The 57,671-nt window shown below is 61.2% G+C and carries 53 protein-coding genes and 1 tRNA gene (2 of these 54 only partly in view); 15 read left to right on the top strand and 39 right to left on the bottom strand.

From position 1 onward, the window contains the following. Positions 1 to 43, top strand: partial view of a toxin-antitoxin system HicB family antitoxin gene (locus GO707_RS12185; protein WP_227069422.1) — the end only. Its footprint begins 116 nt before the window's first position; only the last 43 of its 159 coding nucleotides appear in the window; the start codon falls outside the window, past its left edge; it ends in the stop codon at positions 41 to 43. Positions 44 to 165: 122 nt separating this feature from the next. Here GO707_RS12185 and GO707_RS12010 read toward each other — a convergent pair whose 3' ends face one another. Continuing rightward, complete coding sequence (locus GO707_RS12010; RefSeq protein WP_198160988.1) at positions 166 to 693, bottom strand: hypothetical protein; 528 nt, start codon at positions 691 to 693, stop codon at positions 166 to 168. A 152-nt stretch (positions 694 to 845) separates the two neighbouring features. Next, a complete protein-coding gene (locus GO707_RS02495) occupies positions 846 to 2,489 on the bottom strand; it encodes an FAD-dependent oxidoreductase (RefSeq protein WP_157011897.1) in 1,644 nt (547 codons plus the stop codon). A 432-nt stretch (positions 2,490 to 2,921) separates the two neighbouring features. Between GO707_RS02495 and GO707_RS02490 the strand changes: the two genes are divergently transcribed. Continuing rightward, positions 2,922 to 4,304, top strand: coding sequence for a helix-turn-helix transcriptional regulator (locus GO707_RS02490; protein ID WP_198160987.1), 1,383 nt, complete (start codon positions 2,922 to 2,924; stop codon positions 4,302 to 4,304). On the opposite strand, the gene GO707_RS02485 is transcribed toward GO707_RS02490, so the two are convergent. After that, complete coding sequence (locus GO707_RS02485) at positions 4,258 to 5,226, bottom strand: LysR family transcriptional regulator (protein ID WP_198160986.1); 969 nt, start codon at positions 5,224 to 5,226, stop codon at positions 4,258 to 4,260. The two genes, GO707_RS02490 and GO707_RS02485, sit on opposite strands and share 47 nt — an antisense overlap. Before the next feature lie 155 nt (positions 5,227 to 5,381). On the opposite strand from GO707_RS02485, the gene GO707_RS02480 reads away from it, so the two are divergent. After that, positions 5,382 to 7,313, top strand: a complete 1,932-nt coding sequence (locus GO707_RS02480) for an FAD-dependent oxidoreductase (protein ID WP_157011890.1) — start codon at positions 5,382 to 5,384, stop codon at positions 7,311 to 7,313. Between the two features lie 158 nt (positions 7,314 to 7,471). Next, the gene (locus GO707_RS02475; protein ID WP_157011888.1) at positions 7,472 to 9,145 is read left to right on the top strand and encodes an FAD-dependent oxidoreductase; all 1,674 of its coding nucleotides are present in this window, start codon (positions 7,472 to 7,474) and stop codon (positions 9,143 to 9,145) included. A gap of 39 nt (positions 9,146 to 9,184) precedes the next feature. Here GO707_RS02475 and GO707_RS02470 read toward each other — a convergent pair whose 3' ends face one another. Together GO707_RS02470 and GO707_RS02465 are read right to left on the bottom strand one after the other, a co-directional pair. Further along, positions 9,185 to 9,868 (bottom strand): P-loop NTPase family protein, encoded by a 684-nt coding sequence (locus tag GO707_RS02470; RefSeq protein ID WP_114538982.1) that lies wholly within the window; start codon positions 9,866 to 9,868, stop codon positions 9,185 to 9,187. Then, complete coding sequence (locus GO707_RS02465; protein WP_114538981.1) at positions 9,869 to 10,732, bottom strand: DUF364 domain-containing protein; 864 nt, start codon at positions 10,730 to 10,732, stop codon at positions 9,869 to 9,871. A gap of 216 nt (positions 10,733 to 10,948) precedes the next feature. On the opposite strand from GO707_RS02465, the gene GO707_RS02460 reads away from it, so the two are divergent. From GO707_RS02460 to GO707_RS02450, 3 genes are read left to right on the top strand one after another with little or no spacing between them, the layout of a single operon-like run. Continuing rightward, positions 10,949 to 11,929, top strand: a complete 981-nt coding sequence (locus GO707_RS02460; RefSeq protein ID WP_227069419.1) for a FecCD family ABC transporter permease — start codon at positions 10,949 to 10,951, stop codon at positions 11,927 to 11,929. Then, positions 11,926 to 12,711, top strand: a complete 786-nt coding sequence (locus GO707_RS02455; protein ID WP_114538979.1) for an ABC transporter ATP-binding protein — start codon at positions 11,926 to 11,928, stop codon at positions 12,709 to 12,711. Before GO707_RS02460 ends, GO707_RS02455 begins: the two co-directional genes overlap by 4 nt. A gap of 33 nt (positions 12,712 to 12,744) precedes the next feature. Then, positions 12,745 to 13,914: an ABC transporter substrate-binding protein gene (locus GO707_RS02450; protein WP_114538978.1), complete on the top strand. Its 1,170-nt coding sequence runs from the start codon at positions 12,745 to 12,747 to the stop codon at positions 13,912 to 13,914. 119 nt (positions 13,915 to 14,033) lie between these two features. Here the strand turns inward: GO707_RS02450 and GO707_RS02445 are convergent, their stop codons facing one another. The 5 genes from GO707_RS02445 to GO707_RS02425 all read right to left on the bottom strand — a co-directional run bounded on the left by GO707_RS02445 (position 14,034) and on the right by GO707_RS02425 (position 18,917). Continuing rightward, entirely contained in the window at positions 14,034 to 15,293 is a 1,260-nt protein-coding gene (locus GO707_RS02445) for an ammonia-forming cytochrome c nitrite reductase subunit c552 (protein WP_114538977.1), read from the bottom strand. 152 nt (positions 15,294 to 15,445) lie between these two features. After that, a complete protein-coding gene (locus GO707_RS02440) occupies positions 15,446 to 16,189 on the bottom strand; it encodes a response regulator transcription factor (protein ID WP_173114898.1) in 744 nt (247 codons plus the stop codon). Beyond that, positions 16,176 to 17,699, bottom strand: a complete 1,524-nt coding sequence (locus GO707_RS02435) for an ATP-binding protein (RefSeq protein ID WP_114538975.1) — start codon at positions 17,697 to 17,699, stop codon at positions 16,176 to 16,178. The genes GO707_RS02440 and GO707_RS02435 overlap by 14 nt, the downstream gene beginning before the upstream one ends. A 130-nt stretch (positions 17,700 to 17,829) precedes the next feature. Beyond that, complete coding sequence (locus GO707_RS02430; RefSeq protein WP_114538974.1) at positions 17,830 to 18,384, bottom strand: flavin reductase family protein; 555 nt, start codon at positions 18,382 to 18,384, stop codon at positions 17,830 to 17,832. A gap of 131 nt (positions 18,385 to 18,515) precedes the next feature. Continuing rightward, positions 18,516 to 18,917, bottom strand: coding sequence for a pyridoxamine 5'-phosphate oxidase family protein (locus GO707_RS02425; protein WP_114538973.1), 402 nt, complete (start codon positions 18,915 to 18,917; stop codon positions 18,516 to 18,518). A 127-nt stretch (positions 18,918 to 19,044) separates the two neighbouring features. On the opposite strand from GO707_RS02425, the gene GO707_RS02420 reads away from it, so the two are divergent. Then, on the top strand, positions 19,045 to 19,584 hold the full coding sequence (locus GO707_RS02420) for a winged helix-turn-helix transcriptional regulator (RefSeq protein ID WP_114538972.1): 540 nt from the start codon (positions 19,045 to 19,047) through the stop codon (positions 19,582 to 19,584). 348 nt (positions 19,585 to 19,932) lie between these two features. On the opposite strand, the gene GO707_RS02415 is transcribed toward GO707_RS02420, so the two are convergent. From GO707_RS02415 to GO707_RS02390, 6 genes are all read right to left on the bottom strand, one after another. Further along, complete coding sequence (locus GO707_RS02415) at positions 19,933 to 20,790, bottom strand: pyridoxamine kinase (protein WP_114538971.1); 858 nt, start codon at positions 20,788 to 20,790, stop codon at positions 19,933 to 19,935. 114 nt (positions 20,791 to 20,904) lie between these two features. After that, positions 20,905 to 21,966 (bottom strand): nucleoid-associated protein, encoded by a 1,062-nt coding sequence (locus GO707_RS02410; protein WP_114538970.1) that lies wholly within the window; start codon positions 21,964 to 21,966, stop codon positions 20,905 to 20,907. Positions 21,967 to 22,150: 184 nt separating this feature from the next. After that, the gene (locus tag GO707_RS02405) at positions 22,151 to 23,014 is read right to left on the bottom strand and encodes a glycoside hydrolase family 25 protein (protein ID WP_114538969.1); all 864 of its coding nucleotides are present in this window, start codon (positions 23,012 to 23,014) and stop codon (positions 22,151 to 22,153) included. A gap of 26 nt (positions 23,015 to 23,040) precedes the next feature. Then, complete coding sequence (locus GO707_RS02400) at positions 23,041 to 24,645, bottom strand: helicase HerA-like domain-containing protein (RefSeq protein WP_114538968.1); 1,605 nt, start codon at positions 24,643 to 24,645, stop codon at positions 23,041 to 23,043. A 180-nt stretch (positions 24,646 to 24,825) separates the two neighbouring features. Continuing rightward, positions 24,826 to 25,638: an ABC transporter permease gene (locus tag GO707_RS02395; RefSeq protein WP_114538967.1), complete on the bottom strand. Its 813-nt coding sequence runs from the start codon at positions 25,636 to 25,638 to the stop codon at positions 24,826 to 24,828. Beyond that, positions 25,635 to 26,504, bottom strand: coding sequence for an ABC transporter ATP-binding protein (locus tag GO707_RS02390; RefSeq protein WP_181869646.1), 870 nt, complete (start codon positions 26,502 to 26,504; stop codon positions 25,635 to 25,637). The genes GO707_RS02395 and GO707_RS02390 overlap by 4 nt, the downstream gene beginning before the upstream one ends. A 194-nt stretch (positions 26,505 to 26,698) precedes the next feature. Between GO707_RS02390 and GO707_RS02385 the strand changes: the two genes are divergently transcribed. From GO707_RS02385 to GO707_RS02375, 3 genes are all read left to right on the top strand, one after another. Beyond that, the gene (locus tag GO707_RS02385) at positions 26,699 to 27,223 is read left to right on the top strand and encodes a ferredoxin domain-containing protein (protein ID WP_114538965.1); all 525 of its coding nucleotides are present in this window, start codon (positions 26,699 to 26,701) and stop codon (positions 27,221 to 27,223) included. A gap of 156 nt (positions 27,224 to 27,379) precedes the next feature. After that, positions 27,380 to 28,789, top strand: a complete 1,410-nt coding sequence (locus tag GO707_RS02380; protein ID WP_173114905.1) for an RNA-binding domain-containing protein — start codon at positions 27,380 to 27,382, stop codon at positions 28,787 to 28,789. 73 nt (positions 28,790 to 28,862) lie between these two features. Continuing rightward, positions 28,863 to 29,330, top strand: coding sequence for a hypothetical protein (locus GO707_RS02375; RefSeq protein WP_114538964.1), 468 nt, complete (start codon positions 28,863 to 28,865; stop codon positions 29,328 to 29,330). Positions 29,331 to 29,459: 129 nt separating this feature from the next. Here the strand turns inward: GO707_RS02375 and GO707_RS02370 are convergent, their stop codons facing one another. From GO707_RS02370 to GO707_RS02350, 5 genes are all read right to left on the bottom strand, one after another. Further along, on the bottom strand, positions 29,460 to 29,672 hold the full coding sequence (locus GO707_RS02370) for a DUF3791 domain-containing protein (protein WP_114538963.1): 213 nt from the start codon (positions 29,670 to 29,672) through the stop codon (positions 29,460 to 29,462). Further along, complete coding sequence (locus tag GO707_RS02365; RefSeq protein ID WP_114538962.1) at positions 29,669 to 29,908, bottom strand: hypothetical protein; 240 nt, start codon at positions 29,906 to 29,908, stop codon at positions 29,669 to 29,671. The genes GO707_RS02370 and GO707_RS02365 overlap by 4 nt, the downstream gene beginning before the upstream one ends. Before the next feature lie 6 nt (positions 29,909 to 29,914). After that, positions 29,915 to 30,409, bottom strand: coding sequence for a DUF3990 domain-containing protein (locus tag GO707_RS02360; protein ID WP_181869645.1), 495 nt, complete (start codon positions 30,407 to 30,409; stop codon positions 29,915 to 29,917). A 456-nt stretch (positions 30,410 to 30,865) separates the two neighbouring features. Continuing rightward, positions 30,866 to 31,495 carry a hypothetical protein gene (locus GO707_RS02355; RefSeq protein WP_157011886.1) on the bottom strand — a complete coding sequence of 210 codons (630 nt, stop codon included), beginning with the start codon at positions 31,493 to 31,495 and terminating at the stop codon, positions 30,866 to 30,868. Positions 31,496 to 31,543: 48 nt separating this feature from the next. Further along, on the bottom strand, positions 31,544 to 32,305 hold the full coding sequence (locus tag GO707_RS02350; RefSeq protein ID WP_114538959.1) for a hypothetical protein: 762 nt from the start codon (positions 32,303 to 32,305) through the stop codon (positions 31,544 to 31,546). A 66-nt stretch (positions 32,306 to 32,371) separates the two neighbouring features. Between GO707_RS02350 and GO707_RS02345 the strand changes: the two genes are divergently transcribed. From GO707_RS02345 to GO707_RS02335, 3 genes are all read left to right on the top strand, one after another. Then, on the top strand, positions 32,372 to 34,537 hold the full coding sequence (locus tag GO707_RS02345) for a toll/interleukin-1 receptor domain-containing protein (protein ID WP_114538958.1): 2,166 nt from the start codon (positions 32,372 to 32,374) through the stop codon (positions 34,535 to 34,537). 111 nt (positions 34,538 to 34,648) lie between these two features. Further along, positions 34,649 to 36,178, top strand: a complete 1,530-nt coding sequence (locus tag GO707_RS02340) for a RyR domain-containing protein (protein WP_181869643.1) — start codon at positions 34,649 to 34,651, stop codon at positions 36,176 to 36,178. A 149-nt stretch (positions 36,179 to 36,327) separates the two neighbouring features. Continuing rightward, positions 36,328 to 36,834, top strand: coding sequence for a MarR family winged helix-turn-helix transcriptional regulator (locus tag GO707_RS02335; protein ID WP_114538956.1), 507 nt, complete (start codon positions 36,328 to 36,330; stop codon positions 36,832 to 36,834). Between the two features lie 234 nt (positions 36,835 to 37,068). Here GO707_RS02335 and GO707_RS02330 read toward each other — a convergent pair whose 3' ends face one another. From GO707_RS02330 to GO707_RS02315, 4 genes are all read right to left on the bottom strand, one after another. After that, on the bottom strand, positions 37,069 to 37,932 hold the full coding sequence (locus GO707_RS02330; RefSeq protein WP_114538955.1) for a nucleotidyl transferase AbiEii/AbiGii toxin family protein: 864 nt from the start codon (positions 37,930 to 37,932) through the stop codon (positions 37,069 to 37,071). Further along, positions 37,929 to 38,513, bottom strand: coding sequence for a type IV toxin-antitoxin system AbiEi family antitoxin domain-containing protein (locus tag GO707_RS02325; protein ID WP_302011579.1), 585 nt, complete (start codon positions 38,511 to 38,513; stop codon positions 37,929 to 37,931). The genes GO707_RS02330 and GO707_RS02325 overlap by 4 nt, the downstream gene beginning before the upstream one ends. Before the next feature lie 602 nt (positions 38,514 to 39,115). Continuing rightward, positions 39,116 to 39,973 (bottom strand): virulence RhuM family protein, encoded by an 858-nt coding sequence (locus GO707_RS02320; protein WP_114538954.1) that lies wholly within the window; start codon positions 39,971 to 39,973, stop codon positions 39,116 to 39,118. Positions 39,974 to 40,025: 52 nt separating this feature from the next. After that, positions 40,026 to 40,103, bottom strand: a tRNA-Met gene (locus tag GO707_RS02315). Between the two features lie 180 nt (positions 40,104 to 40,283). On the opposite strand from GO707_RS02315, the gene GO707_RS02310 reads away from it, so the two are divergent. After that, positions 40,284 to 41,300, top strand: a complete 1,017-nt coding sequence (locus tag GO707_RS02310) for a DMT family transporter (protein WP_114538953.1) — start codon at positions 40,284 to 40,286, stop codon at positions 41,298 to 41,300. On the opposite strand, the gene GO707_RS02305 is transcribed toward GO707_RS02310, so the two are convergent. The 14 genes from GO707_RS02305 to GO707_RS02240 all read right to left on the bottom strand — a co-directional run. Beyond that, on the bottom strand, positions 41,301 to 42,725 hold the full coding sequence (locus GO707_RS02305) for an amidophosphoribosyltransferase (RefSeq protein WP_157011884.1): 1,425 nt from the start codon (positions 42,723 to 42,725) through the stop codon (positions 41,301 to 41,303). 139 nt (positions 42,726 to 42,864) lie between these two features. Continuing rightward, complete coding sequence (locus GO707_RS02300; protein WP_114538951.1) at positions 42,865 to 45,588, bottom strand: AMP-binding protein; 2,724 nt, start codon at positions 45,586 to 45,588, stop codon at positions 42,865 to 42,867. An 86-nt stretch (positions 45,589 to 45,674) separates the two neighbouring features. After that, positions 45,675 to 46,514 carry a 1,4-dihydroxy-2-naphthoyl-CoA synthase gene (gene menB, locus GO707_RS02295; protein ID WP_114538950.1) on the bottom strand — a complete coding sequence of 280 codons (840 nt, stop codon included), beginning with the start codon at positions 46,512 to 46,514 and terminating at the stop codon, positions 45,675 to 45,677. A gap of 1 nt (position 46,515) precedes the next feature. Then, positions 46,516 to 47,589, bottom strand: a complete 1,074-nt coding sequence (locus GO707_RS02290; RefSeq protein ID WP_114549372.1) for a type IV pilus twitching motility protein PilT — start codon at positions 47,587 to 47,589, stop codon at positions 46,516 to 46,518. 19 nt (positions 47,590 to 47,608) lie between these two features. Further along, on the bottom strand, positions 47,609 to 48,028 hold the full coding sequence (locus GO707_RS02285; RefSeq protein WP_114538948.1) for a S4A5 electrogenic sodium bicarbonate cotransporter 4: 420 nt from the start codon (positions 48,026 to 48,028) through the stop codon (positions 47,609 to 47,611). Next, positions 48,021 to 48,797, bottom strand: coding sequence for a hypothetical protein (locus GO707_RS02280; RefSeq protein WP_114538947.1), 777 nt, complete (start codon positions 48,795 to 48,797; stop codon positions 48,021 to 48,023). The genes GO707_RS02285 and GO707_RS02280 overlap by 8 nt, the downstream gene beginning before the upstream one ends. Beyond that, on the bottom strand, positions 48,797 to 49,423 hold the full coding sequence (locus tag GO707_RS02275) for a DUF4860 domain-containing protein (protein WP_022741577.1): 627 nt from the start codon (positions 49,421 to 49,423) through the stop codon (positions 48,797 to 48,799). The genes GO707_RS02280 and GO707_RS02275 overlap by 1 nt, the downstream gene beginning before the upstream one ends. Beyond that, positions 49,420 to 49,743 carry a hypothetical protein gene (locus GO707_RS02270; protein ID WP_041714710.1) on the bottom strand — a complete coding sequence of 108 codons (324 nt, stop codon included), beginning with the start codon at positions 49,741 to 49,743 and terminating at the stop codon, positions 49,420 to 49,422. The genes GO707_RS02275 and GO707_RS02270 overlap by 4 nt, the downstream gene beginning before the upstream one ends. Positions 49,744 to 49,748: 5 nt before the next feature. Beyond that, complete coding sequence (locus tag GO707_RS02265) at positions 49,749 to 50,801, bottom strand: type II secretion system F family protein (protein ID WP_114538946.1); 1,053 nt, start codon at positions 50,799 to 50,801, stop codon at positions 49,749 to 49,751. Between the two features lie 19 nt (positions 50,802 to 50,820). Then, positions 50,821 to 51,813, bottom strand: coding sequence for a transglutaminase-like domain-containing protein (locus GO707_RS02260; protein ID WP_114538945.1), 993 nt, complete (start codon positions 51,811 to 51,813; stop codon positions 50,821 to 50,823). Positions 51,814 to 51,817: 4 nt separating this feature from the next. Further along, positions 51,818 to 54,814, bottom strand: a complete 2,997-nt coding sequence (locus tag GO707_RS02255; RefSeq protein ID WP_181869642.1) for a response regulator — start codon at positions 54,812 to 54,814, stop codon at positions 51,818 to 51,820. Between the two features lie 16 nt (positions 54,815 to 54,830). Further along, the gene (locus GO707_RS02250) at positions 54,831 to 55,193 is read right to left on the bottom strand and encodes an Hpt domain-containing protein (RefSeq protein WP_114538943.1); all 363 of its coding nucleotides are present in this window, start codon (positions 55,191 to 55,193) and stop codon (positions 54,831 to 54,833) included. 31 nt (positions 55,194 to 55,224) lie between these two features. After that, positions 55,225 to 57,333 carry a bifunctional diguanylate cyclase/phosphohydrolase gene (locus GO707_RS02245; protein ID WP_198160985.1) on the bottom strand — a complete coding sequence of 703 codons (2,109 nt, stop codon included), beginning with the start codon at positions 57,331 to 57,333 and terminating at the stop codon, positions 55,225 to 55,227. A gap of 42 nt (positions 57,334 to 57,375) precedes the next feature. Then, positions 57,376 to 57,671 carry the end of a phenylacetate--CoA ligase family protein gene (locus tag GO707_RS02240; RefSeq protein WP_114548457.1) on the bottom strand. It continues 940 nt past the right edge of the window, so only the last 296 of its 1,236 coding nucleotides appear in the window; its start codon lies off the right edge, out of view; the stop codon is at positions 57,376 to 57,378.

Below are 57,671 nucleotides of genomic sequence, written 5' to 3'. Positions count from 1 at the left end.
GCAGCATGTCTCGCTCAACCAACTCGTGGTGTCGCGACTTTGAGTTGCGCGTCTGGCGGCACGCGCTTGGGAGATCACAAGCCCATGCCGTTCGCAGGACCATGAAAGCGGCAGGCTCACGAGCACGCGGATTCGCAGAGCTCGCTAGCTCGCGAGCCTTGCCTTCTATCGATCCTTATTCGAGCACAGCAGCAAGATGCCGGCCACCAGCGAGCAGAAGATGAGAGTGCACACGCCGAAGGCGACGGTGTTGGCCTTGGTGCCCTTGTAGATGCCCCAGGAGATGACCGACATGGGAATCATCCACGCCAGCGGGATGATGAGCCAACACGAGCCCACCAGCGACAGGATGCAGAAGATGAACGCCACAAGGCGCAGATTGCGGTCGGTGTCGGTCATCGGGTAAAGAGCTGCAGGGGCCGCCGGGGCCACGGGCTGGGCGTACACCTGCTGGTAGGCCGGCTGCGGCTGCTCGTAGGTGGCCTGATAGGGCTGCTGGTAGGTTTGCTGGGCCTGATAGGGGTCATAGCCCTGGCCGGCGCCGTAGGGTTGCTGCGCCTGGTAGGGGTCGTAAGCCTGCTGAGCGGTTTGGTCGGTGTCGTAGGACTGCGCGGCCTGCCCCTGGCCCTGCGCGTTGTCGAAAGCCTGGGGCGGCTCGGGCATGGTGCTGAAGGGATTCTGCTGGTCAGTCATGGGAGATACCTCCTGTTTCGAAATGTCATGCTGCCAGTATAGCCCCTTCTCCGCCCCCCACGCCTTACGAATCGACTTTCATTGTTGTAAGAGAAACGAGAGCCCGCGTGTCGGCGGGCTCTCGAGGGGAGGGTGTGGGTATGGAAACGTCGCTACAGGCTCGCTACGTGCTTGCCGGCGAGATAGCCGCCGGTGATGGCGCGGCCGATGGAAAGCCCCAGCACGTCCATCGGGTAGTCGACGCCGCCGTAGAAGCAGCCGGACACGTTGCCCACGGCGAACAGGCCGTCGATGGGCGTGTGCTCGTCAGCTTTCAGCACTTGGTTGTCGGCGTTAATGAGCAGGCCGCCGATGATGGCCGAAAGTCCCATACCGAACTCGTGGGGCACCACGATGAACGGCGGGGTGTCGATGGCGCGCATGAACGTGGAGTTCTTGCCGAAGTCGTCATCGGAGCCCTTGGCACAAAGCTCGTTGTAGCGATCCACCGTTTTCTGCACGGCTGCGGCGTCCAACTCGTAGGCGCCCGATTCCGTATCGGCGGCCATGGCGGCGCAGGCCTCCTCGATGGTGTTGCCCTCGTAGAACCACTTGCAGTTCGAGGCGTCGATCTCCGGGTCGATGGCCTTCCACTCCGCAATCTGGTCCTGCCACTTCGCGTCCACGATGGTGTACAGGTTGCCCGCCTTGGCGTCGCCGCCGGCCTCGTGGATGTACTCGCGCACATAGTTGTTCAGGTAGCCCTGCATGGGGCCCTCGCACATAAAGCGCTCGCCCTTGGCGTTCACCAGCAGATGCGGCGTATCCACACGGCCCACGCGGGCGTCATGGATCATCTTGGTGTGCGTCGTCGGCTCAATCTCGCCGCCGGCCCACACACCCATCTTGTGGCCGTCGCCGGTGCGGTTCATCTGGCAGGGCGGGAACTCCTTGATGTCGGGGCAGTAGTAAGCCACCATCTCCAGGTCGCACTGGTAGTCGCCCGTAGCCAGAATGACGCCCTTGCTAGCGTTGAACAGCACATTCTTGCCGTCCTCCTCGCACACCACGCCGGTCACGCGGCCGGACTCGTCGGTAACGAGCTGCTGGGCCGGGCAGCTGAAGAAGAACTCCACCCCCGCGCTTTCGGCAATGGGGGTGATGGCTTTCACCACCTCGTCGTGGCCGATGCGGAAGTAGGTGTTGGCGTGCAGGTACACGTCGTAGCCGTTGATGTGCAGCACGCGGTCGGCCTGGGGCTCATCGGGATTCACCTCGATGCCGCCGGCGGACGCGGCCTCGCGGAACCAGGACAGCGCCTCGAAGGAGTTGTCGGCCCAGGCTTCCAGAAGAGCGCGGTTGCTGCGGTGGTCGGCCAACTTGATGAGATAGCTGATAAGGGCTTGCTTGCCTGCTTCGCTCGTCTGGTTCAAATCGACGCCAGCGGCCATGTTGCCCTGGGAGGAAGGCGTGGCCTCGCGCTGCACACAGGCAATCTTGGCACCAGCTTCAGCGGCCGACATGGCGGCAGCCATGCCCGAGACGCCGGCGCCCACGACGACGACCTCAAAGTCGCGCGTCTCATCGAACTCCGTAATGGGTTCAGGCGCGATGAGGAAGCTGGGCGTACCGTCGGCAGCGCGCGTCGCGCCCGAGCCGGTATCGGCCATAGACGCGCTCTTCGGCTGAGGCGCGCACCCGGCCAGCGAAGCTCCGGCAGCGACGGCTGTAGCGAGCCCGCCGAGCTTGAACAGACTACGCCGGCTGAGCGAGCCGGCGGTGGAACTGGCGACATGCATGTTGGCGATCTTGTTCATGGGAACCCTCCTATGTGTTCTCTTTTCCCTTCCGCCGGCCCCGAGCGTTCCTTGCGACTTCGCGGCGCCGAACGGCTTTGCTGGCTCTCACTATGCCTGCTCGAGCTCCACCGCACATCTACCGCGCAGCACTTTCGCTGTTTATCTTTGTAAACAGGTGGCATAAACACCCTGTTTTCCTGGGGAAGCGCCAGCCCTACCGTCAATCTTATCGGCACTAGCGTTCCATGTTTCTGAGCGGTTGCCGACGTGCCCCGCACTCTTCTCACAACGAGAGCACCAGCTGCGGCCACGGCCATTCGCCCCCGCAGAGAACCCGTCACGTTATAATGGTCGCTGTTGACACCGCGAAAGCACGACCCTTGCAGCCAAGGGCGGACAAGAGGGGGTAACGCCATGGCCCACAATGAAGCTGCACCAAAGCACTCACTCATGCGTTTGCTCGATATGCCCCAAGCCTTCCTCGGCTTTGCCCTGTGGCGCGCCTGGGTGTCGCTCACCTATGCGAATCCCTCGGTGCCCATGCCCGTCAGCGGCACCGCCGGCCAGTTCGCCTACGATGTGGTGCTCGCCGGCAGCGCTATCGTCATCGCCCTGCTCTCCAGCCGCATCGCGCCTTTGGCCGGGCGACGCTGGGTCTATGGGACCATCGCTCTTCTGCTTGGGTTCTCCGTGGCCGCGAACGTGGCGGCTCTGGCACTGCCCGCAACCACCGACGCCCTTGTTGCGCCAGCAACCCTGGCCGGCGGCATCGGCTCGGCGCTTCTCATTCTGCTGTGGTGCGAAATCTACAGCTGCCTCAGTCCTACCCGCGTGGCGCTGTACTACGCGCTCGCCATCATCGGTGGAGTCGTGCTCACCTTTGCGCTTCAGGGCTTCAGCGATGAGTACCTTTACGGGGCGCTGCTCGTGCTGCCAGCGCTTTCGGCGGCCTTGGCCCATCGCTCCTACCGACTCTACGTCCCGGCAGAAGATCGGCCCATCGCCGCCAACCGTCGGCTCATTCCCTGGAAGTTCTTCCTTATCCTCGCCCTCTTCGAGCTGGTGGCCAGCTACAGCTCCGCCCATATTCGCAGCGCCTACCCCCTGCTGGTCGGCTCCCATTCCACCGCGACCACCTTGGTCGGCGGTCTTGTGCTGTTCGCGTGGGTGTGGTGGTTCTCTAACCGACTGCCCTTGTCCGCCTTGTACCGGGCGCCGGTCATCCTCCTTTGCTGCGGGCTCCTCATCGTGCCGCTATTCGGCCTTGGCGGCAATTTGGCCGGCAGTTTCTGCACAGCCCTGGGCGTGATGCTCTTCAACGCCATCGTGTTTCTGTTCCTCTGCGACATCTCCAAGCGCTTCGGCGTGAGTGCGCTTCTGCTGTTCGGCATCGAGGAGTCGCTGATTCTCGTGAGTTGGGTCGGCCGCGAGGGGGCGCTCCTCTTCGATGGATCCGGCCTGTTCGGAGGCACGGGACCGGCCATCGGTGCCGTAGTCGCCATTGCGGCCATTGTGGCGGTGGCAACTCTCGTGCTTAACGAACGCGAGATCGGCGAGCGCTGGGGCATCGCCTTCATGGGCAAGCGACCACCCGAGGAGAACGAGCGCACGCGTCTGGCGCGTCGCTGCGCCACCGTGGCCGAAGCGCGCCGCCTCACGCCACGCGAACGGGAGGTGATGGAGCTGCTTGCTCAGGGCAAGTCGCTTTCCGGCGTGGCCCACGAACTCATCATCGCCGAGGGCACCGCGAAGGCCCACACCCGCCACATCTACGAGAAGCTCGGCATCAATACCCGTCAAGAATTGCTCGATTTGCTGATGACGGAGCAGTAGCAAGGTCTCCGGCGCGCTCCCCCGACAACAAGACAAATTGCTCGGCATATTCGAAAAATTTGGTCAGCGCAGGGCTCAAGCGATCTGTGCGAAAAAAGAAGCACAGTGGGAAAGAGATGTCCTCTTCCTCAAGGGGGATCGCCCGCAGGTAATCCCTATGAGGAAACTGCAGCGACGCAGGCGTAAGGGCATATCCTTTGCATTCGCTCAGCTTAAGCCCGAGCGTCTCAATCTGCTCAGTACGTCGTATGTCGCAGGGAGCACAACCGCGCTGCGTAAAAAATCTCAATATCTCTTCGTTCATGCGGCTGAATCCTTCGGCCCGATCGTCGAGAACCACCAAAGGCTCACCAGCAAGCTGCTCCAACGCTAGCGTCTCGCATCCCGCCAACGCATTGTCTTCATGAATCGTTGCCACAATTCTCTCACGAAGAAACAACCTCATGTTCATCGGGGGCTTCAGTTCCGTGGGAAGCCCGATACCAAAGGCAAGATCGCACCGGCCCTCCTCCACCGCGCTCAAACCCACAACAGGAGGATTCGATTCCAACTTGACACGAAGAGCAGATTGCTCGAGGGAGAGAAACGCCAACAACGACTCAAGATAACACGGTATCCAAAAATCCGGACAGCTCAGTCGTATGACTGGCACATCCTCCGCGAGTCGACCAAGCTCATCAAGCACATGAGTGTAATGGGCCTGCATGGCAGAGAAGTCGGCAATAACCGCTCGTCCCGCATCGGTCAGCTCCACTTTGCGAGTCGTACGATTAAATAGCCGAGCCCCCAGCGCCCGCTCCACAGCGTCAACGTGACGGCTCACAGCCGAATGAGACATGTGCAGCCTTCGCGCCGTCTCCGTGTAGCTGAGTGTTTCCGCCAGCACGAGCAACTCGGGCATATATTCCATGTTGAGCACCACAACCCCCTGATCCCCTTTGTCGTTGTAGCGAATTGTACGGTTTGTGCACAAATCACGCAACAACTTGCAAAAGACCCTCGGGCGAACCGATCCCATAATGAACGACAGCAGGGGCGAGGGCGTCTCGCCGACAAGATTCGAACATAGGAGGGAACATGGGACACGGAAAGAACCACGTCATCGATCGCAGACGGTTTGTGCAAGCAAGCTCGGTCGCAGCGGCAGCTCTGGCCTTAGGCGCGACGGGATGCGCTTCGTCACACCCCGTCGCAGAGACGGGCGGCACGACAACTCAATTTGTCGCAGGAACCTACCAGGCCACGGCACTCGGCAAGAAGAGCGATATCACCGTCGAGGTCGTCTTCTCCGACACTGCCATCGACAGCGTCCGCGTCGTCGATCACGGAGAAACCGAACGCATCGCCGCACCGGCGTTTGAGAAGATCCCTGAGATCATCGTATCATCACAATCACTCGCCGTCGACGCGGTGACAGGAGCGACGCTTTCATCCCTCGCGCTGCTCTCGGCCGTAGAAGACTGCGCGCGTCAAGCCGATGGCGACGTGAGCGCTTTGAAGCGTGCGGAGGTTCCCAAAGAGCAGCCAACCGACGAGGAGATCGAATGCGACCTCGCCGTCATAGGCGCCGGCATTTCTGGAATGGCATCTGCACTAGCAGCTGCTCAGCAGGGAGCGAAGGTCGTCGTGTTCGAGAAGTCCTCGAGCATGGGCGGCAACGCCCTCGTGAGTGGCGGTTTCATCGAGTATGCCAACGCACCCGAAGAATTACGCGTCGAAGTGAACGACGGCTACCTGAAGATCTTCCAAGAAGTTCTTCAGTTCAATCGAGACGCCGGGCTTGACGCCTCTCTGGTAGATGAGGTGCAGCAACAATGGGACGACTACTACGCAAACGGGAACACCAAACTCTTTAGCTCGCCCGAATTCCTTGCGCTGCAACTCTGCATGCTTGAGGGCAACACCTACGACTTCCAACACACTTATGCAACGGATGTGGAGGGGGGCACGGCATGGCTCGACACCATGCAGTTTCCCTGGATGCCACTCGTCGCAATTCCCGGTTATTCTTGGGCGCATTTCTCGGGTTCCTCAGAAGACGTGAATGGAGAAGGCTATTTCAACGTGTTCGAACGAGAGATGGAAGGACTCGATCTTCGCATCCTGTTCGCCACGCCGGCAACCGAGCTCATCACTGAAAGCGGTCGCGTGACTGGCGTCATTGGCAGCAGCGCAAACGGCAGCACGTACACCGTGCGCGCTAAAGACGGTGTCGTTATCGCCTCTGGAGGCTATGCCGACAACCAGGATATGCTGAAAGAGCACGACAAGATGTGGAACTGGAAAGATCTCGACACCTTCCACTGCGACAACAACTACGGACACACTGGAGACGGCATCCGCATGGCCACAGAAGCAGGCGCCGCCTTCGCCGAATTGCCCTTTAACCAGATGGTCTTCCCCTTCGTGGACACCGTGCTCTACGCCACCGAAACAACCGTCGGAACCACCAATGAGAGCATCTACGTGAACAAGGCCGGCAAACGCTTCTGCGACGAGGGCGGCAGTCGAACTGACATGACGATCGCCCTGATGGAGCAGGATGGGGGTGTGGGTTTCCAGGTGGTCGACCACGACAGCTCCATGATCACGGACGGCAAGACCCACACAGGCATGGACGTCGAGTACGCCATTGAGCGGGGCATCCTCTACCGCGCCGACACACTTGAAGAACTGGCGGGCCTCATGGGCGTCGACGAGGCGACATTCCTGAAAACTGTCGACGATTACAACGAGATGACTCGTACTTTCAACGACCCAGAATTCGGCCGATCCAGCTTCGGGCCCAATGCCCCCCTGGATAATCCTCCATTCTATGCATCACCCCGCACCTGGGCGATGCATATCACGATGGACGGCATCTCGACCGACTCATCTCACCGCGCGCTCGATGCGGCCGGAAATGTTGTACCGGGACTCTACGTTGTGGGCGAAGCAGCTTGCGGCGGCCGCGGTGTCGGATCGCTCGGCGCAGGCTATGCGGTGGCGCAATCAATCTACAACGTCTAAGAACACGCGTTACGATAGATCAAGCCCTCCCCTCCCTGGTCGGGCGGGTAAAACCGCCCGACCGTTTTTTAAACAGCAACAAGCTCAGTGCGGACTTGAGCTCCAAAGGCTTTTGCCGCGCAATCCCACACTTTCATGGAGAAAAGGAAGGAACTGAAATGGACAATAATGGACTTGTAAGCCGCAGAGGGTTTTTGGCAGGTAGCGCCTTCGCGGGAGCCGGCGCCTTGTTCGGCCTTGCAGGATGCGCCCCGCAGACTGCGGATCCCCTAGCAAACACTTCGCCTGAGGCGGGATCGCAAGATTCCTCGGACTGGATCGGAGATGCCCCGAACATCTCCGATGATGAGATTGTCGAAACCATTGACACGGAGTTTTTGGTGATCGGCGCTGGCACGGGCGGTCTTTTTGCGGCCTGCGCTGCTGGAGATGCCGGCATGGAAACCTTCGTCATGGAGAAGTTCAACGGTGGCGTCGTGCGTGACGATCTTGCAGGCGTCAACTCTCGCTTGCAGCAGGAGAGTGGCTATGAAATCGACGCAATTGGTTATTTGCGAGATATGGATCATTACGCTGCGGGCCAATGCAATCTCGCGTTACACAAGGTCTGGCTTGAGCGATCGGGCGAGACCATCGACTGGTACGAAAGCGTTCTCTCCTCTTACGGTATCGCGCTTTGGCATGAGGCTGCCGAGGAAAAGCATGAAGTCAACTACCGACATTGGGCTACAGGGCATTCTCCCGCCTGGCCAGTCGATGGATCGCTCGACGGGTTCACTGTGCTGACTGACTACGCAGAGAAGACGGGCCATGTAACGTTCCGCTACCAAACGCCCATGGTGAGCCTCACCGTCGAAAACGATCGCGTGACCGGTGCCATAGGGCAGGGCGCTGACGGCTACATTCGCGTCAACGCAAGCAAGGGCGTTCTTGTATGCACAGGCGGTTACGCCGCGAATCTCGACCTTCTTAAGCAGCTCCAGCCTCACACGACCAGCATTTACGCTTACAACTCAGCGCAGCCGGGCTGTGAGGGAGACGGCATAAAGGCGTGCCTTCGCGTTGGGGCAAAAATGGACGAAACACACTCTAGCATGCTTTTCGACCGAGCAAGCGTTCCCGCCGACTCCCTGGGAGGCGCCGACTGTGGTACTGCCATGGTATTCTGGATGGGAAGCCAACCCTGGTTGAAAGTCAATCTCAATGGCGAGCGCTTCTGCAACGAGTCCGGCACCTATGACTTCATCCTGCACGCCGATGCATCGCAACCAGGAAATATCCACGTGTGCCTCTGGGATGCAGACTGGCAGACCTACGCTCAACAGTTCGACATGCATGGCTGCTCGCGCATGTTCCCCTTTGATAATGGAGCGGCTCCGAACCTGCCCATCGAAGTGGTGACGGCCATGAACGAGGAGGCACTTAAAGCCGGACACATTCAGCAAGCCGACACCATCGAGGAGCTCGCCGAAAAGCTTGGTCTTCCTGCAGAAGCCCTCGCGAAAACGGTGGAACGAAACAACCAGAATTACGACAACCAGCGCGATGACGACTTCGGCAAGGAACCATTCCGGCTTTCCCCTGTACGCAAACCTCCCTTCTTCGGCGTACGTACCACAGGCGCTTTGCTATGCACCATGGACGGTATCGTGATAAACACCCAAGGTCAAGCACTGCGCGAAGATGGAAGCGCCATTGAAGGCCTGTATGTCACAGGCAACGATTCTGGAGGATACTATTCCATGACTTATCCGAACCTGTCGACCGGCAACGCTTGCGGCAGGACAGTAACTTTCGCACGAATGATTGCTCAGAATCTGGCTGCCCAGTAGCCATCTCGACCAAAACCCGTCTTGTCGAGCCGCTGTCCCTTACGCCCCAAACTCACAGGCGGACAGGATAACGGCTCGACCTGTATCATCGGGAGAAATGCGGCAGCGGTCAGGCCACGCTTCGGCAAGGAGGGCCTCGGTGTCGTCGAGCAGATAATCGCGCACGACGGCCAACGCATGGGGGAAGACCGGCGTTGGGCCCTGGGCAAGCAGGGCCATGGCCGAGGTAAGGCCGCCACCACGCCAGATTTCCAAGCGGCCCAGCTCGTCCACGATGAGGAGGCCGGGAGCGCGGGAGGGATCCTTCGACTCTGCACCTTCGGCACTCCGCTCGGAATGCGGTTTGGCACCGACGGGCGCAGCCGCGCTGGCGTGCGCGGTGATCTCGTCGAAGTGGGCGTTCACGCGGTCGATAGCAGCGTCGTCGATGTGCCAGGCCAACTCCGCCTTCGCCGCCCGGCTCTCTTCGTCGAAGGTGCCGTCGGCTCGGGCCAAGTCACCCCGACGGGCGAAAGGGATGCGCTCGCCGCTGGGCAGAAGCACGTTGTCGATGCCCAGCTTCTCGAAGCCGTTCGCATCGGCGTGCGGCCCCGTCGAGGGCACCCACTGCCCGGGAGCAAGCACGCCGGCGCAGGGCACCCCGAAAGCGCCCAGCTCCGCCACCAGCGATTCCAGCCAGCGCGTCTTTCCTATTTGCACCTCGCCCGTGAGAAGAAACAGCACCTATGCCTCCGGATTGCGCAGGGCGGCCATGGTCAGCGCCTCGCCGAAGAACTGGCCGGCGCCGTTCTTGACGGCGAAGCGAGCCTTGTCGGGGTCGGCCACCACGCTGCCGGCCAGCATGTCCACGCCCCAGCGGAAAAGAAACGGCGCCATGACCACACTGGGCCCCACGAACACCGTCGTGGCGTTCGCCGCTAAATCCAGCAGGCGCGGGGCCGTCTTGTTGATGAGGGTCACGCCGGTCATGAACAGATAGTCGGCGCCGGGGATCACGTACTCGCAAGCCGGGTCGGGTACATCGCCCGCCTGAGAGCACTTGCGCTCCAGCACCGTCAGACGCGCGTACTCCTCGATGCGCTCCACATGGGGGAAGTGCCCCACCACGACCACGCGCGCATCCCCACCGGCGGTGCTGATCTGCGGACGGTACATTTCGAAAGCGTCCATCTTCCGGATGGTGCCGTCGGGTACCTCCACCGCCGCATCGTAGGTGCACCCCAACGGATCCAGCAGCGACCGCTGGGAGTACCAGGCGTTCAGCGCCGCCACGCCCAGGCTCGCCTCCTCGAAGCACCAGGACTTAGAAAGCTCCGCCACCTCGCGCAGGGACATCCCTCTCAGGTCGCCCGTGTAGCCACGACGCGCGCCGCCGGTGGTGGTGAAGCTCACCCCCATGCCACTGTCGGCTTCCACGTAGGACCAGTGGGTACCCAGACAATAGTCGCGCACCACGACGTCCTCGGGAATGCCGGCGATCAGGTGGTTGTACAGCTTCCAGGGCGTATTCGGCTCGTTTGTGCCGGGAAACGCAATGGCCCCCGTCGCAACCCCCTTCGTGCAGCAGTCTTTCTCGGCGCAACCCATGGCTTTCGTCCTTTCTCAGATGATAGCGACCCGACATTCCGGGCGCTTTTGCTCAGTACTCATCCTACCGAATTGTTCTCTCTTGTAAATCATTTTACTTCATGAATAATTCTCTCTTGTAAATCATTCATGACTGAGAATATAATAGATGCCATGCAAACGAGCACTGTAAAACCCATGCTTCATTCGGCCGCCTCTCGGAGGGCTCGATTTGTCGTGCTGGCCCTTGCCCTCATCCTCATTGGCGCGACCGCGATCTCCCTTTTGCTGGGCCGCTACCCCATCGATCCGGCTCAAGCTGTGGCCATGCTCGTCAACCAGATCGTCCCGCTTGACCCCATCTGGACCGAACAGCAGGCGACGCTCTTCTTCAACGTGCGGCTGCCGCGCATTTTGCTGGCCCTCATGGTGGGATGCTGCCTGGCCTGCGCCGGCGCCGCCTACCAGGGCACCTTCCAAAACCCGCTCGTCTCCCCCGACATTTTGGGCGCAAGCCAGGGCGCCGCGTTCGGCGCGGCCGTGGCTATTCTTCTCAGCGTGAGCTCTTTCGCAACATCCCTCTTCGCATTCGGATTCTCCCTGCTCACCGTGTTATTGGTGCTGCTTATCAGCACGCGGGCCCGCGGCAACCACATGATGGTGGTCGTGCTCGCCGGCGTCATGGTGTCGTCACTGTTCCAAGCCGGCGTTTCCTACGCCAAACTCGTGGCCGACCCCACTGACGAGCTGGCCGACATCACCTACTGGCTCATGGGCTCACTCACCGGCGCGAACATGCGCGACATCGGCATGGTGCTCCCCATCATGCTTATCGGCTGCGCTACGCTGTTCGCCCTGCGCTGGCGCATCAACATCCTCACCATGGGCGACGACGAGGCCGCCACCATGGGCGTGAACGCCCGACGCACCCGCATCGTCGTCATCATCGCCGCCACGCTCGTCACCGCCGCGAGCGTCTGCGTCACCGGCATGATCGGCTGGGTGGGCCTCGTCATTCCGCACCTGTGCCGCATGCTCGTCGGCGCCGACTATCGCCGCCTCATTCCCGCATCCATGCTCATGGGCGCCAGCTTCCTGCTCATCGTGGACGACGTCGCCCGCCTTGCCACCACCGCCGAAATCCCCATCGGCATCCTCACCGCTTTCGTGGGCGCGCCGTTCTTCTTGTACCTCATAACGCGGAAGAAGAAGCTATGAGCATCGATGTGACCAGCTTGAGCTTCTCCTACGGAAGCCGCGAGATCTTGCACGACCTTTCGTTTTCCATTCCCGACGGGTGCCTCGTGAACGTGCTCGGGCCCAACGGCGTTGGCAAGTCCACCTTGTTCCGCTGTATCCTGGGGCTTTCCCCGCACTATAGCGGCACGATTCTGGTGAACGGGAAGGATCTGCGCGCGCTTTCGGTGCGGGAGCGCGCTCGCGAGATCTCCTACATTCCCCAGTCGCACGCGCCGGTGTACGACTACGAAGTGGTCGACGTGGTACTCATGGCCACGGGCAACGACCTGAAGATGCTCGCCACGCCCGGCGAGGCCCAGCTGCAGCGAGCCCACGAGGCGCTGGCCCGCATCGGCATCGAGCACTTGGCCCATCGCACCTACACGCAGATATCCGGCGGCGAGCAGCAGCTCGTGCTCATCGCTCGGGCGCTCGCGCAAAACGCCCAGACCATCATCATGGACGAGCCCACGAGCGCGCTTGATTACGGCAACACCATGCGCGTGCTGTCCTGCGTGCGGCAGCTGGCCCGCGAGGGGCTCTCCATCGTGCAATCGACCCACAACCCCGACCACGCCTTTCTCTATTCCGATGCCACCATGGTGCTTTCCGAAGGCGGCCTTAAGGCATTCGGCGATCCCCGCGAGGTTATCACCTCCGAGCTCATCAGCGAGCTGTACGACCTCGAGGTGGAGGTCAACTCTCTTTATGGCGACAAGGTGCGCGTCTGCGTGCCCGTACGCGAGATAGAACGCCAGTAGAACCTGGCACCCCTTGGAAGGAAAGGAAAACGAATGCTGAAACCGACGAGGAACAAACGGCGCATCGCGGCTCTGGCTGGAGCGCTCGCCCTGTCCACTTGCTTGGCCCTGGGGCTCGCCGGATGCGCCAACAGTGAGGGTAATGGAGCGGCCGAGCCCACTGCACCGGCCACCGAGCAGGAGGCGAACGCCGACGCCCAGGCCGCTACCGAGGCCGAAAGCGGCGCCATCACCTTCACCGACGACCTCGGGCGCACCGTGGAGCTGCCGGCCCAGATCGACAAGATCTGCCCGTCGGGCTTCACGGCCCAGCAGGTGCTGCTCACCATGGCCCCGGACAAGATGGTGGGCCTGGCCCAGGAGCTCAACGACGACCAGCTGAAGATCTTCGGTGAGAAATTCGCCGACTACCCGGTGTTCGGCGCGGTGCTCGGCGCCAAGGACGACCTGAACCGCGAGGCCGTGGCCGCCGCCGCGCCCCAGGTCATCATCGACACCGGCGAGGCGAAGAAGGGCGCCAAGGAGGACTTGGACGCGCTTCAGGAGCAGCTGGGCATTCCGGTCATCTTCATCGAGGCGAAGCTGTCCGATTACGGCGCGGCCTATGAGCGCCTCGGCGAGCTTCTGGGCATGGAAGAGCGCGGCAGCGAGCTGTCCACCTACTGCACCGACGTGTACAACATGACGGTCACCACTATGGAGAACATTCCCGAAAACGAGCGCGTGCGCATGGCCTACCTGCTGGGCGACAACGGCCTGAACGCCATCGCCAAGACTTCGTTCCAGGCGGCTGTGGTGGACATGGTGGCCGACAACGTGGTCGTGGTTGACGACGTGTCCGGCAAGGGCAACGGCAACGAGATCAGCCTCGAGCAGATCGCGCTGTGGAACCCCGACCTCATCGTGTTCCAGACGGGCAGCATTTACGACACCGTGGGCAACGACCCGGCGTGGAAGGGCATTGCCGCCATCGACTCCGGCAACTACTACCAGGTACCCAACGTGCCCTACTGCTGGCTGAACAACCCGCCCACCGTCAACCAGCTCATGGGCCTGCAGTGGCTGCCGCGCCTTCTGTACCCCGATGCCTTCGACGACTCCATCGAAGACGTGACCCGCACGTACTACTCCACGATGTACAACTACGACCTGTCCGACACCGAGCTCGCCGACCTTTTGAAGGACGCCACCGGCAAGGCTTAAGAACCAGCCTCACACCCAATCCGAATGCGAAAGACGCCGAAGGGCCGCCATTGCGGCGGCCCTTCGGGAAAGGAGCAGTTTGTCTTTCAGCTACGTGCTTCACGCGCCCCTAGCAAAAGCTAGGCGATCTGAGCCATGCCCTCGGCAATGGCATCGTCGGCCTTCTGTAGTTGCTCAACGCTCTTGCTAAAGTTCATGGCGGCCATGGAACCGTCGGTGGGACGCATCGCGGTGCCCTGGTACAGGAAGTACACGTTAGCGAGATTGTAAGCATCCTTGGCGGCCTGCAGCTTTGTCTCATCGGCGTTGCCAGCGGCCACAACCTCGGCCAGCTTAGCATGGAACTCGTCCAGCTTGGTCTTGGTAGCCTGCTGAATCTGCGCGAGTTCGTCCATCTTGCCCTTGACGAACGTAACCATGGCGTCAGCATCTTCAACGCCCTGGCTCTTGTGGCACGTGAGGCACTTTTCCAGCGCGGCCGGGTTCTCAAGCGGCGATTGCGTCATGTTGTGGTGCGTGTAGGTGGCGCCATCGGCGGCCTCGGTCTGGGGCATATGGCAGTCCGTGCAGGTGAGGCCCATCTTCTGATGGTTGCCGTCCTGGAAGAGCTCCAATTCGGTGCAAGCGTCCGTGAGGTACAGCATCGTATCAATTTCGGGATCAAGCATGGGAACCCCTACCATGCCGGCGCAAATCGTTGTTTCAGTAACTGGATTCGCCTCGTAATACTCTTTCATGGCACGAAGCATCTCTTCAGGCTCGAAGCCATACTTGTATTGATCGATACCCTTGTTCGCATCCTCAAGATAGGCCGCGCCGGGGAACATGGCGTGGCACTGACCGCATACATAGTCCTCCTCGGGGAACAATGCCTTGGCACTCACGGAAGTAGCATCACCATAGGCGTTGCCACCCTCTACTTTACCTTCGCCAGGATCGCCTACGTGGCAATTGGTGCAATTGGACCATTCCATCTCGTAGTCAGAGGCGTTTTTGTCAAGAATCGTCTCGCCTTGCTCATTATAAACCGTTTGGAAGTCCTCACGGGCATGACAGGCGGCGCAAGCCACTGCTGCATCCTCCCCGCCAAACGCCTGCTGACTCGCCCCCGCAAAGGCGTCATAGGTGTGGGCCATCTTCGCTTCCATATAGCTGTTTCCCTGATTGGGATAAGTAGTTACCCACTCAGCGAGCGTCTTTTTGGCCACCTTCTCCGGAGCAGCAGCCTGTTGCTCCGTCTGCTCTTGCTGAACCGGCTCCTGCGCGGCGCCTGTGTCCGCCGTTTGAGTCTGGGCTGCACAGCCAAGGCAGCCGACCAGCGCTACAGCTGCCACCACCGTACCGGCAAGGGCGATTTTTCTCGGTTTTATGGTTTTCATCGCTTCCTCCTCTCATCGGTCGTTCGAACGATGCAACCTTCCAACCTTCTACGAACCATCTTAGAAGAAGCTCAGCCGTAAACCGATACTATTGCGCTTTCGCAATGGGCGTCCTCGCCCTATTGCAATTTTTGCGCAAGCTATAGGCGAGATTATTCCCCAGAACTGTCCCGCTTCTCGTCTTCCTCATCTGCCAGCCGGTAACCGCAGTGCCATACCGTCTGCACGTAGCGCGGCTCGCTCGGATCCGGCTCCAACTTGGCTCGAATGCGTCGTATGTACACGGAAATGGCGATAGACGAGTCCAGATACTCCTCTCCCCAAATCTCCTCGATAAGATCGCGCTTGCTGTATACCTCCCCCGGATGCGATGCCAGCACCGCCATGATCCTCGACTCCTTGGGAGTAAGCTCGACTCGTTTTCCCGCCAGGCGCACATTCCCCGTGCGCACGTTCACTTCCAGGTCGCCTACGTGGTATAGCTCGCTTTGGGGCGCGGACGCTGCGGCTTCTGCCGCAATTTGCGCGCGACGCAAGAGAGCCCCCACCCGCAACCGCAGCTCTTCTCCGCTGAAGGGCTTTACCAAATAATCGTCGCCGCCAATGCCGTAGCCAATGCGCTTGTCCACGATATCGCCTTTAGCCGTAAGAAACAGCACCGGTGTAGCCCGATCATGCTCGCGAATGCGTTCGCATACCTGAAAGCCGTCGAGAAGCGGCATCATTACGTCGAGAATGATCAAATCGGGCCGCTCATCCCAAAACAGACGCAGCGCCTCTTGCCCATTCCTTGCACGCAGACAGCGATGGCCATCTTTGGCGAGCATCTTCTCAATAGCGCTGCTCGAGCTATTGTCGTCGTCGGCAACGAGGACCAACGCGTCACGACGGCTCATGGTTTCCTCCTTCTCGTGAACACAACGAATCGGCTGAAGGCTCATCGGCCAAGGGAAGCCCCGTATCGGCGGCATCATCGCCTTCCTCGACCTCGTCGGGAATGGCCGGCAGAGGCAGTTCCACCGTAAAGCAGCTGCCTTCTCCTTCCAGGCTTTTCACTGAAGCATTGCCGCCCATCATGGTGGAGAAGTTACGCACAATGGACAGACCGAGGCCCGTGCCCCCCTCGCTCGTTGTTTCCGAATGGGGAGCGCTCACGAAACGATCGAAGACATGATCGAGCTGTTCGGCAGGAATACCGCAGCCGTTGTCGCACACGCAAATGACGAACCGTCCTTCTCGATAGGCAAGCTGCAATTCAACCCAACCTCCCGAATCGGTGAACCGCAGCGCATTGTTCACCAAATTCACGACGATGCGACGCAGCACTTCCTCATCACCCAAAAGCAAGGGGGTATCGGGGCTCACCTTCACCTTAAAGGACACATCCTTCTTCTTGGCCAGCGGGCCCATAGTAGCCTTCACTTGGCCAGCTAAATCGTATACGTCGAACTCGTCCTGGGCGAGACTGAGCGTGCCCGCCTCCAACTTGGCCGCATCGAGCACGTTGTTGATCATCGCCAGCAGTACGCGTGCGTTCGTCTCCACTTCATTTACGAGCGCACGGCTTTCTGGCGAGTCATCGGGCATGCGTTCTTTCCATAGCTCCGTAAAAGCGAGAATAGACGACAGCGGCGTTTTCAGCTCATGGGTAATAATGGTAAGGAAGTTCGACTGATCCTCGGCTTCATGGCGCAGCTTCTTGTTCTCGTCAACAATGGGAGCGGTAATCCAGGTACGCAGGCCCAAGGCAAGAACCAAGGTAACCGACCCCATCAGTACGCAGAAAAATACTACCGTGCTGACCAAATCGGCCTTCGCGTCGGCAATGATGGAATCCATGGGCATAACAATGGACACCGCGCCCGCCACGTCTCCTTCGGCCATTCCCTCTTTTGCATAGCCGGTGATATCCTTCTCACCCGCCGGATCACCGTGGCACGGCAGGCATCCATCCTCTATTTCAAGCAGGCCCACATAGCGGAAGACCGAACTGTCTCCTTGATGCTCGAGCCCGTAGTACTCTTCAACGACGCCCTCCTCGAAGGAGGAAAGCGCCTTGCGCTCGAAGTCATCGGGGGCATCCTCGGTGTTACGGGGATTTCCACGAATGTAGCGAATCGAATAGGCAGATCCGGCGGAGAAGCGCTTGGCGATGTCTTTGGCCGCCACCGCGCAATAAATTCCCGAGGTTTCGCCCGTCGCGCGGTTGATCTGCGGCTGGACGGCATCGATGTAATCCCAGGCAGCCCCAATCTCTGCGGACAGCACACGGGCTTCAGCGAGGGCGCGCCGATCGTTCTCAATGCTTTGGGCGTGGTAAAACCAGGCGAGATACACGCACAGCACAAGCACGCTTACCACACCGGCAAGCAGAAAGAACTTTTTTGCAAGGCGACGCCGCTCCAACCAAACCCCTTCTCATGGACTGACGACTGTTCCATTGTAGCGATTCGGCCTTCGCGCTGCGATCTGACAGCTGTTGCAAAATCGCAATAGTCGAACATGAACGTCGAAATACGTTGCGAAGGGGCAGCACCTAGCACCATGCGCCGAGCACATCTTGCGCGCCCAAGCAGCAGTAGTTCTTTTGGGACACCAAAAGCGGATTTGCCGCGACGATATCGTAAGAGGAGCCATCGTCGCTCACAGCGTCATCGGCTGCCGAGACGCTGTCTATAGCGCACAGGTAGAGGTTGCTGCCCTTATAGGAAAAATTCTCCCGCAAGCTGAGTTCATAGCGCAGAGGGCTCTCGCACAGCCGAGGCGCATGCACGTGCTCGGCAGCCTCTAGGGCGAAGCGTGCGATGGCCTTGTCCTTTTCCGCCCCCGAGGCGCGACCAAGGGCCTCTACCGCATCGAACATATCGCGCGACAGCGCGTTGAGAACTAGCGCCCCCTCACGCTCGAAGTTCCGTTTCACCGCCTTATCGCCATCCATGCACAGCGTAACCCCAAGTCCGTCGTCCCAATAGAAGTTCACCCAGCTGACAAGGGCAAGATGGGGCGACTCGTCCTTGTTGTAGGTGCTCGCAGCAAACACCATCATAGGATGCGGAATAAACTGATTCACGGCGAAAGGAGTGATATCCATAGCGACACTTTCTCATACGAGCCGGCGCCCCAACAGCACCGGCTTCTCTCACATCGTTCATGCGTCGAATGGGCTCTCACAGGGGAGGCTAGGTGAAAGCCCGATCCGCTTCCTTTTCTCGATAAAGCAGCCTACAGCTTCACCACCGTGGGCGCATTGCCAGTCATATCGGCAATGGTCGCCTCTCCATCAGTCAGGTAGAACACCTCGAAAATGGGGTTATCCGCCGTCTGGTACTGGTCTTTCAGCATGGGGATGTTCATGCAGGCTTCTTTCACGGCGCGATTGTCCTCGAACACCGCCTTCCCTCCCAAGCGGATCCACCGGAAATCAGGGGTGGACGCGCAAACCTCCACGTACGGATTTTCCTGCATCTCGGCAAACACGGTCTTCTGATTGTTGGTGCCGAACCACAGCTTTCCTTCGTGCTCCATCAGGAACATGAAGGGGCGGCACTTCGCCTTCCCATCGGCACCGACCGTAGCCAGATACTGGACGGGATTTGCGGTAAGGAACTCAACGACTTCCTGCATGGTTCGCTCTCTTTCTCTCGGTTGCGATTTGCCGGAGAGAGTATATAATGCTGTACAGTATTATGGAAAGTAGGAACTATTTTGTTATATAGTTTCATTTTGAATCTATTAAGGTAGGAGCTGTAAAATGACCACGCCTTCTGCTCATTCTCTTCCTCGTTGCCCCGTTGAAGTTACCCTTTCGCTCATCAGTAGCCGCTGGGTGGTGCTTATTTTGCGAGAGCTTATCTACGGAACGCGACGTTTCGGGCAGATTCGCAAGGCCCTCGGCGGCGTGTCGACCAAGGTACTCACGCAGAACTTGCGTACCATGGAGGAGAACGGCCTGCTTACCCGCGAGACCTTCGCCGAAGTGCCCCCTCGCGTAGAGTACACGCTTACCGCCTTGGGCCAAAGCCTGAGACCCGTGCTGCTTTCAATGGTGGAATGGGGCTCTCAGTACGCGCGGCTGCACGAGCATCGGAGCTCGGTGCGCTGCGACACCGGCGAGGTGCTCATAGTGCGTCGCAAGGACGATGCCTACGTTGCTTTAAACGAAGAGGGCGATGAAGTAGCCCGCGTTGTTCCGACGGATGCAACTTGGGAAGCTGAGATTAACAACTCATATCGGACGCACGTAGATGGAGCGGCTCTCATTGCCGCCGCCGAAGTCCTCACACAAGACTAGCATTCGAAAGAGAAGGGCCGCTCGGCGACGGTCAGAGCCTTAACTGGGCAGCGCTCCACCAGCTTCTTGCCACACGTTATGAAGAACTGGGCTTCGCTGCGACGGGCCGAATGGGCGACGAGATAGCCCCTTCCGTGCCTCTCTTCCCTTCAGAACCCAAAATAAGAGAAGGAATAAGTGAATAAGGGAAGAAATAGGGAAATAAGGGAAAAAATAGGGGAAATACAGAGAAGCCTCAATCAGCCCTACGGCATCATTTCGCAAAATAGCGAACCCTTGCGGTAGATGTGCTGCTCTGCAACGCGGCCCACACTCTTCCCGGTGCGAGCCGCGCGAAAGCACGAACCTTTACCCCAGCAGGGCTGTCACCTTCCCGAGCAAAGGCTCGAAGGAGACGCCGCGGTCTTCGAAATTGGGCTGCTTGGCGGAGATGAGCATGGCGTCGGCCGTGAAGTCGGCGGCGAAGGCCGTGGCCTCGGCCAGGTTCGAGCCGGCCATCACCGCAGCGAGCAGGGTGCTCGCGAACACGTCGCCCGTGCCGTGCAGCATGTAGGGCAGCTTGGCGTTGGTGGTTTCCGTGAAGTCGATGGCGTCGCCCCACACGTAGTTGTGGATGAGGCCGTCGCCGTGCTCGATGCCCTTCAGCACCACGTTCTTCGCGCCGCGCTCGCGCAGCTCCAGAATCATCTCGCGCACCGTGGGCTCGTCCACGTCGGCACCCTGCCACCCGCGACCCAAGATGATGGCCGCCTCGGTGAGGTTGGGCGTCAGGATGTCGGCACCGTTGGCCAGCGTACCCATGGCTTCCACCAGCTCCGGCGTGTAGGTGGGGTACACCTTGCCGTGATCGGCCATGACCGGATCCACCACGCGCAGGGCCTTCGGGTAGGTCTCCCACACCTGCTTGATGATGTCTACCTGCTCGGGGGCGCCGAGGAACCCGGAATACACCGCGTCCAATTCCACGCCAATACCCGCCCAGGCAGCCAGATAATCGCCCAGAATGTCGGTGGTATCGTGCATGTACCAGCCGGGGAAGGCGGTGTGGCTGGAGAACAGGCCCGTGGGCACGGGGCACACGTCGCAGCCGGCGGCGGACAGCACCGGAATGGCCACGCCCAGCGAGCACTTGCCGTAGCCGCACAAATCGTGGATAGCGGCCACGCGGGGGATGTAGGCGTCTTCGCGTTCGTAGAGGTTCGTCATAAGGTTCCCTTCGAAATCGGCCGACCGCGCGGGCCGGCAAGGGGCGTTCGTTGAATCGTTCCCCATTCTAGCCCTCTTGCAGGCGCACGGCCCTCGGTTTTTCCGATAGGTATCCTAGCGGTTCTCAATCGCGCCGATGTTTTTGAGCGCGATCTCGATGCGGCCGTCCGGGGTGCTGAAGAACTCGATGAAATCGGAGTTCTCACCGTATTCGGCCGGGAAGGTGAGCTCAATGCCCGTGTCGGTGCGGATCTTGTGACTCTTGGTGACCCGCTTGGCCACGGCTTTTTCCACCACGACGCGCTCGGGCAGGGCGCCCTTTTCCACAGCGGCCTCGAAGCGCTCGGCGACGCGGGGCTGGTCGGCGAACACCTCGCGGCCCAGCTCGCGGGCGTCCACCTCGTCGGACTCCTCGGCATTCTCGGCCACGTAGGCCTTTGCCCGCGAAAGCGCCACCGCCGTGTTGGCGCCGAACTCCTCGGCGACCTCTTCCACCACGGTGGTCACCGCTTCCAGCACTTCGCGACTCGAGGCCTCCATGGAGCACTGCAGCAGACCATCGGGGATGATCCAGCGTTTCTCGCCAGCAATCTCTCGTTCCTTATCCACGAACCACACGGCCATGTCGTCGGCGGAGATGAGCGCGAAGGATGCCACCTTCTGAGACGGGTTCGGCAGAATGGCGTGGTGCCGCGCGATGGTGGTAGCGGTGTCGCCGAAGTCGTTGCTGCCCACTTCGTGCATGTAGGCCTGGCGGCTCTCCAGCAGAATGATCGCGAAGTAGCGCGGGCCGCGGGCCTTGTAGGCGGCCTCGGCCTCCTCGTCGGTCATCTCGCGCGCCGTCTGGTCGGCGTCGCCTTCGAAATCGACGACGAGCAGGTCGGTCGAGGGCGTCTTCTCCATGCGCGACAGCTCGCCGACGATGAACTCGCCGATCTGCTGGGACAGCCCCACGAAATCGCGCTCGCCGCGGAAATAGGCGCGCAGCTCCTCGGCGAACAGGCTGTTCTCCGCGAACGTGCCGCGCTTGCTGTCCAGGTTGCTCAAAGTCCGCTTGGCCTGGGACGTGACGTAGCGCTTGGCGGCCTTGTTCCCCAGATCCATGGGCACCTGCGCGAACACGTTCACGCAGGACACGAAATCGAACACATGCAGAATGGCGTTGTTGATGTTCACAGGACTCCTTCTCGTGGAAAACGCCGATCTTTCGTCATTTTCAAGCCACGCTCTGACCAGGTAAAACCCTAGTTTTCCCAGCTCAAACACCCTGTTTGAAATGGCTGCAAAATGACGAAAGATCGGTCGGAACCGATCAGATTGCACAACCTATTATAGGGGAGAGATAGGAAAAGGCCATCCGCTAGGGCTCTAGCCACACATTCAAATCGACGTCGGCGGGGATGCCGGGGACGCTGCCGGCGTTGGTGTACTGCCAAATGGCGAAGTCGAGCGGCGCGGTGGGAGCTTCCACATCGTACTCGGCCAACCACACTGGATAGGCGGCGCGCAGCTCGGGCGCGAGACGCAGCAAGTCGCGCTGGTTTCCGTAGAGCATGGGCGCGTAGCCGGCCGCGGCGATGGCCTCGCAGAACGCACGGGCATTGGCGGTCAGCTGGTCGCTGGAAAGATTGTTGGCTCGGGCGCCTTCGATTTCCACGGGCTCGTGGTCGTAGGCGACGTAGGAGAACGTGGCGCCCGCAGCCTCGGTTTCGCGCAGGTTGTCCAGAGCGAACCGGGCCTCCTCGCGAGCCTCGTCTTCGGTCAGCGCCTGAGAGAAGAAATAGGCGCTCACCTGGATGCCCACCTCCCCGGCGCGAATGGCGTTCTGGAAGAAGAACTCGTCGGCGGAAAGCGCACCTTCCGTGGCGCCCCGGTTGCCGATGCGGGCGAAAGCGAACTGCACGCCGGCGTCGGCAACGGCGGCCCAATCGATGTCGTTGCCCTGGTGCTCCGACACATCGATGCCCCAGCGCGAACAGAGCGCATCGTTCTCGTAGTACGCCAGCTTCTCGCCCTCGCGCACGAGGCCGGACCAATCGTAGGGACTCACGTAGGGCTCGATGGCGGCCACCTCCGCCGACTTAGAGGACGACCCGCAACCGACAAGCAGCCCCGCCGCCGCACACGCCACTGCGCACGCCGCACCGGCCACGAAGCGTCGCCGCGTCAGCGTCGCGATCCGGGGCGCCCGCAGCCCATCTATGTTGCGGCCATTCAATATCATGGGCAGTATTGTACGGCAGCGAGAACCTACTTCCGCAAGTTCCCAAACAACCCCCGCAAAAGTTGCCGGCTCGTCTCGCGCCCGATCTGGCCGATGACGGAGCTGACCGTTTTCATGGCCTGCTCGCGTTGTTTCTCGGCAGCTCGAGCGGCGCGCTCGGCTTCTTTCTCGGCCGCTTTCTGGGCACGCTCAGCCTCTCTTTCGGCAGCCTTGGCAACACGCTCTTCTTCCTTGGCCGCAGCTTTCGCGGCCCGATCGGCCTCGGCGGCCTTCTGCTTCTCGAATTCGGCGCGCTCCTTTTCCAGCTGGGCGCGCTCGGCAGCCAGCGCGTCGGCCTCGGCAGCGGCGCTCTTCTCGGCGGCAAGCTTCTCGTAGGCACTCTCGCGATCGATGGCCTCGCCGTACTTCTCCACCAGATGCGCCTGGGCCACGCCGATCGCCTCCAGCGTCGCCGCATCGGCAGCGGCCATGCGGCACTCCGGCGGCAGCACGCGCGCCCGTTCCACAATGCTCGGCTGGCCATCCTCATTCAGCAGCGACACGAGCGCTTCGCCGGTGCCCAGTTCCAGCAATGCCTCGGCGGAATCGAAGGCTGGATTCTCGCGGAAGGCCGCCGCTGCCGCGCGCACCGCCTTCTGCTCGGCGGGCGTGTAGGCGCGCAGCCCGTGCTGGATGCGGTTGGAAAGCTGCGCGAGCACCTCATCGGGAATGTCGGCGGGCGACTGGCTGACGAAGTAGACGCCGACGCCCTTGGAACGGATGAGCTTCACGGTCTGCACGATTTTGTCGGTCAGCTCCTTGGGCATGTCGTCGAACAACAGATGCGCCTCGTCGAAGAAGAACACGAGTTTGGGCTTGGGAAGATCGCCGGCCTCAGGCAGAAGCTCGTAGATTTCGCTGAGCATCCACAGCAGAAACATGGCGTACACCTGGGGCGATGCCATGAGTTTCGCAGCGTTCAGAATGTTCACGGTGCCCTGACCCGCATCGTCGGTCACGAGCCAATCAGTGATATCCAGCGCCGGTTCGCCGAAGAAGATGTCGCCGCCCGCATCTTCCAGGGTGAGCAGCGCGCGTTGAATGGCGCCGACCGACTGCGACGACACGCGGCCGTACAAGGCTTCCACCTCACTGGCGTGTTCGGAGAGATACCCGAGCATGGCGCGCAGGTCCTTCAGATCGATGAGCAGCATGCCGTTATCGTCGGCCATGCGGAAGGCGATGGCCAGCACGCCGCGCTGCACGTCGGTCAGCCCCAGCAGCCGCGCCAACAAGTCGGGCCCCATGTCGGAAATGGTGATGCGCACGGGCACGCCGTCGCCGCCGAGCATATCCCACAGGCGCACGTCGCAACCCCGAGGCTCCCAGCCTGCGGCGCCCAGAGCGGCCGCGCGCTCGCGCACCTTCTCGGTGTCGTCGCCGGGTTGGGCCATACCAGTGACGTCGCCCTTCACGTCAGCCATGAACACAGGCACGCCGGCCTGGGCGAACCCTTCGGCCAGCACCTTCATGGTGACCGTCTTGCCCGTGCCCGAGGCTCCTGCAATGAGCCCGTGGCGGTTCGCCTGGTTCAGCAGCAGATAGCAGGGATTCTCGCCCTGCGCCACCTTGATCTTATCGCCTTCGAGCATGGGAGCCTCCTAACCGGTCGGGGCAAACGTCGCCTCCATGGTACGGGAACGCCCCGGCCGCCCGGCCGCCTCGCACCAACCCGTTGGCATACCGTAGGCTTGCCAGCTAGGCGGTCTCGCCCGGAAGGTCACGTCCGCTGCCAGGCTAGTTGGTCTCGCCCGTGAGGCCGCGCCGCCAGGCTAGGCCGCCCCGCCGGCATCGTCGCGCAGGGCCGGCGACAAGTAGTAGCCTTCGACGGAGAAGCGCTTCTTGTAAGCGAGAAAGCAGATGATCACAACGGAGAGCGTCGTGGCCGCCGAAATCATGAGCAGCACGACGATCTGGTACTTCGCCGCGATAACAGGATCGGCACCCGCCAGAATCTGGCCGGACATCATGCCGGGAATCTGCACGATGCCCGCCGCCGACAGCTGGGCCAAAAGCGGCGTCATGCCGGCGCCCACCGCCGCCTTGATGGAAGGAAACGCCGCCTCACGCGGAGTGGCGCCCAAAGCAACCATCATGTATATCTCGTTCGCACGGGAATCCATGCTAGCAAACAGGCGGTCGGTGGCCACCGCTGCCGCGGCCAGCGTGTTGCCGAGAATCATGCCCGAGATGGGCACGAGCTGCATGGCGTTGTACCACGGATCGGCGTGGATGATGCCTTCCACCACGATGAACGCGATGACCATGGACGACACGGTAATAGAAAGGAAGACGTCGGCCCAAAGCCCCCGCACGACCTTGTTCGTGCGGCCCGTGGCGATCTGCGTCGCCGCGATGCACATGCCCAGCAGCACCAGACACACGAGCCACCACGTCTGGTACTTGAAAAGGTAGCCCAGAAGCAAGCCCATGGCGAGCAGCTGCAGAAACGCCCGCACGGTAGAGACGGCGATGCGGCGGGTCTGCCCGAGTCCCATGCGCCACGACACGATGCCCGCCACCAACATGAGCAGACTCGCGCCCACCAGTTCCACATATCCGATGTTCACCACGCCGCCGGTCATCGGGAGCCCCCCTTCGCAGAGGGCTCGACCGGCTTTCGGTCGGCCGGCGCAGGTCGCAAAGACGGCGAGTCGCTCCTTGGCGATGCGACTGGGTCGAATGCGGAACCAACAAGAGGGGAAACACCGGAAGGCGCACTGGGCACCGCCTTCAGCTTCGCAAGCACTTCATCGGCTCGCGAGTCGCATCCTTTCCCCGCGCTTGTAGCGGGTGCGTTGTCGGCCGTGATCTCGTTTTGATGGTAGGTCATCTTCCCATCGGCCAGCGTGAACACCCCGTACGCGTAGCCATCCTCGGCCCGATGGCGGATGCGCAAGCAGGCGGCCCCGCCCGCGAGCATCGCCCGCGTAAGCCGACTGACGGCCACGGCCGACTCCTCATCAAGCGCCGCTTCCACCTCATCGAGCAGCAGCACGGTCGGTCGTGTGGCGAAGGCCCGCAGCAACGCCACCCGAGCAAGCTGGCCGCCCGAGAGCTGAGCCGCCGCGTGATCGAGCGTCACGCCATCGAGCATCGCCAGGGAAAGCATCTCGTTCAGCACGTCGTCATCGGGCTTCGGCGAGCCGGCATTCACCTTCAGCGTCCAGGGAAACAGCAGGTTGTCCCGCACCGTGCCGGGCACCAACGACGCAGCCTGAGGCACCAGGCACACGCGCCGGCGCCATTCCATCGGCTTGAACCGATCAACGGGAACACCCTCGAGCGTCAGCGTGCCGCCCGAGCGCGGCAGCATGAGCGCGCACGCGTTCAACAGAGTGGACTTTCCCGATCCGGAAGGCCCCGTGAGGTTGTACAAGCAGCCCGCCTCCAGCGAGAAACCCACATCCGCAAAGGGCGCGAACGGCTGCCCGTCGCGACGAAACTGCACCCCGATATGTCCTGCCTCGAATAACGCCATGCGAGCATGATACCCGACCCCGCGATCTCCGCAACAAGTGCCCACCGTTTGTGATCCAGTCGCTATGCGAGCGCCTGCACGCGCTCGACCATACGAGGCGATTGCCGTAGTAAGATGGAACCAGAAACGCACGACAAGCGCGAAAGCGACGAAAGCGAGGCGGCATGGTTTACGACGAGAGGGACATTCGAAAGGCGCAGGCGCTGGACATCGCGCAGAAGATGGTGGTGGCAGCGCGGACGGCGCCCAAGGGCAAAGGCGTCGATGTCGTGGAATGCGCCGTGGTGGACGGCGACGATTTGGAAGCGCTCGCCTGCACCATGGAGGCCGTCGGCGAGGATCGCGGGTTCGCATTCTTCCTGCGCGACGCCAACTGTGTGCGCAAAAGCCTCTGCATGGCGCTCGTGGGCACGCGCGAAAAAGCCCAGGGGCTCAACTGCGGCCACTGCGGTTTCGCCACCTGCGGCGAGCGCACGCCAGGCGTTCCCTGCGAGGTGAACTCCGTAGACGTGGGCATCGCCCTCGGCGCCGCCGTGTCGCGCGCCCAGGCCTTCGGCGTCGACACCCGCATCATGTTCTCCGCCGGCCTAGCCGCCCAACAGCTGAGCCTGCTCGGCGAAGGCGTGGGGCAGGTGTACGCTATCCCGGTAAGCATCAGCTCCAAAAGCCCGTTCTTCGACCGCGGGTAGGTCAGCTGCGGTCGCATCCGCTCCAGCATGTTCCAGAAATCGCGCCATAATCGCGCCAATCGCGCCATAATCGCGCCAATCGCGCCATAATCGCGCCATAATCGCGCCAATCGCGCCATAATCGCGCCATGGCACGATTCCGAAGGGGTGGTCACCGTGAACGCGCATCAACTGCGAGACATTATCGAAGAGGGCGAGAACGACCGCATCGAATTCAAGCGTTGCGGCAACCAGCCTGAAAAGGATCTCTTCGAAACCATCTGCGCGTTCGCCAACACGTTCGGCGGCACTATCCTGCTCGGCGTAGAGGACGACGGCTCTCTCACGGGCATCGATCCAGCCCAGGTGCTTCCCATCACGAGAAACGTCCTCAATGTCGTCAACAACCCCAACGCCTTCGACGTGCCCGTCTCCATGGAATTCGAGCATATCGAGATCGGTGACCGCCAAATCATCAAGATCGACGTTCCCAACAGCCCGCAGATGCACAGCTACAAGGGCAAAGTATACGAACGGCGCGGGGATGCCGATGTCGTTGTGCGCGGAAGCGCTCCTCTCGCCGAGCTCTGCATTCGCAAGCAGGGAATCTATACCGAACAGCGCATTTTCGAGCATGTATCCCTGAGCGACCTGAGAGAAGACCTCATTGACGAGGCCCGGCGACTCGCTCTCGCGAAGAGAAAAGACCATCCGTGGGGAGCCATGACGAACGCGCAGCTCGTCGAATCGGCCGGGCTCTTCGGCAAAGACTACTCAACGGGAAAGCAGGGCTATAACTTGGCAGCCGTCGTTCTTCTCGGCAAGGACGAGGTTATTCGATCGCTGTGCCCCACCTACAAAACCGATGCACTTGTGCGCCAGCACGACACGAACCGCCACGACGATCGGCTCGTGGCTACCACCAACCTCATAGACGCCTATGCCCAGATCGCCGGGTTCTGCAGGAAACATCTTCCAGACCGCTTTCTTATGGAAGGAGACTTCGCCCTCAGCCCCCGCGATACCATCGTGCGCGAGCTGGTCGTCAACTGTCTCATTCATCGCGAGTTCACCAGCCCCTTCCCGGCAAAAGTCATCATTGACAATGAGGGCATTCGAACCGAGAACGCCAGCCGGGCTTCTTTCGAAGGGCCCTTGGAGCCTGACACCTTCAGCCCCCTCCCGAAGAACCCTCTCATCGCTTCGTTCTTCGTGCACATCGGTCTGGCCGAAGAGCTGGGCAGCGGCACGCGCGAGCTGTTCAAGAATTCTCGTCTCTACACGGGCCGCGACCCCGAGTTGGAGGAAGGCCTGATCTTCAGAGCGTTCGTACCGACGGTTCCTGCTGCCGAAACGGTGCACAGCCCGCTCGGGCAGCACACCACTCGAGCGGACGAGCCCGACGAGGCTGTCGCCCTTGCCCTGAAATTGGCGGAAAGCGCTGAGGGCGTGCGAACTGCCGACCTGGCTAATACAGGAATTTCCCGGAGAACGGCCCTGCGTATCATAAGCGAGCTCGTTGAGCAGGGTAAGCTCGCTCCGCAAGGCAATGGTCGGAGTCGCGTGTACCGCCGATGCCCCCGATAGAAACGTTCGGAACGCCTGAAAACTCAGCCACAGCGGCTGGCATGTCCGCGCAAAAATGATTAGAGAGGTCATCATGACAGACCACGCACTCGCAAGTTTCGAAGCGAAGGACGGCACGGGCCGGTGGGAGGTTTTCACCTGGGGCATTATCGCCAACGGCCAGCGCTACCACTTCACGAAGCAGTCCCATATCGTGTGCGCCGGCCTGCCGGGACGCACTGAGAAGCACGTCTACCAGACCGAGGAAGACGATGGCTTCGGCTTGTGGGCGGCGCTTGCCGTCTACCAGGAGACCGGAAGCCTTGCCGACGCCGGCCTCGCTGCCTGGGCGTTGGGCGGTCCGAGCATCGAGACCCACATCGACACGCGGGAGATCCCCGGCAACGTGACGCTCTCCATCGGACACTTGCGCCGCGGCCGCGACGCCAACCTCTCCCTGCGCTACCGCGAGGACGGCCGCTGGGTTCAAGTCGGTGCCATCCAACACTTCGCCGACATCACCCTTGCCGCCATCACGGCCTACCGCGCAGGCGCGCTGTAACGGCGCTGACGCTCAGGATTTCTGAATCCCTACAAAATGCAGTATGAAGAATCGCAAAAGTGCATAAATTAGCAATTTGAAGATGCTAAAAAGTGCAGCGGGCCGCTTTAACTGCGCCTCAACGACCCCCTAAAGAGCCGGCCGCTCCCCCGTTTCAACATAGCGATCAATGTCGGCAACCATTAGGTCGGGCGACTCTATGTGGTAGAGAAAGTAATTGTCCAGCACATATTGCGAGAGTCCTTTTTCGCGAAAGAGAGCCGCCACCTCCGGACCCGTCAGCCCCTTCGCCTGCCGATAGTGCTCGATGGCGAACACGAGAAACCGCATTTCCTTGCTCATGACTGCTCCTCCGGGTCGTCGAAAAAGCCGCGCTCCACTTCCTGCCGGTACAAATCCGCCAGAGCCGCCGAGCTGAGATGCCACAGCCCGCTATCGGGATTGCGCAGCAGCTCATAAAAGTTCGATGCATAGAACTCCTCGATTTGGCAAGGCTCGGTGAAGCCCAGTCGCTCAAACAAGCCGGGAAGCGTCGCCGTGCCGAGCAGCACAGATAACTGCTCCGGAGACTTAGCCATTCGTCCTCACCTCTCCACCGTCCGCGCCGACTCAAAGGTCAGCCTCTCTAACGCCTTATCGTTGCAGAAAAGTATTTGCGTGAAAAGCTCTTTGATCTTTAGCATTTCCAGAGCAGCACGAGCCGTGATCTGCCCTTGCTCGTAAAGCGTTACCGTTGTGAATACGTCATCGTTCGCCACGGGCCCAATGATAATGTCCACTTCGAGTGCTTTATCGCGACCTTGCTTTCGGTTGTGCACGACGAACTCCAGCCACTCTTCATTAGGTTCGGAAAATTCGAGAACGCGTAGCTCGCGCCCGGCTCGCTCCATATCGCATTCGTAGCTATTCAGCGTCGGAGCCCCCTCCATGCCGCGGCGCACAAAGGCCTTGCGAGCGAAATCCTCCGCTTGAGCAAGGTTTGTCGTGGTGTAAAACCCTGTTCCGAAATCCAAGTAGGGAGAACGATTCACAATCCTCGGCTCACTGGCCGTTTGAGTTGAAGCATGGTATAGCCGCATGAAGTTCTCGCCTTTCGGATAACACCTCTTACACTGGCCGAGACGGGTTAAAAAGGACCGCATCCCATGATGGCAGAATAGCACGCCCCAAAGCTTCAACCCACCCGAGAACGTGCCGATTCTCTACGCAGGCAACGCATCGGCTGGAATGCGCATAACGGGGAGCTGTCGAACCTGCTCGTCAAGAAAGAAAGCGGATCTGGAAATCACAGTCCGTGATTTCAAGTGACAGAGGATGGGGCCTTACGCGAACGCCTCCTCCATGCCAATGCAGAATAGATCCATTGACACCATAAGCAATGGCATTATCTTTAGCTATAAAGCCCCCGAACGGCGAGGAATCACCTCTTCCGGTGCTTTCATTTTGCGTTGGCATAGAGCGCTTCCTCAACACAGCAAGGTGATCAGAATGCGATGTCACTCTTAATTATGCAGAAAAGCTTTAGAGCCACCGCCTCAAACTTCAATGTTATTAAAGAAATAGTTGCAGCCTGTATTGGAGTCTGTTCCCCAGAATTGCGAGAAGACGTTCATCTCTTGCGTAGTGCCAGGGCCCAAATAGAAGGAATAAGTCACCACTTCATCGTTGATGGCAAGCGTATGGAAATTCCAGGACTCCGAGTCGAAATACAAAGCTTTATCGAGCTTTTGAGCTAGCGATTGTCCCCCGTCGGGCATCATGCGAGAGAAATGCCAATCTTTGGAAAGGATAAAGTTGAAAATGGTTGAGTCAATTCCGCCCGATCGAATCTCACGCCCGATTGCGCTGTAACCAGAAGGCGCAATGCTGAAGAGATGAACTGCGTTGTCGTAGCCGATAGCAGTACTCAGCTTATCGATTATCTTTGAATGAGCCCGATCGCGGGACATGCGACTTTCTGCAATATACAAATAGTGATCAGAGGAGGGGTCGCTGAAAGATCTTCCGGTCGACATTTCTCCGCCAGCCAAAAGAGCTAGCCCGGGGTACTTTGCGGCCGGCGTCTCCTCAATCCAGCTATCCTTAACCCGAAAACGCGCTTGACCACCAGGCTTTATGCTTTCCCAATGCCAGCCGGGCGTCGTCTTAAAGTCCCATCTTCCCATGCTATCTCCTAATATCAAAGCGTCAAATCTTTTGATCGCAAATCCTTCTTAATTCAAAGAGGCGCACTCCTTTGTTGCAAGGTCGGCAAAAAAGGCCTGCGCCTCATGGCTCCCCGCATTTACCAAGACGCCCTCTCCAAATACTGGATGGGTCAGGGGATCGCCCGAATGAAGGCTTCCGTCTTCGTTCGAAAACCACGTCTTAAGCAAATCAGAATAAGGCATGTATTGAGTCGTCGCGCCATCGAAATCCGTACGAGACAAAGGAGTCGTTGACGCCAATTCTATTTTATTAGGAACAAAGATCAATCCCTGTTTATTAAATGCTGTAAATATTGCACTTTCTAACAAACTTTCGGCGAATAGAATGCCCCATAGAACACCCTTCTCGCGCTTAAACAAATCTAAAGCCAAATCTTCATGCGACACAATCGCTTCTTTCGCAGACCTATAAGCCAATTGCTTAATCACCCCTGCATACTGTTGCGCATACGCCAAGATTGCTTGCCCATCCGCGCCGAAAGGTATATCCACTCTTTCGCGGAAGGCTTTTCTATAGGAGACGAATGAAGATATCTCCATGCTCTTGCTTGCTTCTGGTGGCAGCAAAATCGTCTGTCCAAGCAATGGCATTAACGCAAAAAGCTGCTCCCCGGAATTTGAGTATAGACAACCAACATCCTCAAAGTTTTGTGCGAAATTTCGTAGGCCGCCTCTTTCCATTATGGAGGAAATTATAGAGCACACATTCCATGCTTCGGCAATCCTAAACAATAACTCTTGGTTCGCCTCTTCACTTGCGGTATACAAAATAGCTCCTTCTAGCCAAGAATCAATAAGTGGAGAATAGCTGACGCACTGACGCCTCATTGCCCAATGGAGCTATTTCTTGTCATGCAAGGATCATCTCTTATAATTCCCCTCATGCGAAACGCGGCAACACATACTTCATCCCCCGGTTATGCAGCCTTTATTAGCTATCGGCATTTGCCTCGGGACGCGGAGGTGGCTTGTGAGGTGCAGCGGGCGATTGAGGAATACCGGCTACCACGGCATGTTGCGCAGGCGCACCAAGCCTTTCGTCCCCCTAAACTCGGCAAATGCTTTCGCGACGAGGACGAGCTTGCGGCTTCGCACTCGCTGCCCGACAGCATTCGGGAGGCATTGGCGGCTTCGCGCGCACTAATTGTCATTTGCTCGCCGGAAACGCAGGAAAGCCCCTGGGTGCGACGAGAAATCGAGATGTTCGAGCAGCTCCACGGGCGCGAGCGCATCATTTGCGTGCTGGCCGCAGGCAGTCCCGAGGAAAGCATTCCGCCCATTCTGAAGACGCGCCTGATACCCGACGCCAGCGGCGTTTTGCGGGAAATGCCGGCCGAGCCCCTCGCCGCCGATCTGCGTCCGGAGGCTAAGGCCAAGCGCAAGGCCGAACTGCTGCGCATCATCGCCGCCGTCGCCGGCTGCAGCTACGACGATCTCCGCCAACGCGAGCGAGCCCGCAAGCGCAAGCGCATTGCCCTCGCGTCCGTGGCAGCGGCCCTCACCATCGCCGCCGTCGGCGTCTTCGCCTTCCAATTTCACCAAACCAGCGAGGCGGCGCTCATCGCGGAATCGAAGAGCCTCGCCGCCCAGGCGCTCGACCAGTACGCCCAGGGGGAGACCGCGCAGGCCATCGAGACTGCGCTTCAAGCCCTCCCCTCTTCCGAGAGCGACACTAGCCGGCCGCTCGTTCCCGAAGCCCAAGCCGCCCTCGAAAAGATTCTAGCGCTCAATCCCGATCCGGAGCAGCCCTGGACGCCGTTCTATCTGTTCGAAACGGACGGGGAAATCGTAGATGTCACCTACAGCCAGGAAGGTACCTGGGCCGCCGTCCTCGACGCCACAGGAACCGTGTCCCTCTACAACGCCGACAACGGAACGCTTACGGGCACGGCAACACCCCACGTCTTTGAGCTGAGGGATGACACAGTTCCTGCGAGAGACTGGTTTATCAAGGCCATATCCCCTTCGTGCCTCGTTATGGGCAATGTAACGGGGCCAGGCGGCGTTGTGGTCATTGATCCCCTCACTAATGAAGTCCTCTTGGATCTGGATGACATCTACCCGCTTACGGCAATACCGCTCGAGAACGAGACGGGCTCCTCCGACTTCGGGCTGCTCACGTATGGCACTCGTTCCATAGCGGCTTTTCTCGTTGACGCGCAAGCGAAGAATCTCCTCGCAGGCGCCGAGATGCCCGTCGACCAGTTCCCGCGTATGGCGAACCTCGACACCTTCTGCATTCAGAAAGCGCCTGCAAGGGCCTATTATGCGCTCGATACGGCGCTCGTCACCTTCAATCTCGCCGATGAAACCGCACGCCAAGACACCGTTTCCGATGCCACGATCCAATCGGTGCACTGCAAAGACGACCTCGTCGCCTTTGCAGCGGCAAATATCGAGAACAGCAGCGACGGCATCAACAACTACCCCTTCTCCATCACCGTCGCCAGAAACACGGGCGACGGCTTCGAGACCCTTTGGACCTACGAGGACACCTTCGCTGTCACCGTCAGCACTAGGAACGATACCCCGCAGCCCTTCGCTAGCGTCCCGAAAATAGTCGACATTCTCCACTGCGGAGAAGATCTGGTCCTTGCCGCGGCCGGGAAGAAGCTCTACGCCTTCAGCCTTACAACAGGCGAGGTCGTCTACGAGCAGGAATTCGCCGCCTCCATCGTCGCAGCCCAACCCTGCTTCGTCGAAGAAGACCGCTACGCCATCTCGCTGGCCCTTAGCGATGCCACGCTCAACGTGATCAGTCCGTTGTTCGACGTCACAACCAGCACCGATTCCAGCACGACCGCAGTTCCGTTTACCCTCAATGGCGCATGGCTGGGTGCGGACAATTACGGCAATCTTGTAGCCTACCTGCACACCGCCGACCGGCTGAACCGCATCTACTGTTATCTGTTCCGGCCTTTCTGCGACAGCACCGTTGCCGAGGAGTTCACCCTCGACGAGCTTCTGGCCTATGCGCGCCAGGCCGTCGGCCAATCGTAGCGCATGCCCCTTCATTGCCCAATGTCGGTGCTTACGGCAGGTATGATAGGCACGTTATCATGCGGAATGCGCCATAGCGCACGCGGAAAGAAGGGAGGGATTGGCCAACCAATGACGAAAGTCAGACAGCGCGCGTCCCTTCCCGTTGACGCCGTCAAGCTCGCGCTTGAGCGGGAGCACCAAAAGCGTGAGGACATCAAGCCCATCGAGCTTCTGAAAGTGGCCCTGTCCGCCTATCTTGCCTTCACGTTCAACGAGGACGAAGCGAACGCAAAGGCGACGGCCAAGACGCCTCTCGAGTCAACGGACAGCGCCGCCCTTCGCCGCGGAACCCAGGCGGCCGTCGACCGGCTGCTCTTCAACGCTAATTACTGGCGTGCCGCCTACGAATCGCGCGTTTTCGAAGCCTGCGAGCGGCCAGAGAACGCCCGGCAGTGCCTGCAGGCCCTCTCGGTTTGGACGGCGCACACCCTCAAGCTGAACACGCTGTCGCCCAACGAGGCCGTGGCCACCTTCGAGCGCTTCTGCCCGCCTTTCGCCCTGAACCGACGGCGGGGATCCCACGATCGGGATCGCGCGGGAAAAGGCCCTCTTCCCGATTTCAAGCGCGCCATCAGCCAGATCGCCGCAAGCGGAAGCGAGTCCGAAGCCTCCCTTGAGGCACTGCGCGCTCTGCTAGACACCATGGAGGCCGAGGCCGTCGGCTACGAGGGCCTAGGAACTGAAAGCTCCCTCACCGCCCTGTTCGACATCCTGCCCGCCTGGTGCCTGCAGAACCGCATCGAGCTGGTCAGCGGCCCGTGGTGGGACGACTGCGCCGTCATGAACGCCATCATCGACACGCTGCACGCCCGTTTCGTCGAGCTCGACTTCGGTGGAGCGGTCTGCGATTACTTCCTCGAATCATGCTACGAGGCGCTGGACGCCTACCACCGCGACCTTTCCAGCGAGCCCTGCCCTTGGAGCGAGTTCTCCGTCCCGGAGCTGATCGCCGTCATCCGCGAAGAGCGCGAGCGCCAACCCAGTTTCGAAACCGACGGATACGGCAGCAACCTTCCCGCGTGGCTCATCAGCAAAGAGCAGCTCGTCTGGAACATCTGGGTCTGCGCCCTTTACGGCCCGGCGAGCGCGCGGCCGCTGCTGGTCGATTCGCCCGACTTGCTGGCCAGCCAGGGGTACGCCGGAAAGACCGACGTCATCACCGAGCTGGCCCAGACGTCGTTTCTGCGCTACACGACCGACCGCATCGCGTCGCAGACCGACCAGGAGTACGCCTCCTTCGCGAGCCTGCCGCCCGATTTGCGCGACTCCTCCATCGCCTACATCAGCAGCATTCACAGCAAGCTGGAAACGCTCGGCTACGAGGTGCTGCCCGCGGGCAGCTGCTACCCCGAGCGCTGCGTGACCGCCTTTACCGCAAGCGAGGTGGAATGCCTGGCCATTCTGGAGCACCGCCGTTGGCTGCGCGAGCGGCAGCGCGCCGGCTGGCGCTACGGCACCGCCAAGGACGTGGAGCGCCGGCGCAGCCCCTACATGGTGCCGTGGGAGGAGCTGCCCGACCGCGCCAAGGAATGGAACCGCTCGGCCGTGCGCAGCATTCCCAGCCTGCTGGCCAGCGTGAACCTGGCCGTGGTGAAGTAGCGGCGCCTTTCCCGCGCAATAGCGCCGTGGTGAAGCAGCAACGGGTCGGTAATGGTTGGCGGCTGCTTCTGGCGCGGCGACGTCGGGGGCTTCTAAGATGGAGGTCGCGCCTGCCCCTGCGGGCGTCCATCGACGAAAGAAGGCTCATCATGATTGAATCGACTCAGGTTCTGCATCAACTGAAAGTGGCGACCAACTACAGCAAGCTGGCCATGCACAAGTGCGGCCCGCGCAGCTTCAAAAGCGGGCAGGGCGCCATGTGTAAGGTGCTCTACAAGTTCGGCGACGGGAAACTGTCGCTGAAGAAGCTGGAGGAGCGTCTCGGCTGGGACGGCCACGAGGTCGTTCGCGTGGCCGAGAAGGCCCAGGAGAACGGCTACGTGCGCTTTGCCACCAGCAAGAAGGGCAAGCTGTCCGTAGCGCTGACCGACAAGGGCACCATGGTCGTCGAGAAGCGCCTGGCCGCCGAGGACCGCGCGGCCGACGAGGTGCTGGAGGGCCTGTCCGACAAGGAGCGCGAGTGCCTGCTGAAGCTGACCGGAAAGGTGATCGATAACTGCAAGGCCATGGGCGTCGATTACCGCACCATCGCCGTCAAGGGCTGTCGCGACCGCAAACCCGGCCACCATCACAACCACGGCTGCTGCCGACGCTAAAACAGAGCGAAAGAGCCGCCGATCGAATGAGCTCGGCGGCTCTTTTATGGTCGCAAGGAAAGTAGGACGACGAAGGCTCTCGTTGACGCCGCGGGCGTTACCTGCAAAACCGCTTTCGCCACCCTTCAAAAACTCTGCCGTGACGGGTTGTTGGATGGAGGGGGTCAAAGCTCTCGCGACCCACAACAGTGTTACATATTGCGTAATGATTGATTACTCAGTATTGCGCAGTAGCTACTCAGCAAAGCACGCCTGCCAGTCAATGGCCTCCATGATCGCTACAACCGTCTCGCATGTCCCGGCGAGGGTCATGTCGCCCACGTACGGATACTTGCGGGCGTACGCCGCCCATCGATCCCGCATGACGGCGTCGGAGGCCACCTCGGCCATCACCGCGCGGTAGCTGCCCATCGCGGCAAGCGTGCCGCGCTTCCCGGATGTAGCCGCAAGGGCGTCCCGGAGCACGTCTGGCTCCACCTCCGCCCTCCTTGTGAGCCAGAGCATGCGCAGGTCGTAGTAGTCGCGCGGGCGTGTGTTCGCGATGCCGCGGCTCACGACCGTCTCCAACTTTTCCGCCAGCGTGGTGGGGAGCGGGTAAGCCATTAGCGAGAGTGAGCGGTTGTCGAACATGAGAGGATAGCTGTACTCGACAGCGTCGGGCGTGATCTTGTCGCCCGTGGTCACATCGACGGTGACAGGCGAGCGCATCTTCTCATAACTGGCCAACAGGTGCACGCGTATGCCCGGGTAGTCATCTGTCTCGCGTATGTCCTCCGTGCGGACGAACTCGAACGAGAAGTCGTCATCGGCCTCCACGGCCGCGATCTCGCGGAACGCCCTCTCTGCATTCTCGTGGGTAAGCGGGAAGCCGCGAACCGTCGCGTCGAGGTCCTTGGTGCTCCGCCTGTCAACGCCCATCAGCGAGCTGATGAGCACGCCTCCCTTGACGACAACGCTGTCACGCCAGGGCGAGAGGGATATCCGCTCGAGCAACCGTTCAAGCAGGTAACTCTGCATCACGAGCTGCGGGGGCACCCCTCCTTCCTTGGCGCGATTGCTGATGATGGCCTTGAGCTGCATCGCATTTTTAGTTCTCACAGCAGCACCTCCAGGTAGTTTCGTATCTTTTTCTCCACACCAAGCGCCCGCGCGTAGCCCAGCAGCTTCTGGACGTCCTTCTCGCGGCTGCGGACGTACTGCTTCATCGCCGGGTTGACCACCTGCACGTCAACGGCGCGATGCCCCCGGACGATGTCGCAGAGCGTGCGCTCCAGGTCATAGGCGCTCACTTCGTTGCCGTACGGGGTTCTGACCGTCGTAAGCCCCAGGCCGAGCACCTCATCCGCGCACGTGCGCACCTCGATGCCCGCCTCACGCACCTTGGTAGCTCCGTACGAGCGCGGGAAGGTCATCGTAAGCTGAAACGGCACGCGGTCAGCGTAGCCATGAAGGTAGAGAGCAGTTCCATCCGAGAGAATGCCCTTGGGGAAGCGGAGCTGTGCGGCAAGAAATTCGTCCTCCCATGCGTCCGCCATGCGGTAGACGCCACGCTGCACACGCTCAAGCTTGCCCGCCTTCACCATGTCCGAAATTCGCGCACGGGGAATCCCGGCGTCCACAACCTGCGCCGTCGTCACCAGGCCGCTGCTCGATTCCGCCAAGTCAATGATAGCCTGCACCCCCACCACCTTCTCATTGTCCGTTTACACTGAATATTTTCTCATATTCAGTTAATACGGACAACGGAAAAATCGGAAGAACGCACCCGCCTTCCATCCATCCAGTAGGCACCACTATGAGCGTCACGCCATCTACCAAGATTCAGTGGAACTCTCTTCGCTGGCACTGTCCAACCTCTTGCTTAAATTCCAATAGGCGGCTACCGGCCGTAACGCACGAGAACGGGCAATCCTTGAGGTCGCCGCAGAGCTTGAAATCAGTGAACGGACACCACGACACTTGATCCCTCAATTTGCTGATGGCAGGTTGCTCGTCGCTGAAGGCTCAACCACTAATCGTATCTACTACACGCCAAGCAAGCCCTGAGAAGAACGTCTCCTTGCGCAGTTCGTTCAGGGTCCATCCGCCACCCAAGCTGCACGGGAGGAACCATGGCTACGGCGACAAAGAGCCTACTACCTCTCGATCTCCCATCGTTGTGCAAAGCTCTCAGCGCGCGCAACCCTTTCCTCAGGGCGCATGCGCGTTATAAAACGATCGACATCAACAGCACTTATAGCGCCAGACTTGCGGGCACCTTTATCGCGGAGCATCTCATACATCATCTGAACCGACAGCGTTGGTAAGCTTCGAACTCCTTCTCGGCTTTCTCGATAGCCTGCTTGTGGGAGATGGCTCTATGCCCTTCGAGCAGCGCTCGACGCGAGTTGACGATTTCCCGATCAAGCTCTTCAACCCATTCGGCCATGGTCATCGCTCGCTCTTCTAGAGCCTGCAATTCGGCATAATCGAGAAAACGAGCGACCAGCAGATTGAGCGTTTGCAACTCTTTTTCGGTGAGATAGTTTTTCGCAATGCATACGTCAGCTTTAGTGAGGTAGTCGCCATCGAACGTCGTCATACCCACAAGCGGCTTGTCGCGGTCGACGCGGTCGTAGATGACCTCAGCCGCCGTGCGCTCGTGAACAGCGTAATGAAGTTTGTTCTGCACGGTAGCGAAGAACGTGCGCATCATAGAGGATTTCGGATCATAGTCGATGGCCGTCGCATAAATGTCCGTTACCTGCTGATAGAGGTTGCGTTCGCTAGAACGAATATCGCGAACCCGCTGCAGCAGCTCGCGGAAATAGCGGCTGCGACCGTCCTTGAGCCGGCGATCATCGAGCGCGAAACCTTTGACAGCGTACTCCTTGAGAACGCACGTAGCCCATTGCCGAAAACGAACGCCCTGCTGGGACTTCACGCGATAACCTACAGAGATGATGACATCGAGGTTGTAGTGCTCGACCAGACGCTCAACCTCGCGCCCTCCCTCGACTTGAACTGTTGCAAAATTTGCAACAGTTGAGCATTCTTCGAGTTCTCCCTCATCGAAAACATTTTGGATGTGCCGAGAGATCGTCGACTTATCGCGTCCAAAAAGGCATCCCCAAGAACGTCTTCCCCAAGCCCATCGCACTTCTCATGCTAAACAAAAAAGCCGCCGAGCGAACTCAGCGGCTGACAATTCTTGGTCGCGGGGGGCGGATTTGAACCACCGACCTTCGGGTTATGAGCCCGACGAGCTGACCAGACTGCTCCACCCCGCAATGGGTTACCTCAAAGGGCAAGGATATATATTACTCGCCTGAGCGCGAATTGCAAGTCTTCGATCACACTTCACCTCATTCGGCACAATTCCTGCACATGTTCGCCGTCCCAATAGCCTCCAACACGATTTGTCGCATCGTACACGGACGACCACCCTACTCCGTGCTATGATGCCGCCTATGCTTTCCCAGATCAGACAAAACGGACTGCCCTCGTGGGCCTACAAGGCGGCGCTGCTTTTGGCGGCCGCCATTTGGGGCATGGGCACGGTGGTCATCAAGTCCACCGTCGACGAGTTCCCGCCCGCGTGGATCGTAGGCGTCCGCTTCACCCTGGCCGGCATCATCCTCGGCATTGCCACGGCACCGCGCATCTCCCGCGCCTTCGCCCGCAACAAGCGCGGACATCTGCGCGACGGCGCGGTGCTGGGCGTCTTTCTGTTCCTCTCCTACTGGTTCAACTCCACGGGACTCACGGACACCACCGCCTCCAACAGCTCGTTTCTCACCACGCTGTACTGCGTGATCATCCCCTTCCTCGGATGGATCATCATTCGGAAGCGCCCGACCCGCTACAACATTGCGGCGGCTATCCTGTGCGTCACCGGCGTGGGCTGCGTGGCCTATGCCGGCATCGGCGAGTTCTCGCTGCGCTTCGGCGACTTCATCACGCTGGCCTCGGCTCTCTGGCTCAGCTTCCACGTGCTGTACACGGCGAAGTACGCGCCGGGACGCTCTATGATGCTGCTCACGGTCATTCAGTTCATCGTGGCGGGCCTGCTGGGCCTCATCACCGGGCTTATCACCGAGCCCATGCCTGACTTCAGCCAGCTGGGCGCCGACACTTGGATGAGCCTCATCTACATCACCGTGTTCGCCTCTTGCGTGGCCCTAGGATTGCAAAACGCCGCCGTGGCCCGCGTTGATCCGGCCCAGGCAGCGCTGTTTCTGGCCACCGAATCGGTGTTCGGCGTGACGTTCTCCATCCTGCTCTTGGGCGAGGCGCCGGCGATTTCCGCCTACCTGGGATTCGCCCTCATCTTCGTCGGCATCGTCGTCAGCGAGTATTTGCCCCTGCGCGCTGAAAAGATCGCAGCCCAAAAAGCAAGGGCGACAGCCGAAGCCGCCGCCCTCGATTGCAAACAAGTCGAAACCCAGGCAACCGACCTCGAAGAGGCCGATGCGTTCATGCGCTAGCTATTCCCGGCCATCCCAGCAGTAGGTGCAGATTTTCTCTGGGTCGATGCCGATGGCCTCTATCATGCCCTGGAGGCTCTGGTAGCTCAGGGAATCGAAGCCCATGTCCTCGCAGATGGTCTTCAGCAGGCACTGGCCGCGCTCGGTGCGGGCGTCGGCGTACTCGGACAGGTGCGCCACGCCCTCCTCGCCTTCCAGCTGGTCGACCACCCGGCGTGCGATGAGATCCATGTCCGACTTGCTAGACGAGAAGCTCAGATACTTGCAGCTGTACATGATGGGCGGGCACGCGCTGCGCATGTGTACCTCAGCGGCACCGGAGTCGTACAGAAAGTTCACCGTCTCGCGCAGCTGGGTGCCGCGCACGATGGAGTCATCCACGAACAAGAGCTTCTTGTCGCGGATGAGCTCGGGCACCGGCACCTGCTTCATGTTGGCGATCTTGTTGCGCAGATCCTGGTTCGCCGGCATGAACGACCGCGGCCAGGTGGGTGTGTACTTGATAAACGGACGACCGAAGGGCATCTTGCTCTCGGTCGAATAGCCGATGGCATGGGGGATGCCGGAATCGGGCACGCCGGCCACGAAGTCCACCTCGGGGCACGCGCCGCGCGCTGCCTCGTCGCGAGCCATGATGGCACCGTTGCGGTAGCGCATCACTTCCACGTTCATACCCTCGTAGTTGGAGTTCGGGTAGCCGTAGTACACCCACATGAACGCGCACATCTTCATCTCGTCGCGCGCCGGCGAGAGTACCTCAACCGCATCGGGCGTAAGCCGCACGATCTCCGCCGGGCCCAGCTCGTACTCGTCGTGATAGCCCAGCTTGTGATAGGCAAAGCTCTCGAAGGCAACGCAGTGGCCGTCATCGTCGGCGCCCACAAGCACCGGCAAGCGACCCATGAAGTCGCGGGCCGCAATGATGTCGCCGTCCTCGGTCATAATGAGCAGCGTGAGCGAACCGTCAATCTTCGATTGGGCATACTGGATGCCGGCGACCAGGTCATCCTTCTGGTTGATGAGCGCCGCCACCAGCTCGGTTGAGTTCACCGCGCCAGAGCTGAGCGCCATAAACTGCGCATCGTGATCCTCGAAATACTCTTCCACCAAGGCCTCGGCATTGTTGATGGCACCGATGGTCGTGATAGCGAAGGTGCCCAAATGCGAGCGCACGAGCAGCGGCTGCGGGTCGGCGTCCGAGATGCATCCGATGGCGCTCGTGCCGTGGAAGCGCACGATGTCGTCCTCGAATTTCGTGCGGAACGGCGTGTTCTCGATAGAGTGAATCTGACGCTGGTAGCCATCCTCGTGGTCAAGCACGATCATGCCCGCTCGACGCGTGCCGAGATGCGAGTGGTAATCGACGCCGAAGAAAACATCCATCACCACGTCGCGCTTGGAAACCGCTCCGAAAAAGCCGCCCATGAAATCCTCCGTCTTAGTGTTTCAACGATAGATCAAAGTATAAATGGTGCGCCTGAACGATTGTTGCCTTGCGGTTAATTGGCTCAAAATTCACGATTTTAGGGAGAAGGCCTGCCAGATGAGCCAGGTGCGTCCGCGCCTACTCGATGACATAGCGATGCTGCCGAACGGCGGCCACCGCTGCGGCATTCAGCGAGCAGCCGATGCCCGTCTCGTGGCCCGGGGCGTTCAGCGTGATGATGCCGTCGGGGGCGGTATAGGCAGGCACCGTGAGGTCGGCGTCGAAGTAGCGCGCCGTGGCGCCCAGATCGCCGGGGATGACCACTCCGGGCAGCGTTTGGAAGGCCGCGTGGGCAAACCGCGACACGCCGGTATCGTACATGCCGCTCATGCAAACCTCGCGGCCCTCGGCCAGCGCTCGGTGCACGAAGGCGAGCGACCGCTCGATGCCGCCGAACTTCCCGATCTTCACCATGGCGCAGCGCAACTCGGGATGCTCGAACAAGCCGGCGGCCTCTTCGGCGTTCACGAAGGATTCGTCCACGCAGATGGGCATGGCCAGCGTATGCTGGAACGACGCGAGTCGGGTGAAAGGGTCTCGCAAAGCCCGCTCGCCCCCGGCGGCGGCCAGGTTCAGTGGCTCTTCGATCCAGCCGATATCCAGCTCGTCGTAGGAGCGCAGCTCGGCCAGGTTGTGCAGGCCGAAGCTCTGGTTCGCGTCCAGGGTGATAAGCAGATGCGGGAACGCCCGACGCACCGCGCGTACCGCCGGAAGCCCCCGACCGGGAGCCACCTTCAACTTAATGCGCTGGTAGCCCGCGTCCACGCACTCGCGCACTTCGGCCACCGTTTGGGCGGGCGTGCCCAGGCCCACCACCGCGCCGCTGTACACCTTGCGCGTCGCCCCGCGTCGATCCCCGGAGTGCGCCAAAGCCACAGCGGCGTCGTCTCCCTCGAGGGCCGCAGCGACCCGGTTCATACGGTCGAACTCCTCGCCGAGCAGCTTCCACAGGGGTTTTTCCGTAACCTTGCCGTACAAGTCCCAGCAGGCCATCTCCAAAGCGCTCACCGCCATGGGGAACGCCTCCGCACCTTCCAGCGAGAACAGGTCGGCCGCCACCTCGCGCGGGTGCAGGTACGTGCCGGCGATGACCCGGGGCGCCAGCACGTCGCGCAGCACGCGCAGATCGTCGCCGAGGGTCTCGGGCAGATACCAATCAGTGTCGAAGGCCGTGCATTCCCCCAGCCCTACGCGGCCCTTGCGATCGATCACCTCGACAATCACCGTGTCGCGGTAGGTCAGCGTCTCCTTCGGCGTTTTGAAGGGCTTGGAAAACGGCAGGCGCCCATGATGCAGCACCACGCGCCGAATGTCGATGTTCTCGTGGAACAGCGCCTCGCAAGCGGCGCGATCGATCTTACCGATGCCCGAGCGAGGCAGCTCGTCCACAATGGAGATCTGCTCGGGCACGTACAACTTCGACAGCCGCTGGGAAAGGGCCTCCCGCAGCGTGCGCGTGCTGATGAGCGGGGCGTCCGGCGTCAGCTCTACCACCGCTGCCGGGCGCCGGCCCCAGCGCGCGTCGGGCAGGCCGAACACGTAGGCGTCGGCCACGCCGGGAATGCGCACCAGGGCATCGACGATCTCGGCCGGGTACACGTTCTCACCGCCGGAAATGAACATGTCGCCGGTGCGCTCGCGCACGTAAAGGCAGCCGTCGTGCAGCGCCGCCGTATCGCCCGTGAGGAAGAAACCGTCCACGGTGAAGGGTGCCCGAGCGTTGGCGTAGCCGCCGAACACCCCCGGCCCGCGCAGGGCCAAACGGCCGAAGCCGGCTGCGTCCGGTTCCACAATACGGGCCGAATAACCTGGCAGAAGCCGCATACCTCCCGTGAACTGGGGCGTGATCAGCGTGTTCGCCACTTGGCTCGACGTCTCGGTCATGCCGTAGCTGGCATACACGCGCCCGCCGGCCTCCAGAGCCCGGGCCACGGTCTTCGCGTTCAGCGGGCCGCCGCCGAGCAGCACGCACTCGTACTGGGCCAGCGCGCTCGGCCGCGCATTCAGCATGTCCTGCAGCATCTTGTCCACCACCGAGATATGGGTGGCGTGCATCACCTCGGCGTCACGCAGCACCGCCGCCGCGTCGAAGCGCTCGTAAATACGCAGAGGCCAGCGGCTGCAGACGCTGCGCACAAGCACCTGAAAACCGCCCACGTGGAAAAACGGCAGCACCGCTTGCCACAGGCCGCGCCCCCGAACGCGCCCAGAAAGCACCCGGTTCGACGCCTTCGACGCCTCCACGAGGTTGCCCCAGGTGAGCTCGGCCGCCTTGGGCTTGCCCGTCGTGCCGGAGGTGAACATGATGAGGGCCCGATGGCTGGAATCGAAGACATGGGCGGCTCGTTCGGCGAAGTGGATGGCATCCTCGACTGAGCCGCCGAGAGAGTCGTCCACCCGTCCCGCCCGCTCGTTGCGCAGAAGCGAGTTGCACACCGCCTCGAAGAGCTTGGGCTCGCCGGCCGCGTCCACCGTGTAGGCCACGCGCAGCCCCGCCCGTTCCAGCTCCAGCACGCGCGTGAGCTTCTCGGCGTCGGTCAGCCGGTGGTTCAGCGCCACCAGGGCGAACCCCCCGTAGGCCGCCGCCAAGGCAAGGAACACGTACATGGGGCCGTTCGGCAGATCCACCGCCACCGCATCGCCTGGGAAGACGCCCTTATCCCGCAGCCGCCGCGCGAGCTGAGAGGCGATGAGCCTCGCCTGGCGATAGGTGTAGGCCGTCTCGTTGCCGCGCCGATCGACCGCCGTGAAGAACACGGCCTCAGGGCGCAACTGCGCGGTGCTTTCGAAGATATCGATCATGAACGGCTCGTGGAACTCCTTGGGCGCGATAAGCTGAACAGGGCACAGGAAGCCCCCCGCCGGCTGCGGCAGGGGGGCGAAGCATCCTACGGAAACTTCGGGAACTGGGTGAAGTCGGGGGCGCGCTTCTCCTTGAAGGCGTCGCGGCCCTCTTTGGCCTCGTCGGTGGTGTAGTACAGAAGTGTGGCGTCGCCGGCCAGCTGCTGCAGACCCGCAAGGCCGTCGGTGGCGGCGTTGAACGATGCCTTCATGAAGCGCAGGGCTGTGGGGGAAAACTGCATCATCTCGGCGGCCCAGGCCATGCACTCGTCTTCCAAATCGTCGAAGGGCACGACCTTGTTCACGAGGCCCATTTCCAACGCCTCGTCGGCCGTGTACTGGCGGCAGAGGTACCAGATCTCGCGAGCCTTTTTCTGACCCACGATGGCGGCCAGATACCCCGCGCCGTAGCCGGCATCGAAAGAGCCCACCTTAGGCCCGGTCTGGCCAAACTTCGCCGTATCGGCCGCAATGGTGAGGTCGCACAGAATAGAGAGCACATGCCCTCCGCCGATGGCGTAGCCGTTCACCATGGCGATGACGGGCTTAGGCACTACGCGGATGAGCCGCTGCAAATCGAGCACATTCAGGCGCGGGATGTTGTCCTCGCCCACGTACCCTCCGTTGCCGCGCTTCTTCTGGTCGCCGCCGGAGCAGAACGCCTCGTCCTCGTGGCGGCCGCCGTGGTTCACGCCGGTCAGCAGAATGACGCCCACGGACGCATCATCGCGCGCCTCGGAGAAGGCGTCGTACATCTCCATCACCGTCAGCGGGGTGAACGCGTTGCGCCGCTCGGGCCGATTGATGGAGATCTTCGCCACCCCATCGCACAACTCGTAGCGAATCTCGCGGTACTCTTTACCGCACTTCCAATCGTAGTTGCTCAACTTACATCCCTTCTGTTTCGAAGCGCTTCTTCAGGGCTTCCTGGTGGATGGCGTGCTGCAAGGCCACTTCCTTGGAAATCGTGCCCTCTTTCACCAGGCGGTGCAGGCTCTGGTCCATGGTGCGCATGCCGGCGCCGGACGACGAGGCGATAACCGAGTCGATCTGATGGGTCTTCTCCTCGCGGATGAGGTTGCGGATGGCCGGCGTGGCGGTCATGATCTCGAAGACGGGTACGATACCCCCGTCCACCGTGGGCACGAGCTGCTGGCTCACCACGGCCTGCAGCACAAGCGACAGCTGCATGCGAATCTGGCGCTGCTGGTTGGCCGGGAAGGCGTCGATGATGCGGTCCACCGTGGAGGAGGCGCCCGTGGTGTGCAGGGTGGAGAATAGAAGCTGGGCCATCTCGGCGGCGGTCATAGCGGTGCCGATGGTCTCCTGGTCGCGCATCTCGCCGAGCAGGATGACGTCCGGCGCCTCGCGCATCGCGCTGCGCAGCGCCTCGGCGTAGGTGGCGACATCGGAGGGAATCTCGCGCTGGGTGACGATGCAGCCCTCGTGGCGATGCACGTACTCGATGGGGTCTTCCATGGTGATGATGTGCCCCGTGCGCGCCTTGTTCAGCTTGTCGATGATGCAGGCCAGCGTCGTGGACTTGCCGGCGCCCGCAGGACCGGTGACCAGCACGAGGCCCTTCTGGAAGTCGGCGCAGGCCATGACGTCGTCGGGGATGTGGTAGTCGGCGGGGTTGGGCAGCGTGAAGGGGATGACGCGAATGACGGCGCCCAAAGACCCGCGCTGGCGGAACACGTTCACACGGAAGCGCCCCATGCCCGGCACGGCGAAGGAGAAGTCGTCGTCATGGTTGTGGCCGTCCGTGAAGATCTGCTCGTCGCGGCCGGACAGCTCGTAGATGGCGTCCACCAGCTCCTTAGTATCGGCGGGCATGAGCGGCGCCATGTCCATGCGCACCTGACGGCCATCGGCGGTGTAGGTCAGCGGCAGGCCCGCGACGATGAAGACATCCGAGGCCTTCTTGTCGATCATTTCCTGCAGCAGTGCCTTCAGTTCCATAGAAGCTCTCCTTATCTTTCTAGCCGAGCCACAGGTTCTCGCCTGTGCCGTCGTCGATCCATTCCGCTGTGACTTTCCATTGCTCAATGGTGTAGGTATTGTTTTGAATCCGCAGCACGATGGCCAGCGTGCGACCGCTTTCCATCGAGAACGTAGCCGAGATGAGCTCGCCGTCGCGGACAGTCGAATCGCTGTAGCGCTGCAGAACGTCCTCCAATGTGCCTTCAGCCAACGCGGCGTCCACGTCGGCGACGAACTGCTGGCCGACGGATTCTAGCTGATAGGTCTCTGTGGTCGTGGCCGCTTGGCGCTCGGTGGTGGAAAGCTCCGCCAGCGATGTCGTGACGGAAAGCACCGTGAGCACGGCCAGGCACAGCACGATGATGAGGGTGAACAGGCTGATAGGACCGATGCGCACCGAACCGTGGGGCTTAGCCATGGGACACCTCCCCTTCGGTTGGAGCCGCGTCCGCGCCATCGGCGGCCGGACCGCCGGTCGCGCCCACCACGGGCGGCGCCGCAGGATCATCCAGCACGACCGACCGCGTCGCATCGTCGGCCGCACCGGTAGCCGAACGGGCGGTACGGGCACCGTCGGCGGGCACATAGCGCGACGTCTCCAGCGCGTACACGGGGCTCTCTTCCCACTTCTCGAAGCAAAGACCGCCAGGGGCAAATCCAATGCCTTCCTCGGCTGCCTTGGCCGAGTCATTAAGAACCCGCACCTTCCACACCTCAAGCGTCAGGTAGTGCATCGTCCCGGCTTCGGTGTCCTCGGTGCGAAACGTGCACTCGGCAGACAAGAGGTCGGAGCCGTTCTCTACCTCGTGCGCCGGCTGCGACAACCAGCGATCGGCCATGGGGTCGGCCTCGTAGGCTTCCTTGAAGGCAATCGGATCGGCGGCGAACTCCTCGGCCACATTCGAGGCCAGCACGAGCCCGTCCATCAGATCGGCGCTCTCGCGACCTATGCGGTCGGCCTCGGCGTTCAGGTTCATGAGCACCGCCAGCGAGCCCGTCAGAAACACGAGCAGAAGCAGCGCCTCCACGATGAAGGCGGCGCCGGGCCACACGGCCCGCTCCTTGCGTACGCGTCCGATGCGGTCGTTGTAACGGGCCAGGCGCGCGTCGGCGACATTCGCCTCGGCCCTATGGGCGGCCACAGAAGCGGACGCCATGGAGCGACGACTCTCGGATCCTCCGGCCATCACGCATCACCTCCCGCCGCGCGCAGAGCCACCGACGTCTGTCCGGCATCGGTGACGATGGTCAGCAATCCTCCCCCGTAGGAGAAGTCGAAGACGGACGACCGCACGATGGCCGTGGCCTTCGACGGGTCGTAGGGGGCATCGGCCAGGGCGTACTCCTCCATGATGACGCCGTCGTAGCGGTACAGGCGCGTCTCGTACACCCCGGAGGGCAGCGTCTCGCGCAGCACCAGGGCCGGGCCGTCCAAAAGGCAGCGCGTGTCGCTGGCGCCGGCTGCTTCGGGCAGCCCCAGCTCCTCGCGGCCTTGGGCGACGACCATGTCGACTCCCTCTTCGGTCACCCAAGCGCAGGCCACCGCATCAATCTGGTCGTTGGCCCGCACATCGTTGGCAAGCAGCGTAAGCGAGAGCCGCTGGTTGTCGGCCGCGTCTCCCTCGCGGTTCAGCCCGCGATACACGTCGGTGCCGGCCAGGATGGCCATCAGCAGCGTCGCCACGAACAGCGCGAACAGAAGCCCTGTGAACACGCGCCCGAAATCGCGCTCGCGCTGACGCCGCACACCGCCGGCCCCGTAGGTCTTGCTCGACGAGGCGAGCCGGGTCGCCCCTTTCAGCTTCTCGGTCATCGCGGCACCACCACCACGCTGGGCGGCACGTTGGAGGCGAAGGCCTCATAGGTGACCGCGTAATCCTGGTGGTTCACAATGAGCCCGTAATGCTCTTCCAAATAGCTGAGGCGCGCCGGATAGGCCCCTTCCACCGCCGCGCACTGCATGGCCGCATCCAGCACCGCCGTGCGCACCGAAGCCGCCGATTGGGCCTCGGTCTGGGCGCTCGTCATATCCCAGGCAAACCACAGCAGCACGGCCAGCACCACGGCCGCGATGACGGCAACCACCCGCCGGGTGCGCCGCTGCTGCATCTGGGCTGTCTTACCGTGAATCATGATGGCTAGCCGATCGAACCCATGATGCCGATCAGCGGCAGCATGACCGAGATGAGCGTGGCCCCCACGGCAATGGTGAGAAAGGCGGCCAAAGCCGGCTCGATGTTGTCAATGGCGGCATCAATCTGCAGAATGGCGTCGTCGAAGAAGTTGGCCGACAGGCGATCGAGCGCCGCGTCCAGCGAGCCGGAGCGCGTGCCGATGGTGAGCAGGCGCGCGTGAATTTGCTCGAACACCTCGGCTTCGCTGATGGCCTGAGCGAGCGAGCGCGGGCTTTCCGCGTCAATCATCAGCCCGTAGGCGGCCGTGGCCTTCACCTTAAGCCCCTCGTGCTCCACCACCTCGATGGCGCGCCGCATGGCCTCGTCGGTGTTGATGCCCGAGGCGGTGTAGGCGGCCAGCGCCGAGGCGAACCGGGACACGGCCAGCTGCTCCATAGCGGGACGGGTGGCCGGGAACTTCTCCATAAGGTGCATCACCGCGATGCGCCCCGCTTCCGAGCGGCAGGCGATGGCAGCGCCCACAGCCACGATAGCGCAGATGAGCGTGATGCCGAGGGCCACCCAGCCGATAGCCACCGACACGCCCACGGCCCCCGAGGAGCCGTCGGTGAGCGAGCCAGCCATGGAAACGTACACGTCCTCGAACACCGGCAGAATGATGATAACCGTGAAGGCCAAGATGATGCTCATGATGCACAGCAGCGCCGCCGGATAGCCCACCGACGAGCGAATCTTCGCGAAGAGGCGGTCCTCCTCGTCGTAGTAGACGCCGAGGGAGCGCAGCACTTCCTCCAGGCGGCCCGAGGCCTCGCCCACGCCCACCATATCCACGGCGTAGCGGGGGAAGGCGCCGGACGCCTTCATGGCGACCGCCAGCGTATCCCCGGCGCACAGGCGCCCGTAAACGCTCTCGCAGGTCGCCTGCAGAGCCACATCCCCAATGTCCTCGGAGAGCATTCCCACGGCCTCGTCAGTCTGGATGCCCGCCGCCAGCATCATGGCAACGCTCTCGCAGAAGAGGCTGATGCCTGCGCTATCGAGTTTTGGTTTGGCCATGGCGTCCCCTGCCCTTCTTCTAGTAGGTGTAACGATCGGTATAGCTCGTGCCGTCGCCAATGGTGCTTGCGGCGCCACTGGCGGCAAAGGTCAAATCTACGCGCGTCCAGCTGTTCGGCTTAATGCTTATCTCGACGCTTATCCATTCTCCGTCAATATATACCATGTTCCATGCATGGTACACATCATCAGGAGAAACGTAGCCGGTAATCACTTGGCAGGGAATGCCAAGGCTGCGCAGCATGGCCGCGCCCAGCGATGCGTAGTCGAAGCAGATGCCCGTCCCCGAGGCCAACGTTGCGTCCGGATCGGGCACGTATCCTGTGGCCGAGGCCAACTGGGCGGCCTTGTCGTGATCGTAGGTGATGTTGTCCACCACCCACTGGTAGATGTTGCGCACGACATCGCCCTGATTGGCAGCGCCCTGGGCCAGCTCGCGCGCCTTCGCCACCACGGCGGAGGACTCGTTGTAATTCACGAACATGTTCGGCACGAGGAAGGGCGCCGTCTCACTGGAAAGGTTCACGTTCTCGATGACGCTGAACAGCTCCACGTAGTTGTTACCTGAGGTGTTCTGCATAACGCGAAAGGTGTAGGGGCCATCGCCCATGTTGATGGGCACGATGATGGGCGTGCCGTCGCCGGGCAAATCGTAGTTGTAGCTCATCTCGCCCTTGACCACCTGGAACTTCAGGCGCGCATCGTTTCTCGCGGAAGCGCCCACGACGCCCTGGGCCAGCTGCGAGGTGTCGATGGCGCACTCGTTGCCGGTCTGGGCGGCGCCCTCGTTGAAGGCGACCAGAGCCACCGAACCGGGCACGGAGTAGGCCGGGCCCGAAGTAGTGCTCTCGCCATTGTTCGGGTCGCCCGAGCCTCCGGGAATGCCGGATCCGCCCGTGCCCCCCGAGCCTCCCGACGAGCCGCCGCACGCCACCAGCAAAGCCGCGCACGCCAGCATCAGGGCCACGGCAACGACGGTCGCCGCGCGGCGGTATGTCAGTCTGCGCGCCAAACCGCTACAGCCACTCCTTCAGGGTCTTCACCAGAAGCTCGATTTCCATAGGCTTGGACATATGGGCGTTCATGCCGGCGGCACGAGCACGGGCCACATCATCGGCGAAGGCATCGGCCGTCAGCGCCACGATGGGAATCTCGCCCAAATCGGGGCGCGGCGTAATCGTCGTATCATCAAGGCCCTTGCCCTCGGCGGCGGCGCGAATAGCGCTTGCCGACTCATAGCCGTTCATCACGGGCATCTGAATGTCCATGAACACCAAGTCGTAGTAGCCCGGCTCCGCATCGAGCAGCTTCTCCACCGCGATGCGGCCGTTCTCGGCATGATCCACTTCCAAGCCCGTCATGCCCATGATGTCCAGGGCAATGGCGGCGGCGATGGAATTGTCCTCGGTCAAAAGCACACGATGCCCGCTGAAGTCGCTCTGCTTGAGCACCTCGTACTCGCTGGTCGGCTCGCTCTCCTCTTCGGACGTGAGCAGGCCCTTCATCACATGCACGAGACGGCTCTTGAACAGCGGCTTGGCAATGAAGGCGTCCACACCCACCGAACGGGCCTCCTGCTCGACGGCCGTCCAGTCGTAGGCCGACAGGATGATGATGGGCATGTCGTCGGAGACAATCTCGCGAATCTCGCGGGCCGCCTCGATGCCGCTTTTGCCCGGCATCTTCCAATCAAGAATAACGGCTACGTAGCTGCGCTCATCCTCGACCGAATGGCGCACCGCCTCAACGGCGTCCTCGCCCGACAACACGTAGTCGGGCTCCATGCCGATGGACTTCAGCACCTCGCAAGCGCTTTCAGCGGCAGCCTCCTCGTCGTCGGCCACCAGCACCCGCAGACCCTCCAGAGGCGTCAGATCCTGGTCGTCGCCGTCGCGCAGCTTCATGTACACCGTCACCGTGAAGGTGGTGCCCTCGCCGAGCTTGCTCTTCACGTCGATGGTGCCGTTCATCAGGTTCACCACCGAGCGCACGATGGACATGCCAAGGCCGGTGCCCTCCACCTTCGTGACGCGCGAATCGTTGGCGCGCGTAAACGGCTCGAACACCGTCTTCACGAAGTCCTCGGACATGCCGCAGCCTGTGTCGGAGAACGTGAACTCGTAGCAGCCCGAGCCCTTCACGCGGCTCGGCAGCTCCTTGATGCGCAGGCTCACGGTACCGCCTTCGGGCGTGAACTTCACCGAGTTGCCCATGATGTTCACGAACACCTGCTGCAGGCGCATGGGATCGCCCACCACGTGCTCGTGCTGAATGTCGGCGATTTCCACCTTCAGGTTCAGCTTCTTGTCGTTGATCTGGGGCGTCATGATGGACATGAGGCTTTCCACCGTCTCCGGCAGGTCGAAGTCCTCTTCCGACAGCCCCAAGTTCCCGCTCTCGATCTTCGCCATGTCGAGCACCTCGTTGATGAGCCCGAGCAAGTGACGACTCGAGGTGGTGATCTTCGTGAGGCAGTCCTTCACGCGCTCCGGATCGTCCAGATACATCGAGGCGATGGCCGTCAGTCCCATGATGGAGTTCATGGGCGTGCGAATGTCGTGGCTCATGGAATTGAGGAAGTCGGTCTTGGCACGGCTGGCGCGCTCGGCCTCGCGGAACGCGTCTTCCAGCGCGTTGTGGTTCGCAATCTCGCGCTCTTTCACGTCGGTGACATCCTGCACCGAAAGCAGCACGCTCGTCACCTGGTCGGAGGCGTCGCGCTGCAGCGGCAGCATGGAGGCCTGCAACCAGCGAACCTCGCCCGTGTCGGGATCCTTCAGGCGATACTCGAAGTGCAGATACGTCGTGTCCGGCGTCAGATGCTCGCGAATGTGCTCCGGCGTGAGCTCGGTCTTCATGCGCTCGGCTTCCTCGTCGTCGCAGAAGCGCGTCTGCCAGTAGTAGCGGAACATATGGTACTCGCCGTTGCGCGGCAGGTCGTCCTTAATGCCCTCGTCCTTCAGATACTCGTAGGTGTTAGCGACCAGATCGATCACCGCGAAGCGCTGGAAGAGCGCCAGCGAAGAGTTCACGATGCTCGTCACATGGGCGCTCTCGCTTAAGAGCTTACGGCGCTGGCGCATGGTCTGCACGAGCAGGAAGCCCGCCACCAGGGCCAACGCGCCACCAACGAGGGCCACCAACATGAGACCGGCCGCATTCGCCCTGCTCTGCATGCCGTCGGTGATAGAGCTGGGGAAGGTGCGCATGATGAGCCAGTCGTAGTTCTCGATGGGCATGACGTACGCCGTGCCCGCGCCCGAATCCCCCTTGTAGTTGAAGGTGACGGACACGCCGCTTTCCAAAGACGCCTCCAGCTCGGTGCGCGAGATATTGCCCGAGGATTCGTCCTCGAGATACAGATCGACGGCGTTTTTCACCCCGCTGGTATAGGTGATGGACGAGTGGGCCATAACGTCGCCGTTGCGATCGAGCAAGTAGGTGTTGGTCTGCTCGTTGAAAATATAGGTGCGCAGGAACTTCTCCATGGAATCTTCCCGATACGCGCCGCAAATGACGCCAACCACTTCGTCCTTAAAGTAAAGCGGCGTGTAGAAAATGACAGAGAGGTCGTTGTAGAACAGCGAATTCTCGACCGCGCAGACGCCCGACTCGCCTTCCATGCCCCGCGCGAAGTATTCGCGATCGCTCGCGTCGGCCTCCTGGCCCTTGTCATCGACGGTGAGGCCATCGCTGAGAGAAATCGTCGTGTAATCGAACTTCGTGTAGTTCGCCAACTGCTCGATACCGGCAGCGCTAATCTCGTCCACGCTCGCAAGCGTGCTCTCGTACATGGAGGACAGGAGCTTGATCTCAGTCTGAGAGTCGGTCATCCACTCGCTGATGCGCCGCGCCGACTGCTCGGTGGAGCCCTGAAGGTACTTCGTGTTCTGCTCGTAGATGCGTTCGTTGTTCATCGCGATAAACGAAACGAGCGCGGCGATGACTATGGCCAGCGCGATAAGAATCACGGCAATGCGGCCGTACCTCGTTTTGTTGTCTGTTTCAGTCATTCGCTGGGTTCCTTTGTTAGATGATGGCGATGGAGTCGACCACCAGGGCATAGGCGTCGCGCACGGCCGGCATGAGCTCAGGAACCGCTTCCATGTTGGCCGGCACGCCGGCGTCATCCAAACGCAGCGCATCGGACAGGGCGGCGGCGGCTTCGAACAGCGGCGTGAAGCCCAAATCGCGGCTCACGCCCTTCAGCGTATGGGCACCGCGATAGGCCTCGGGGAGGTCGCCCGCCTCAAGAGCGCTTTCCAACGTCTGCATCGATGTGTCCTGCAAAAAGATCTTCGCGAACTTCTCGATGCGCTCGTCGGTAAGCAAGCGTCCGCGCACGGTTTCCAAATCGCCGCCCATGGCAGCGTAAGCAATCTCCAACGACATCTCGGTCTCCTTTTATCCCTTGGGTGACAGTCTACTGGTCAGATTCGTCTCTGTCGATGCCCGAAAGCGCCGTATGCGCCTCTTCAAGCAGCAAATCCCGTTCTTTCTCGTCCAAATCGCTGTAAAACACGTACCCGCTGCGGCCACCGCGCTTCTTGTGATACAGCGCTACATCGGCCCGGCGGAACAGCTCATCGTAGTCGCGCACATCGCTACCGGCAATGGCCACACCCATGGAAACCGACAGCGGGAAGCCTTCGAAGTCACCCTCAAGCGACCGATGGATGCGGTCGATCAGCGGACGCGGGTCGACGGGGCATTCCATGCACAAGAGGAACTCGTCGCCGCCCACGCGAGCCACGACGTCCTCACCGCGCACGCTTTCCTGCAGGCGCTCCGCGAAGTGCTTCAGCACGCGATCGCCGAACTGGTGGCCGTAGGTGTCGTTGGCCTGCTTGAAGAAATCCAGATCGCACAACGCCAGCACATGACGGTCGCGATGACGGTCGCACGCCTCCCCCGAGCCCAAGCGCTCGGCGATGACCTTGCGGGCGAAGGCGCCGTTGACCACTTCCGTCAGCGGATCGTGGTAGGCCTTGAACTGCAGGTCGATCAGCTCAGCCTGGCGATCGTCGATATCGATGAGCTTACCGATAGAGCCCAGGTAAACCGGATCGGACGGCCCCGACCACAGCGCGCGGGCCAGCACATGGAACCAACGCAGCTCGTCGCCCACGGTGGCTTCCATCTCCATATCGATCACCGGATCATCAATGGTGGTGGTGCGCAGAAGACGGCTGAGCTTCTCCAGGTTCTCCTTGCCGAACGTCGCGCAGAAAGCCTCATCGTTGTAGGGATCCATGATAATTTCGGGCAGATCGAGCTTGTGGTCGCTCCAGTCGGACAGCACGATCATCGGCGGCTCTTCGGTGAACTCGAACTGCACCTCGTTGCTCATGGAAGCGAAGAAGTGGTACTTCATGCGCTCGTAGTCGAGCAGCTCGAGGGTGCGGCTCGAGGCCTCGGCGTCGCCGTTATCCAGCGTCGCCTCGGACAAATGCAGCGAGTCAATCGAAATCTCGCGGCCCGTGATGCCGTGGTTCAGGCGCTTCTCCAAATCACCCGCCACCGCCGTCAGGCATTCCAGAATAAGCGGGTTGAACGCGCCGCACTCCCCTTCGCGAATCATGCGCAGGGCCTCTTCGTGGCTGAACGGCGGCTTGTAAACGCGGCGACTCGTAAGGGCGTCGTACACATCGGCCAGGGCAACTACCTGGGCCGATATGGGAATGTCGTCGCCCACAAGGCCATCGGGGTACCCCCGGCCGTCCCAGCGCTCATGGTGCCAGCGGCAGATGTCCCGCGCGACCTTCACTAGCTTCTCGTCCTTGTACAGCTCCAGATCGTCCAGCATATCGGAGCCCACGGCGGAGTGGGTCTTCATGATGGCGAACTCTTCGTCGGTGAAACGGCCCGGCTTGTTCAGGATCTCCTCGGGGATGGCGATCTTGCCGATGTCGTGCAAGCTGGAGGCCATCGTGATAAGCGAGATGTCCTCGGTGGTCAGCGGATACTGATCGGTCAGGCGCATGAGCTGCGTCAAGATCATCTCGGTCATGGCCTGCACATTCAGCACGTGCATGCCGCTTTCGCCGTTGCGGAACTCCACGATGTGCGACAAGATGTACACCATGAGGTTGTTGGACTTCTCGCGCTCGTACACCTGGTCGGCCACCATGCCCATGAGCGTGCGCTGCTTCTGGTACAGCATGAGCGTGTTCATGACGCGGCGGCGGACGATGTTCACGTCGTAGGGGCGGTTGATGAAGTCGGTCACGCCCAGCTCGTAGGCGCGTTCGATATAGGCGGCGTCGGACTCGGCGGACACCATGATGACCGGGATGTCCTTGATCCAGCCGTTTTTGTTCATGACCTCCAGCACGTCGAAGCCGTTCATCTGCGGCATGACGTAGTCGAGCAGCACGAGCGATATGCCCGCGCCCTCTTTCTGCAACGCCGCCACGGCCTGCTTGCCGTCCTCCGCCTCGATGATGCGGTAGGCATCGCCGATCATGTCGGCAAGCAATGCGCGATTCAGCATCGAGTCATCAACGATGAGGATCGTCTGCTTCTCACTCAAGCTCGTAATGATGGCTCTCGCCCCCTTTCGAATGCGGCGCGCTTAGTAGCGGCTGTCGAAGATGCGCTTGGTCTTCTTTTCGGAACGCGGCAGCTCGCCCATGGGCACGCCCTTCGCCTCCGGCGTGCAGCCGAGCTTCGCCTTGAAGATGAGCGCGAGCTCCTCCTCGCAGCGCGCCAGCGCCTCGCCTTCAAGCGGCGTCTCGAACAGCACGGTGAGCACGTCGTGGCCATCGACGGCCTCGATCATCACCTGGTATTCGGAGCTGGTGCCGTCGGTGGCCTTGATGACCTCCTCCACCTGGGCCGGGAACATGTTGCAGCCCTTCACCTTGAACA

This window comes from Adlercreutzia rubneri (assembly GCF_009755265.1).
Taxonomy (GTDB): Bacteria; Actinomycetota; Coriobacteriia; order Coriobacteriales; family Eggerthellaceae; genus Adlercreutzia; species Adlercreutzia rubneri.
The sequence above is the reverse complement of the archived record's forward strand: the minus strand, read 5'-3'. Positions and strand labels throughout refer to the sequence as shown.

Coding starts and splice junctions, on each gene's coding strand:
- GO707_RS02385 (WP_114538965.1), top strand. CDS start 26,699: ATGGTTTACGACGAGAGGGACATTCGAAAGGCGCAGGCGCTGGACATC.
- GO707_RS02270 (WP_041714710.1), bottom strand. CDS start 49,743: ATGATTCACGGTAAGACAGCCCAGATGCAGCAGCGGCGCACCCGGCGG.
- GO707_RS02440 (WP_173114898.1), bottom strand. CDS start 16,189: ATGAGCCGTCGTGACGCGTTGGTCCTCGTTGCCGACGACGACAATAGC.
- GO707_RS02335 (WP_114538956.1), top strand. CDS start 36,328: ATGATTGAATCGACTCAGGTTCTGCATCAACTGAAAGTGGCGACCAAC.
- GO707_RS02395 (WP_114538967.1), bottom strand. CDS start 25,638: ATGACCGGCGGCGTGGTGAACATCGGATATGTGGAACTGGTGGGCGCG.
- GO707_RS12010 (WP_198160988.1), bottom strand. CDS start 693: ATGACTGACCAGCAGAATCCCTTCAGCACCATGCCCGAGCCGCCCCAG.
- GO707_RS02465 (WP_114538981.1), bottom strand. CDS start 10,732: ATGGGTTGCGCCGAGAAAGACTGCTGCACGAAGGGGGTTGCGACGGGG.
- GO707_RS02250 (WP_114538943.1), bottom strand. CDS start 55,193: ATGTCGTTGGAGATTGCTTACGCTGCCATGGGCGGCGATTTGGAAACC.
- GO707_RS02455 (WP_114538979.1), top strand. CDS start 11,926: ATGAGCATCGATGTGACCAGCTTGAGCTTCTCCTACGGAAGCCGCGAG.
- GO707_RS02415 (WP_114538971.1), bottom strand. CDS start 20,790: ATGACGAACCTCTACGAACGCGAAGACGCCTACATCCCCCGCGTGGCC.
- GO707_RS02445 (WP_114538977.1), bottom strand. CDS start 15,293: ATGAAAACCATAAAACCGAGAAAAATCGCCCTTGCCGGTACGGTGGTG.
- GO707_RS02285 (WP_114538948.1), bottom strand. CDS start 48,028: ATGGCTAAGCCCCACGGTTCGGTGCGCATCGGTCCTATCAGCCTGTTC.
- GO707_RS02480 (WP_157011890.1), top strand. CDS start 5,382: ATGGGACACGGAAAGAACCACGTCATCGATCGCAGACGGTTTGTGCAA.
- GO707_RS02275 (WP_022741577.1), bottom strand. CDS start 49,423: ATGACCGAGAAGCTGAAAGGGGCGACCCGGCTCGCCTCGTCGAGCAAG.
- GO707_RS02340 (WP_181869643.1), top strand. CDS start 34,649: ATGACGAAAGTCAGACAGCGCGCGTCCCTTCCCGTTGACGCCGTCAAG.
- GO707_RS02355 (WP_157011886.1), bottom strand. CDS start 31,495: ATGGGAAGATGGGACTTTAAGACGACGCCCGGCTGGCATTGGGAAAGC.
- GO707_RS02405 (WP_114538969.1), bottom strand. CDS start 23,014: ATGATATTGAATGGCCGCAACATAGATGGGCTGCGGGCGCCCCGGATC.
- GO707_RS02280 (WP_114538947.1), bottom strand. CDS start 48,797: ATGGCCGGAGGATCCGAGAGTCGTCGCTCCATGGCGTCCGCTTCTGTG.
- GO707_RS02475 (WP_157011888.1), top strand. CDS start 7,472: ATGGACAATAATGGACTTGTAAGCCGCAGAGGGTTTTTGGCAGGTAGC.
- GO707_RS02300 (WP_114538951.1), bottom strand. CDS start 45,588: ATGATCGATATCTTCGAAAGCACCGCGCAGTTGCGCCCTGAGGCCGTG.
- GO707_RS02305 (WP_157011884.1), bottom strand. CDS start 42,725: ATGGGCGGCTTTTTCGGAGCGGTTTCCAAGCGCGACGTGGTGATGGAT.
- GO707_RS02450 (WP_114538978.1), top strand. CDS start 12,745: ATGCTGAAACCGACGAGGAACAAACGGCGCATCGCGGCTCTGGCTGGA.
- GO707_RS02490 (WP_198160987.1), top strand. CDS start 2,922: ATGCGTTTGCTCGATATGCCCCAAGCCTTCCTCGGCTTTGCCCTGTGG.
- GO707_RS02430 (WP_114538974.1), bottom strand. CDS start 18,384: ATGGATATCACTCCTTTCGCCGTGAATCAGTTTATTCCGCATCCTATG.
- GO707_RS02345 (WP_114538958.1), top strand. CDS start 32,372: ATGGAGCTATTTCTTGTCATGCAAGGATCATCTCTTATAATTCCCCTC.
- GO707_RS02310 (WP_114538953.1), top strand. CDS start 40,284: ATGCTTTCCCAGATCAGACAAAACGGACTGCCCTCGTGGGCCTACAAG.
- GO707_RS02375 (WP_114538964.1), top strand. CDS start 28,863: ATGACAGACCACGCACTCGCAAGTTTCGAAGCGAAGGACGGCACGGGC.
- GO707_RS02265 (WP_114538946.1), bottom strand. CDS start 50,801: ATGGCCAAACCAAAACTCGATAGCGCAGGCATCAGCCTCTTCTGCGAG.
- GO707_RS02400 (WP_114538968.1), bottom strand. CDS start 24,645: ATGCTCGAAGGCGATAAGATCAAGGTGGCGCAGGGCGAGAATCCCTGC.
- GO707_RS02425 (WP_114538973.1), bottom strand. CDS start 18,917: ATGCAGGAAGTCGTTGAGTTCCTTACCGCAAATCCCGTCCAGTATCTG.
- GO707_RS02360 (WP_181869645.1), bottom strand. CDS start 30,409: ATGCGGCTATACCATGCTTCAACTCAAACGGCCAGTGAGCCGAGGATT.
- GO707_RS02420 (WP_114538972.1), top strand. CDS start 19,045: ATGACCACGCCTTCTGCTCATTCTCTTCCTCGTTGCCCCGTTGAAGTT.
- GO707_RS02495 (WP_157011897.1), bottom strand. CDS start 2,489: ATGAACAAGATCGCCAACATGCATGTCGCCAGTTCCACCGCCGGCTCG.
- GO707_RS02365 (WP_114538962.1), bottom strand. CDS start 29,908: ATGGCTAAGTCTCCGGAGCAGTTATCTGTGCTGCTCGGCACGGCGACG.
- GO707_RS02255 (WP_181869642.1), bottom strand. CDS start 54,814: ATGACTGAAACAGACAACAAAACGAGGTACGGCCGCATTGCCGTGATT.
- GO707_RS02290 (WP_114549372.1), bottom strand. CDS start 47,589: ATGGAACTGAAGGCACTGCTGCAGGAAATGATCGACAAGAAGGCCTCG.
- GO707_RS02370 (WP_114538963.1), bottom strand. CDS start 29,672: ATGAGCAAGGAAATGCGGTTTCTCGTGTTCGCCATCGAGCACTATCGG.